Genomic DNA, 57,671 nt, shown 5'->3' on the forward strand with positions numbered 1-57,671 from the left:
CACATAACTACAATTCGCATTCATAGTCGATTACCCGTCATAGTTCCTGCTCGTATCACTACACGATTATGCCAAATATTGGCGTTTTGTCGAATGAACGTAGTATTAGTGACGCATGTCAATCACGCACATGAAATCGACTTTGATTTTTACAAAAGTATGGCTAAATTGCGAAATGCAGGAGTAACTTTACTTAACCAAAGTGTTTTGTTACGCGGAATCAATGATAATGCTAACATTCTAGCAGAGCTTAGCAGGACATTGTTTAATGCAGGTGTTCTTCCTTATTATCTTCATCTTCTAGATAGAGTTCATGGAACATCGCATTTCTTAGTAGAAGATAAGCAGGCAAAGAAAATTATGCGTCAACTACTAGAAAAAACATCAGGTTATTTAGTGCCAAGACTAAGTCGAGAAATAGCTGGAAAACGTAGCAAAGTACTGTTAAGTTTTGGCACTAGATTAAAATAATCATTTCTAATGTTTTTAGTCAAAAGGAAAAACTTATCCTTTTTTAAAAAAACTAAAAACCCCGATGAAATCGGGGTTTTTATTTTAGTTTACTATCTTTACTAAAATTGGCTAAATATGAAAACAAAAAATTTTTACATCATATTTCCCATACCGCCCATACCGCCCATACCGCCCATGTTACCACCGCCTACTTCAGGTTTGTCTTCCTTCGGTAATTCAGTTATCATACATTCAGTGGTAATCATAAGTCCAGCGATAGAAGCTGCGTACTGTAATGCAGAACGGGTTACTTTAGTTGGATCTAAAATTCCCATGTCAATCATATTACCATACTGCTCTGTAGCTGCATTATAGCCAGTATTGCCCTCACCTGCTTTTACTTTGTTTGCAATAACGGACGGCTCTTCTCCAGCATTAGCAACGATCCGACGTAGCGGGGCTTCCATAGCGCGACATGCAACCTTAATGCCAACATTTTGATCTTCGTTGTCACCACGTAACTCAGAGATGCTATTAGCCGCTCGAATAAGCGCCACGCCACCACCTGCAACGACACCTTCTTCCACTGCAGCACGAGTAGAGTGTAGTGCATCTTCTACTCTTGCTTTTTTTTCTTTCATTTCCACTTCGGTAGCAGCGCCTACTTTGATAACTGCAACACCTCCTGCTAATTTCGCTACACGTTCTTGTAACTTTTCACGATCATAGTCAGAGGTAGCTTCGTCACGTTGTTGATTAATTTGCGCAACGCGACTGCTAATAAGCGCTTTATTACCCATACCATCAATAACAGTAGTAGTATCTTTTGTAATAACAACACGTTTAGCTTGTCCCATATCCTCTAAGGTCGCTTTTTCTAATTCAAGACCGATCTCCTCAGAGATAACAGTTCCTGCAGTTAGAACAGCGATATCTTGCAGCATAGCTTTACGACGATCACCAAAACCAGGAGCTTTAACAGCCGCAACTTTAACAATGCCGCGCATGGTGTTTACTACTAACGTCGCCAAAGCTTCTCCTTCAACATCTTCAGCGATGATCAACAAAGGCTTACTTGCTTTAGCAACAGCTTCTAAAATTGGTAACATTTCCCGGATATTAGAAATTTTTTTGTCAACAAGCAAAATAAACGGACTTTCTAATTCAACAACGCCAGTTTCTGGTTTATTAACAAAATATGGAGAAAGGTAACCTCTATCAAACTGCATTCCTTCAACAACATCTAATTCGTCCTGCAGCCCGGAACCCTCTTCCACGGTGATAACACCTTCTTTACCAACTTTTGCCATAGCTTCGGCAATTAATGTACCAACGGTTTCATCAGAGTTAGCAGAAATCGTCCCTACTTGAGCAATTGCTTTAGAATCTGAACAAGGAACAGAAAGTCTTCTCAGTTCTTCTACTGCTGCAATTACAGCCTTATCAATACCACGTTTCAAATCCATTGGATTCATTCCAGCAGCAACAGCCTTCAAACCTTCATTTACAATAGACTGAGCCAGCACAGTCGCAGTAGTAGTTCCATCGCCTGCTGCATCATTAGCTTTCGATGCAACTTCCTTCACCATTTGAGCACCCATGTTCTCGAATTTATCTTCCAATTCAATCTCACGAGCAACGGAAACTCCGTCTTTTGTGATGACTGGAGCGCCGAAAGATTTGTCTAGCACAACATTACGGCCTTTAGGACCTAAGGTCACCTTTACCGCATCAGCTAGAATATTAACGCCGCGAAGTATTTTTACACGAGCTTCGTTACCAAATTTTACATCTTTAGCTGCCATTTTGTTTTCCTAATCAATATCGTTCAGTCCAGATGATTTACACACGGATTACTTTTCAACGATGGCCAAAATGTCACTTTCAGACATAATTAAAACCTCGTCGTTATCGATCTTCTCAGATTTTACGCTATATCCGTCATTAAAAATTACAGTGTCGCCCACTTTTACATCTAATGCTTTTACTTCTCCATTTTCAAGAATGCGGCCGTGACCTACAGCTAGAACTTCACCGCGAGTTGATTTTCCGGCTGCGGAACCAGTCAAGACGATGCCGCCCGCAGACTTGGCTTCAACCTCTTTACGTTTGACGATAACGCGATCATGTAATGGACGAATTTTCATTATTGATAACTCCCCCTTGAGAAAGTCCATGTAAGTTTCTAACGAATTTCTGGCTTTTAATTGCAAATGTTGCCAGATTCCATGGAAAATATGATTGGGACTTCTAAAACAATTTCAAGAGGAGAGAAAGTAAAAAATTTTTAAGTGATAACTTTATTGTAATTCATCCATAGATGAGCTTATTTTAAATGTACTGACGGGTACATAAAGCTTTTAAAAAAGCTATTAAGATTTTATAAGTCAAATTTGCCAAGGAAGTAATTACGTATTGCTATTTCACTAATTTTTTAAAATTAGAGAATTGGTAATCAAAGTACCTCAAATAAAAAATGTATCCGCCAAACAATTGAAACAAATAATAATTAGTTATGAATTATTTTTAATCTGACCAGTTTTAATTTTTTTTACTTTAAGCTAAGAGTATAATTCTATAGCAATGAAAAATCTTATTAGCAGACAGACTTCAACCTGGATTAATCTATTCGTCATTATAATTAACTAAAATCTATAAGGAAAGCATATGCCGACTCTTATCCGTATCGAAGAAGATTTACTTGGTACTCGTGAAGTGCCAGCCGATGTTTATTATGGTATTCATACCTTACGTGCTATAGAAAATTTCTATATTAGCGGAACACGCATTAATGACATTCCTGAACTGATACGTGGTTTGGTAATGGTCAAAAAAGCTGCTGCGCTAGCTAACAAAGATTTAAAGAATCTATCGTATAATATGGCCGATACTATTGTGCGCGCATGTAACGAAATATTGATTTACGGTCGTTGTATGGACCAGTTTCCAGTAGATGTTTTTCAAGGCGGCGCAGGAACCTCAATTAATATGAATACCAATGAGGTATTAGCTAATATTGGATTAGAATTAATGGGATATAAAAAGGGAGAGTATCAATTTCTAAATCCAAATGATCATCTGAATTTATGTCAATCTACTAACGATGCGTACCCGACTGGGTTTCGCATTGCTGTTTATAACGCAATCCAAAACTTAGTCAAAGGAATTGATTATTTAAGAGAGGGATTTGAAAAAAAAGCGAAACAATTTTACGATATTCTAAAAATGGGAAGAACCCAATTACAAGACGCAGTCCCTATGACACTTGGCCAAGAATTCTATGCATTCAATGTTTTACTGAAAGAGGAAAATAAAAATTTATTACGTGCCGCAGAGTTATTACTGGAAGTAAATCTCGGTGCAACTGCTATTGGCACTAAGCTTAACACTCCAGATTGTTATCAGTTATTAGTAGTAGAAAAACTAGCAGAAGTAAGTAACCTTCCGTGCGTTCCTGCAGAAGATTTAATAGAAGCCACGTCTGACTGTGGAGCTTATGTTATGGTCCACAGTACGTTAAAGCGTTTAGCGGTTAAACTATCTAAAATTTGTAACGATTTACGACTATTATCGTCGGGTCCTCGAGCTGGCTTTAATGAAATTAACTTACCACAATTACAAGCAGGATCCTCTATCATGCCAGCTAAAATTAACCCCGTATTGCCAGAAGCGGTTAATCAAGTTTGTTTCAAAGTTATAGGCAATGACATTTGCATTACTATGGCAGCAGAAGCTGGCCAGCTCCAATTAAATGTTATGAAACCAGTCATTATCCAGGCTATGTTTGAGTCGTTACGTATTTTAACTAACTCATGTTATAATTTGCAAGACAAGTGCATTAATGGAATTACCGCTAATCAAGCTGTTTGCGAAAAATACGTCTTCAATTCTATCGGAATTGTAACTTACCTTATTCCATTCATTGGACATCAAAACGGAGATACTGTTGGTAAAATTTGTGTTAAAACTGGCAAAAGTGTAAGGGACGTTGTTCTTGAACTCGGTTTGCTAACTGCTTCACAACTAGATAATATTTTTTCATTAAAAAATTTGATCAGTCCGAAATATAACTCTATCAAAAAAGAATATCTCCAATGATTCCTTTTTATCTTAATTGATTTGCAATTATAAACGAATATAATATTCTTAAATTTACCTAAGGTATATCGGAAAATGATCTTGGCTGTTTAAGAAAATTTTTCTTATTGTACAACACAAGAAAATCTCCCTACTCATGTTACATGTTCGTCCTAAAATAGGACTATAAGATAAAGCCTAAAAAGGAATTATATAGTGCAATTATTTTTATATTTAAAACTTTTTATTAATCAAAAAAAAAGTCTTAGATATTTTTTATGGTTATTTTTTCAGTATTTCGCTGCTTTCATTATCGAGTATCACGAATCGCAACTAACGCTTATGAAAGAAAATTAGTAAACTTTTATTGATTTTTAAACTCTACTACAATGAAATAATGCTATAATAATTAAGAAAAATGATTTTTCTAGAATTAAATTTAAAAAATTTACATACTCTTTAACGATAAAAAAAAGAAAACGTATCGCAAAGGCGCAATTTTCGTTAAAAATATATCTAGCAAATGATTGATAAATCCTTTGAATAAAGGATTTATTGAAATCTTAAAGATTCTCTTTGGTTAACTTCTAAATTTAACTGATCAAGTTTGTTTTTCATTATATTCCAACAATGTGCAGCTAATACACGTCCCTGTTTTTTGTTATAACCGATCGTTTCTACTGGAGGTAAAATTTCGATGATAACTAGTCCATTAGACCATCGGTTAAGTCTAATTTTATTAGAAGTGTTAGAAACACAAATCGGTACTATAGGAACACCGGCAGAAATTGCCATGTAAAATGCCCCAACTTTGAATGGAAGTAAGCCGCGTCCACGACTCCTGGTTCCTTCCGGAAAAACCCAAATAGACATATTATTTTTTTTAACTTCTTTTATAACTTTAGTAAGAATATTATAAGTTTTGGTATAATTATTACGGTCAATCAGTAAGTTCCCAGTCAACCAATATAGAAGTCCAAACAACGGTATCCATAGTAAACTTTTCTTACCTACTAAAATAGTGCGAGGTTGTACCACACATGAAGTGGTAACAATATCATAAGTGTTTTGATGATTAGCAATATAAATACAATTATTTGGTAACATTATATCTTTAGGCCATCGCACTTCTACTTGCAAACCAAAAAGGAAGGACATACGACCAAACCAACGCCCAAGAACGGAAATATGTCGAGGGTCTTTTGGCTTGCATAAGTAACAGATTAAACCAAGAGTACATATTAATATTGATAAAAGTGTCGCTAACACAGTGCGTATAATAGCAAGAAACATCAACTTAAGCCTCCATATTCAGGCTCTATTCGAGCAAGCTGTTTTATATTCAATCTACGTTGAGAAAATTTGAAATCTTCTGGAAAATCACATGTTGCCCTTAGTATTTGCAATATTTATCTCGAATTAAAGGCTAGATTTAGCACTCGGAATAAAAGAACAAATATTTCCTCTTTGTATAAAAGAGAGAGACTGTCGAAAAAGAGAACTATATTTTTTGCTTCTTTATAACCTATGGATAAGTTGAACGGTATGTTTATCGAGCTTCCTCCAATCGAACAGCCTTTATCACACGCTTAATAAAATAGTTGAGAATAAAAAATAACGTATTAATCATATGTTTTATTAGAAATTTTTAGTACACAACATAGTTCTGATCTTTCTTCAAGAATTTTTGGCATGAAAATAAATAAGTGATCGTCTTCTTATGATAAGAGAACTGTTAAAGTAAATTATTTATTTGCTTAATGAACTACATAACAATTTCAAACACTGCACAGAAATTAGTGTTTGTTAAATAATTATTTAACTTTTTGGTATAAAAAGAAAATTTAATACTTTATTGAATAACTTATCTTATGAAAACTTATAAATCATTGAACAGTAAACTTTTTGCATAAGTCATTTTTTAATAAAAATTGCATAATAATTATTATATTAATAAATTAACTAATGTGTTCTAAAGAACGACGGTAAACGATAAGATCTTCAACAGTTAGCACTGGCATATCATATCGTTGACCAAAAGCAACTATTTCTGAAGTATTTGCCATAGAACCGTCTTCATTTGTTACTTCGCATAATACACCCATCGGTTTTAGACCAGCCAGTATAGCTAGATCCACTGCCGCTTCAGTATGACCGCTACGTGTCAGCACCCCTCCAGGTTGCGCTCGAAGTGGGAAAATATGTCCAGGACGATGGAGATCTGTTGGTTTAGCATTATCCTTAATAGCAGCTCGGATTGTGGTTAATCGGTCATTAGCTGAAACCCCTGTCCCAATCCCTGAAGCGGCTTCAATTGTAATTGTAAATGCTGTCTGATAGCGGTTATTATTATTTTTCACCATCATTGGAAGTGCTAGCTGCTGACAACGTTCGGCTGTCAGACATAAACATACAATACCGCTACCATGTCGGATGGTAAGAGCCATTTGTTCAACAGTCATATTTTCTGCAGCGAAAATCATATCTCCTTCATTTTCACGACTTTTATCATCCAATACTAATACTCCTCGACAAGCGCGAAGTGCCTCTAACGCATTTCGTACGCGTTGATATGAAGAATCATACCCGGAAAGAGACATTTGGTTCATGGTAAAAATACCTTGAATTTATTTTGAATTGCCATAATTAAAACCATGTTTTGAAATTAAATAAAAAAAAACAGTTAAGAAATTATAAGTTCTAGGATTTTTTTTATTACATATAATTAGATATTTGTTAAATATAAAATTGGACTATTAGATTCTCATATGTTACAAGCTATGTTTAGATATGCTTTTAAAGCTTGTACAACTATTATTGTCTATTTTATAATTTCTGAAGCTATCTTATTTTACTGTAGTAGTTGTTCTTAACACTAAGAAAGCATACTATCATTCCATTAAAACTTGAGCAACCAATAAGTACATTTTTAAATAAAAATCTCTTTTCTACTTTAGAAAAATTGAGCGATACAATTAATTGCTATTACTATTTAGTCTGGGACATTTATAATGATTGATCCAAAAAAGTTTGAACAATTCGCTCGATATATGCAAGATTCTTTGCCAAAGTTCCTGCGATACTTGGGAAATGATATAGAAAAAAAAATACATCAAATACTAAAGCATCGATTTAATTGCATGGATTTTGTTAGTCGTGAAGAATTCGATGTACAAACACGTATCTTATTACATGTTAGAAAAGAATTAAATCGGCTGGAAAGTCGTTTAAATATTATAGAAAAAACGTTAGAAAAAAAATTGATTACTGATCCTTCCGCGGCTCATTCTGCTAAAGATAACGCTAATTAGCAAATAGAAATTTTATTTGGATATCATCTTTACCATGAAAGTTGATATATGAATATAGACACAGTCGAATCCTTTATTACTAAATAAAGTTATTCTTTACAGATTTCTATTTTTATTTTCTAACTTATCGAAAATGCTATCTAACTAGTTTTTTGATGTTAAAACAAAGCATTTTAGAAACTAAACAAATTTCTCCTCTTAAAAAGAGGATATCTCCTTAAAGGAAACTGTTCTTGTTTTAAGATTTTATGTTACTAAACAATAGTAAAAATCTAATTAATTATGAGTATTATTGTATGTTTAACAGATTTTATATTTGTATAAATTTAAAATGTTACTCTCCATTCCTTTGCTTAAGGATAGTATCTATGATTTTGCTAGTAGAGAAGCCTTCATTGAATTCTAACATTAATACACGTCCACCATTACGCCAAACTTCTTTATAACCGGCAATTTGATTTGGATAATAATCACCTCCTTTAACTAGTATATCTGGCAATATGTCAGTGATTAGCCGATAAGGCGTATCCTCATTAAAAGAAACTACCCAATCCACTGCTTCTAGCGCTGCTAAAACTGTCATACGTTGCATTAAAGGATTTATTGGTCTAGTTTTTCCCTTTAATCTTTTAGTAGATTCATCACTGTTTATAGCTACGATAAGTCGATCACCTAATTGACGTGCATTAGAAAGATAATTAATATGGCCTATGTGCAACAAATCAAAAATACCATTAGTCATGACTATCTTTCCACCTTGTTTACGTACTAAGTTTACTTCTTTTTTTAGTTCATCTTCAGTTACAATGCCAAATTTTATTTCAGCGCATCCGCAAACAAAATTTTTTAGATCAACAGGTTTAGCAATAGAGGTTCCTAGTTTGCCAACTACCATACCTGCTGCAGCATTAGCTAAAAAGCAAGATTCTTCTAAATTACTACCTGTTGCTAATGTTGCAGCCAGCACACCAATTACCGTATCTCCAGCTCCTGTAGTATCATAAATTCTTCTTGCTTGTGTAGGTAGTTGCAATGGTTCTTTATCGGACTGTAGCAAAATCATACCTTTTTCCGATCGAGTAATTAGTAATGCTGATATATGATAATCAGTAATCATCTCCATGCCTCGCTTAATTAATGTTTTTTCATTTTTACAATTACCTACTACTGCTTCAAATTCAGACAAATTAGGAGTAAGAACTGTTGCCCCTTGATAATGGCTAAAATTTGTCCCTTTAGGATCAACAAGTACTGGTACATTAGCTGAACGTGCCAATGCGATTATTTCTTCGTGTACGCAGGTTAAAGACCCTTTAGCATAATCGGATAGCACTAACACATTTACTTGTGGTAACGTAAGTCGAACTCGTTCCACTATAAGTTTTAGATCGATATTTTTAAAATTCTGCTCAAGATCAAGGCGAATTAGTTGTTGGTTACGAGAAAATATCCGCAACTTAATAATAGTAGGATTATTTTCGTTAATGATGAAATTACAAGTCACATTTGCTTTACTAAGTTTTTCTTTAAGAATGCGGGCAGCTTCATCAATACCAACAAGTCCAATTAAATGTGAATGACCGCCAAGAATGGCAACATTCATTGCAACATTTGCAGCACCGCCAGGTCGATCTTCAATAGTTTCTATTTTTACAACAGGCACTGGCGCCTCTGGAGAGATACGATTAGTAGGTCCGTACCAGTATCTATCTAACATTATATCTCCTACGATTAATACATCTGCTTGACGAAAATCGGGTAAAGTTGCCGTCATTTAACTTACTCCTAAAAAGAGATGCTATGTTTTACGGAAAGAGCTACTATCTTATCGGTTAAGATATCTGTTGATAAATCGAGTAAATCTCCTTTCTAAAAAAGGAAAGAAGTAGTTATTCGCCCCTAACCAAATTGTTTCCATTCATTAAAGTATCATAATAAACATAATGCTTAAACTCAGCCATTTATATTCCGCTAAACTAAAGTTATTAGATTAAATTGTTGCTATATGTATACCCAAAAATAGATAAGATTTTTATATAACTAATTTAATTAACGATAAGTTATTAGCAAGTTTAAAATAAGTGATACATGACGGTTTTTTGAGACATATCAGATTTAAAATCTAACTCCACTGGAAAGTGCACTTTCTTGGAGCAAAATATTGTAGTTATAACTATTGATTAATAATTTCTTTAGTTGTATGAAATTTCAGTGTGAAAAAGTCCATTCAAACTGTTTAGTTTTTCAAAATATTAATTATCACAGTGGTTTATTACTTTAATTACAGCTATTAATCTGGCGCTTAGAAAGCTTTCTATCTTTGTACAGTGAACCATTTGAAATAAGTGATATGTAGTGCAAATATTGAATGTAATCCACGCTATAAAACAAATTATTTTAAGTACGAGCCTAGCTAATACTTAGAAAACATATAAATCACGTCTATTTTGGAAGAAATATTACTCGAAATTAAATTTTCGACAGAATTATTATCAATATTCAATCTAAAAAAGACTGTAACTTTATTACTAATTTTTTTAAGATTAGAAAGAAGCAACTTAATTTTATAAGATGTTAATTACATTAATAAAAATTACTAAAGCCTTATAGGTGATAAGTATCGCTAAAAACTGACCAAGTCATCCCTTTCTAAGATTGGAAGCAAGTAATCTGTTAGACGCAATTATGATTTCTTTTAAATTAAAAGATAAACCTTAATTCTGAGAGAGAAATAATTATGAAAAAGTACCTGGTAGGCGGTGCTGTACGCGACAGTTTATTGCATCTTCCTGTCTATGAACGAGACTGGGTTGTAGTTGGTACAACTCCACAAGAAATGGAAACACAAGGCTACCAGCGAGTAGGTAAAATTTTTCCTGTTTTTTTGCATCCTAAAAATCATGAGGAATATGCACTAGCCAGAACAGAGCGAAAGTCTGGTCATGGATATACTGGATTTACTTGTTGTTTTTCACCTTCTGTTACTTTAGAAGAAGATTTGCATCGTCGAGATCTTACTATTAATGCTATGGCTCGTGACGAAGAAGGAAATCTTATTGATCCTTATCAAGGAAAGGAGGACATCAAAAATCGTTGGCTACGCCATGTTTCCACTGCATTCGAAGAAGATCCATTACGTGTACTTCGAGTGGCACGTTTTGCCGCACGTTTTGCTCATCTAAACTTTCGCATAGCACCAGAAACCATGGTTTTGATGAACAAAATGATTCATGAATTATCACTATTATCTCCTGAACGTATTTGGAGAGAAACAGAACGAGGACTAAAAACTAACAATCCTCAAGTTTTTTTTCAAGTTTTACGTACATGTGGCGCGTTAAAAGTGTTATTTCCAGAACTAGATGCACTATTTGGAATCCCAGCGCCAAAAAAATGGCATCCAGAAATCGACACAGGCATTCATACTATGCTGACAGTATCAACAGCAGCTAAACTAACAGAAGATACTGCAGTACGTTTCGCTGCACTTTGTCATGATTTAGGTAAAGCGCTCACTCCTAGAGAATTTTGGCCTTTCCACAGAGGACATGGTTTGGCAGGATTAAAAATAATAAAAACAATTTGTCAACGTTTAAAAATACCAAATTCATTACGTGATCTTGCTTTAATAGTTGCTCGCTATCATGACCGCTTAAATAACGTTAATCAACTTCACCCTAAGAAATTAATAAAACTTTTCGGCTCTATCGATGCTTGGCGACGTCCTCTACGCTTAGAACAAATAATCCTTGCCAGCGAAGCTAATGCTCGTGGTCGTTTTGGTTTTGAGAATCACGCTTATCCACAGGCAAATTTTCTTCGTAATGCATTTTACGTAGCTAATCTAATTAGCGGAAAAGACGTAATTAAGGATGGTTTTTATGGCACCTATATTGGTGAAGAAATTAGTCGACGTCGCCAAAAATCTCTTATTATTTGGCAGAAAGAGCAAAACAAGCCACGAAGAATGTTAAGAAATTCTCGTTAAAAACCAAAATATATTATCTAGTGAGCTCGTGGATATAACCGTAACCTCATAATATTGTATTCTCGCTTTCTATTTTTTGTTCTTATCCTTTCTTTAGAGTAAAAGAACTATAAATAATTTACAATTAGCCGGCCAAGCTCCAGTAAATCATGGCTGCTAAAAAAAAACGATAGATAGCGAAAGGAACAAATGAAACGTGACGGATAATTCGTAGGAAAAGTTTAACAGATAATCGTGCTACCAAGAAAGCAGTAGTGAAACCAATAATGAACATCGAAAAATCTTGCCATACAAGAAACGGTAGGTTTTTGTATAAATCTACCATTGATGCACCGAGCAATGTTGGTATTGCTAAGATAAAAGAAAATTCTGATGCAGCATAACGACTTACATTAACTATTAGTCCCCCACTAATAGTAGCACCAGAACGAGAAAAACCAGGCCAAAATGCTAAGCACTGGAAACAACCAATAAGAAATGCCTGCAGATAAGTCAACTCATTAATATTTTCTGTACGTGATATAACTGTCAATTTAATCCATTCTCCTGCTAACAATAACATTCCGCCAGCTATCAACGCATACATTACATAAATTGGAATATAAATAGACTTAATTTGTTCATAACATATTGATCCAACTATAACTGATGGAGTCACTCCTAACAAAATATGATTGAAATTCAATTGGCTGCTTTTATTACATAAATGATTATATTCTAATCGATAAATTTTTTCTAAATAAGTTTTAGTAAGATTAAACAATCGTTCCCAAAACACTTTTACTATTGCTAAAATTGACCCTAATTGAACGACCGTCTCAAAAGACTTGGCTTTATTTCCCATAAAGCCAAGCAAGTTACCGACTAATATTATATGTCCTGTCGATGAAATTGGTAAGAATTCTGTTATTCCTTCCAGGATGCCAAAAATAAAAGCAATAATCGAGTCGTGCATATTATTTTTTTAATCATGAATAATTAAAATAACTAATAAAAATCTAATCAAATCGTTTAACAAATACCACTTCCACTTTTCATTTTATATTTAAAGTCCCCTCCCCCTTTTTTTAAGGGAGGGTTATTTCTCATTATAACTGAGAAATAAATTAATACATATTTTACGATATAGTCACTACTATAATTTTATTTCTTCCTTTTTCCATCTTTCAATGATCACACCAACATTAGCAGCTTGCGGTATCGCGTTCGGCTTACTGATTTTTAAACGAATCCATAATAATTCGAATTGAGATATGAGATACCCTGCTGTTTCTTCTGCAGCTCGTTCTATTAATGAGAAGTTTTTCTTAACTAAAAATGACAGTACAGAAGTAGCAACATTTTCATAATCTAGACAGTCGACAATATTATCACTACGTGCGGCTTTACGATTATCCCAACCCATTTCTAAATCAAAAATTAGTTTCTGTGATCGTGTTTTTTCCCATTCATAGACCCCTATTGTAGTCAATACAGTTAGTTGTTCAATAAATACAATATCCGTTACCTCATGATGACGTATCCTGTTGTTCACTTTTGTGTTATACCTCTTTATTTTATAATTCTTAAGATTCAGTCCTACCTATAAAAGTGCATGCATTTTCAGAGGGTAGAAAAAATAAAATGATTATTGGAGTAGTGTATGATTAACGTAATCCCAATTGGGATGATTGTTTTTTCCTATTTATACGGTTCAATATCTAGTGCAATTTTAATTTGCAGGTTTATGCAACTACCCGATCCTCGTTCTGTTGGATCTAAAAATGCAGGTGCTACCAATGTAATCCGCACTGGAGGCAAATTAGTAGTAGTTATTGGAGTAGTAATTTTTGATGTCCTAAAAGGTTTTATCCCAACATGGATAAGTTACTATATCCTTGGCTTGCAAACATTTTGGTTAAGTTTGATAGGACTAGCTTCTTGTCTCGGGCATATTTATCCAGTTTTCTTTCATTTTCATGGAGGAAAAGGAGTCGCTACCGCCCTTGGTACTATTATTCCTATTGGTTATGATTTGTTTGGACTAATAATCGGTACTTGGTTTTCAGTTGCTTTTCTTTCTGGATACTCCTCTTTAGGAACCATTATTAGCATTATAATTGCTTTCTTTTATGTTTTTTGGACTAAACCACAGTTTATTTTTCAAGTTGGAGCGATTGCTTTTCTGGTGCTTTTATGTCACCACGAAAACATATATCGCCTCCTGAAAGGCCAAGAAAATCATTTTTGGCCTTTCAAAGGGAAATTAAAAAGTTTTAAGCAAAAAAAGTAATTCAATATAAAAACGTACTTAATCTTCCAAAGAAGAAGTAATTGAAGAAGATAAATCTTCCAGTGGCCATCGTGATCGTACTGAAATTGTAAGATCCGTTTTAGACCAGTTTTGAATTCTTAGCATTCCCGTATAGGCAATCATTGCTCCGTTGTCTGTACAAAATTTTGGACAGGGATAAAATACTTTTCCACCTCGCTTGCGCATCATTTCGTTCATGTTATTACGTAATGACTGATTAGCAGCTACACCACCAGCTAGTACTAGCCGATGAAAACCAGTCAAATCAAGTGCGCGATTACACTTTATTAAAAGTGTTTCTACTATTGCTTCCTCAAACCCTCGTGCAATATCCGCACGATCTTGTTGATTTTTAATATTTGTATTCACCATTTTACTAATGAAAGTTTTCAATCCAGAAAAACTAAATGTTAATCCTGGACGATTTATCATAGGACGAGGAAATTTATAACGGCCTGGAGCGCCATGTTTTGCTAAATCCTCTAACAATGGCCCGCCTGGATAACTTAATCCTAATAATTTAGCAACTTTATCAAACGCTTCACCAACAGCGTCATCAACGGACTCTCCAAGTAATTTATATTTACCAATCCCAGTTACAGCAATCAGTTGAGTATGTGCGCCAGAAATTAAAAGTGTTATGAATGGAAATTCAGGCGGATTTTTTTCTAACATTATTGACAATAAGTGCCCCTCCATATGATGGACGGCAATCGCTGGAATTTCTAAAGCATAAGCAAGTGAGCAACTAACAGTTGCTCCAATCATTAGTGCTCCTACTAGTCCTGGTCCGGCAGTATAAGCTATTCCATCAATATCGGAAGTTTGCAAATTAGCTTCTGAAAGAGCGGCATATATAAGCGGAATAATTGCTCGAACATGATCACGTGATGCTAACTCTGGTACTACTCCACCATAATTAGCATGGATCTTGATCTGACTATACAACTGGTTGGCTAATAATCCTTGTTGACTATCAAAAATTGCTACTCCAGTCTCGTCGCATGATGTTTCAATGCCTAATACACGCATACTTACCAAATGCCTTTTTTTAAAATTTAAAAAACTTATATATTGTGTAATGCAAGTTTAGTAATATTAGTTCTATTCTTTGCATATTATAATATTGCGTTTAGAAAAACTTGTTAATCAAAATCCCTAGTTAATTAGGATATCAAAAATCAAGAGATAATTATGTCATGCATGAAAATCAATATTTTTTAACTGCCATGCACCTTCTCTTTTGGAGAAGGAATTTTGTTAAAATGCTAACGCTAAAATAGCGTTTATTAATATTTTTTCATTTATAAGTAAAGGACTACTCACATTTAAGTAAGTAAACTAATTTTAAAGTTTTTATCAAACTTTCCAAATTCAATTTTAACACTAATACATTATCTAAATTTAGAAAATAAGTTTTCTTTGATAAGAAACTTTGCAGAGTTGCAGTTTTTCTGTAAACTTTTAGAAAGTTAAAAATCAGATTTTTTCTAGAATTATAAACTTAATTCGAGGTAATAAATCATGCCTATAGTTAAAGTACGTGAAAATGAATCATTTGACGTAGCGCTGCGTCGATTCAAGCGATCTTGTGAGAAAGCAGGAATTTTAGCAGAAGTACGTCGTCGTGAGTTTTATGAGAAACCAACAACAGAACGTAAGCGTGCCAAAGCTTCCGCAGTTAAGCGACGAACTAAAAGAATTATTCGCGAAAATGCACGTAAAACTCGTTTTTACTAAGAAAAATTTCTATCATTTGGTAGATTAATAGTAAATTATTAAAGTTATAAAGATTTATTTCTTAAAAAGAAAGGTCATTTTTAACTAGTTGCTTCTTTAACGGGACTTATGACTGGATTAATACCTCGTGATTTTGTCAAAGTATTGTTAGCACGCACTGATATTGTTAGTTTAATTAATACACGTATAAAACTTAAAAAACAAGGAAAAAACTATCAAGCTCACTGTCCATTTCATTATGAAAAAATCCCATCATTTACTGTAAACATCGAAAGACAATTTTACTACTGCTTTGGTTGCGGTGCTCACGGAAATGTTATTGATTTTCTAATGAACTATGATCGATTAGAATTTGTCGAATCTATCGAAGAACTTGCCTCTTATCATTCTATAGAAATTCCTTATGAAACTGCAACAAATAAAAATTATAAAAATTATCATCAGAAAAATAATCTATATCAATTAATGCATCAACTCAGTAGTTTTTATCAAAAAACATTACAGAGTAATCTAGCAGTAGAAGCTCGTCGTTACTTACAACAACGCGGATTTAGTAAAGAGATTATCCATAAATTCGCCATTGGTTTCGCACCATCCGGATGGGATTACATTAGTAAATATTTTGTCTCATCAATAACAGATCGTAGTTCTCTTATCAATATTGGCATGATGGTTGTAAGTAAAAAAGGACGTGTTTATGATCGTTTTAGGGAGCGCATTATGTTTCCAATTCGTGATAAACGTGGAAGAGTTGTTGCTTTTGGCGGACGAGTTTTAAAAAATGGACAACCAAAATACCTAAATTCGCCAGAAACGGATATCTTTTGTAAAAGTCGTTATCTTTACGGTCTGTATGAAGCTCAAAAAAAATCAGAACAATTCCGACTACTCATAGTAGAAGGATACTTAGATGTTGTTACACTGTCACAATTCGGAATCGATTATGCAGTAGCTTCATTAGGTACTTCAATTAATGCAGAACATATTCAGATTTTATATCGTACAACCGATCTAGTTATCTGTTGTTATGATGGAGACCGGGCTGGACAAGAAGCAGCTTGGCGTGTATTAAAAAATGCTTTACCTTATTTAATTGATGGTCGTCAATTACGTTTTATGTTTTTACCAGACGGTGAAGATCCCGATACGTTAATCCGAAAAATTGGTAAAGAAGCATTTGAACAACAAATCAAACACGCACAACCATTTTCGACATTTTTATTTAAAAAACTATTATCTCAGGTAGATTTAAGCACCTTAGATGGTCGAGCTAAATTCAGCTCGATAGCATTACCTTTAATAAATCAAGTTCCAGGCGTCATTTTACGACTCTATTTACGTCAAAAATTAGGAAAAATAATTGGCATTCTTGATGAAAGTCAATTAGAAAAACTATTGCCTAAAATTACCATGAGGAGAAGGTTTATCCTACAACCACGAATAAAACATACCATAATGCGCATGTTGATAGGGCTTTTGGTTCAAAATCCGTGGCTTTCTACTTTAGTCACGACGCTGAAAGGATTAATTCGATCTGGCCAACCAGGAATATCTTTATTTATTAAACTAGTACAAGTGTGTCAAGCTCAACCTGGATTGACAACTGCTCAATTACTTGAGCAATTTCGGGAGAATAAATTTTTTCTTCAACTTGAAATGTTGGCCAGCTGGAACCACATGATTGTGGATGAGATGGTTAAAACAACTTTTGTTGATACTTTGACAAAACTTCACAATTCTGTTCTTGAACGAAGACAGGAATCACTTATTGCATTTGATCGTATTCGCGGTTTGACGCTTGAAGAACGACATGAACTTTGGTTATTAAATCAGACATTGGCAAAAAAATAATTAATCTAACAACTAATTTCTGTAAAAAATGCTAAGCTAATTGCAAGAAAATAGTTTTTGATTATTATCATTAATAAATAACGATCAAATATTACTATATGAGGTACGAATATTGTTTTATGGAGCAAGATTCCCAATCACAGCTCAAACTTCTTGTTACACGTGGTAAAGAGCAGGGCTATTTAACATTTTCCGAAGTTAATGATAGCCTTCCAGAAGAAATTATTGATTCCGATCAGATTGAAGATATCATTCAAATGATGAATGAGATGGGTATCCAAATAATGGAGGAAGCCCCAGACAATGATTATCTACTCTTAGCCGACAATACTTCTAATTCTGCTGATGAAGATGCAGCAGAAGCTGCAGCGCATGTACTATCTAATGTTGAAAATGAAATCGGGAGAACAACCGATCCAGTGCGGATGTATATGCGAGAAATGGGAACTGTAGGGTTACTAACACGTGAAGGCGAAATAGATATTGCTAAGCGAATTGAAGACGGTATCAACCAGGTTCAATGTTCAGTTGCCGAATATCCTGAAGCTATTTCTTATCTTTTAGATCAGTACGACCGTGTCGAGTCTGGTGAGGCTCGTTTATCTGATCTCATTACTGGTTTTGTTGATCCTAGTGCAACAGAAGAGGAAGATATAATTTTCACTTCGGCTCACGTTAGTTCTGATGAACTTACATCTGATAATGAAAACGGTGATGGATATGAAGAAGGAGAAAACGATAACGCAGACGATGACAATCATATTGACTTAGATTTAGCAAAACAAAAATTTTTAGAACTTCGTCATCAATATGAAATTGTTCGTGATCTTATAAAGGTAAATGGACGAAAACATGCTCGTTCAATTGCTGAACTTGTAAATTTATCTGAAATATTTAAACAATTTCGCTTAGTACCAAAACAATTTGACCTTTTAGTTAAAAACATGCGATCGATGGTAGATCGCATTCGATTTCAAGAACGTCTTATTATGAAATTTTGCGTTGAAGTTAGCAAGATGCCCAAAAAATACTTTTTTACGCTGTTTACTGGAAATGTATCCAGTGAAACCTGGTTCAGAGATGCGCTGAACATGAACCAACCTTGGTCAAAAAGGTTACATGAAGTAAATAGTCATGTATGTCATAGCCTAAAAAAATTACGTCAGATCGAAGAAGAAACTGGTGTAAGTATTGAACAAATGAAAGATATCAATCGTCGTATATCAATTGGTGAAGCTAAAGCACAACGAGCTAAAAAAGAAATGGTGGAAGCTAATCTACGTCTTGTGATTTCTATTGCTAAAAAATATACTAATCGCGGATTACAGTTCTTAGATTTAATTCAGGAAGGTAATATTGGTTTAATGAAGGCAGTAGATAAGTTTGAATATCGTCGTGGTTATAAGTTTTCCACATATGCCACTTGGTGGATTCGCCAAGCCATTACTCGCTCTATCGCTGATCAAGCGCGCACAATTCGAATTCCGGTGCACATGATCGAGACTATCAATAAACTCAATCGTATCTCCAGGCAAATGTTACAAGAAATGGGACGTGAACCAACTCCGGAAGAACTCTCAATACGAATGTTGATGCCAGAAGAAAAAATTCGCAAAGTTCTTAAGATTGCTAAAGAGCCTGTTTCTATGGAAACACCTATAGGCGACGACGAAGATTCACATTTAGGGGATTTTATTGAAGATACAGCTATTGAACTACCATTAGATTCCGCTACAGCAGAAAGCTTGCGATCAGCTACTAACGATGTATTATCCGGACTCACTGCTCGCGAAGCTAAAGTTCTACGCATGCGGTTTGGGATTGATATGAATACTGATCACACTTTAGAAGAAGTTGGAAAACAATTTGATGTTACTCGCGAACGAATTCGTCAAATTGAGGCAAAGGCACTACGCAAATTACGTCATCCGAGCCGTTCTGAAGTTCTGAGAAGTTTTCTAGATGATTGAACATAAACTCCACTGATAAAAGCAAAAGCAAAAAAAACTAATAGAAGCTGATTTATGTAACTAAGTATTTCTTTCCAAGAATTTACAATCAGTAGAAGCTTTCTTAACTAAAAAATTAGATAGTTAAAACTTAGTAAGGATTTTTTTTGTGGTAAAGTCGACTTTCTTCGATGAGTACCCTTCAAACTAAGCACTTGTAAGAACAATAACAGTACTCAAAAATATTTGAAGTTTATTTCATAAGTGATTATTAGTATCATCTTTGGCCCCTTAGCTCAGTTGGATAGAGCAGGCGACTCATAATCGCTTGGCCGCTGGTTCAAATCCAGCAGGGGCCACATCATTATGTGTAAAAACAAATTCTCTAACTTTTAACCAAGTTAATTTTAAAATAATGAAAAAAGATAACGATTAAAAAAGCAATTTTTATATAAAAACAGAAAAGTAAGTTTTTAAAAAAACGGGTGATGTTATTCTTGCAGATTGTTTGGTTTTTAAAAAATTTACTTCAGAAAATTATCTCTAATACGATTTAACCAAATATATAAACACGAACCTTGCTTGTTTTTAATAAAAAATAACTTATTAAAAATAAAATAGCCGATTCTGTTAAATCTAGACAGAAAACTAATCTGCATTAACATCTAAATTTTACTTAACAAATTTCTTTTCTAATTTTTTTCATATAAAAATGCAGACGTGGCTGTCTTTATCAAGAGAAAACAAAAATCTATGTAAAACTTTGTTTAAAACGTATTAAAAAATCTTTATAAGATATGTAGTTTTTAACTATTTAATGCTTTTAATCAAAGGCAGGTCACATTAAACTTTTAAAAATTTATAAAAAATTTTATCTTTGTTAAAGTGAATAAACTGATTTCTTCGCAATGTAAAACACCTACTTAATTAGGTTAAGATAGAATTTTATAATTTTTTTTGATTAATTTATATTGCTTTAATGGTCAACTTTAGATTTTTAGTCAAAAAATTTTGCACTATAAGTGCAATATTTAAGTCAAAAATATTAAAAACTCCTCCTTAAGGTACTATCATAATATGATAATTATCAATTCAATTTTATAAATTATTCGTATCATTTAACGTGATAAATCGTAGGACTTGTTTAGTAAAAGTTAATAAGTAGATAAACGAATTAATACTTAACACTCAGCAAATTAACGGTCTATGTATCGACATTACAAAACAGTTATTTTTAATTAAAAATCCATATATGATAAATGTTATCAAAAAATTATTACATGCTCTTTGGCAACAAAATTTTGAAACACTTTCAGAACCGAATTTAGTTTGGACGATATATTTTCTAGCATTTATTGTTATTTTTTTAGAGAACGGACTCTTACCAGCTGCTTTCTTACCAGGGGATAGCTTACTGGTACTACTAGGTGTCTTAGTTGCTAAAGGAGCATTAAGTTTTTTCCCAGCCTTAGTATTATTGTCCTTTGCGGCCGGCTTAGGAAGCTGGATAAGTTATTTACAAGGAAAATGGCTTAAAAATAATCGGATAATAGATGGTTGGATGGAGCATCTTCCATTACATTATCATAATCAGGCGTATTTAATGTTCCATCGTTATGGACTGTCGGCTTTATTGATTGGCCGTTTTATTGCTTTTGTACGCACTCTTTTGCCAATTATTGCTGGATTATCAGGTTTAGGTAATTCATCTTTTCAATTTTTTAATTGGACTAGTGCGTTTTTATGGGTTTTTATCTTAGTTTTAATAGGTTTCTCTCTTGAGAGAACATCAGTTTTTCAAAGCTATGAACAAGAATTAATGTTATGTCTTATACTACTTCCTTTAATATTATTGATGATCGGATGTATCAGTTCTTTAGCCATTATCTGGCGTCGTAAATAACTTGTAAGCTCAAACGAAAAATAAAAAATAACATTCAAGATGGATTTAAATTTATTAAATATTTATCTATCTATCGTTTAGTTGAAATTTTTGTATGTAGTAGTTTATTTTGCTTTTATTTATCTTTTTTATGTAAGAAGTGGATCCATATTTGGGAAGATCCATTTACTTTTAAAATACAAGACTAAATTTAGTTAAAAACTTTATTGTTACTAGAAAGATGGTTTTATATTTATGAAAACTTTGGAGTTTTATTCATTTACCAATAAAAATTTTAGATTTAAAAAATAAAGACTAAAGAGAAGACTTGAATATTTTTAAAATATTAGGATTTTAAAATAAAAACTTCTTACGAAAAGAAATAAAAGTTAAATGAAACTATTAGCAAATTTGCTCCCTCCTAAAAAGAAAACATTAAGGACTTTTAAAGTTTTTTTAAAAGAAACAAAAAAGAATTAATGTTATAAGCATATAAATTTCATATTTTAAAATAAATTGGAGTTGACCGTTAAGCCGGGTTCTGTCGTGGACAATCATTTATCTAGGCTAGGCACTCACGTGCTAGCTCAAGCGGCCTACCCGGAGACTTTAACACGGGCCATGTTTGTCTCCTAAATTTGGCCTTGCTCCAAGTGGAGTTTACCACGCCGCAAGCTGTTACCAACTGCGCGGTGTGCTCTTACCACACCTTTTCACCCTTACCTGATTTGAATAACTTTTGCATTTTATTCATTGGCGGTTTTCTTTCTGTTGCACTTGTCGTAGGTTCTCACCTCCCAGGTGTTATCTGGCACTTCGCCCTGTGGAGCCCGGACTTTCCTCTCCTTTATTTTTTATTCCAATTTTCTAGAAATAGAAATTAAAGCAGCGATTGTCTAGCCAACTCCGAATATAGGATAAAAAATCTTTTGGACGATGTCTACATTAAATATGATCCTAATGCAGACTACTACGTTACATTTCTGTTTTGTTGGAAATCGAGACCAAAACGATATAGAATACTTTTTTTTATTCCATAAATCTGTGAAGCTAACATTACAGCCTTTTTTAAAGATAATTCAGATAAAAGTAATAAAAAAGTCTGTTTTGCCCCATTAGGAAGAGAATTTTTTTGTATTTGATGTCCTTCGACAAGAATCACTATCTCTCCTCGTTGTTGCCACTTATCTTGTTTTACCCAGTTTAAAATTTCATAAATAGGTGCACCATGAATTATCTCCCAAATTTTAGTTAACTCTCTTGCCAACACTACATAGCGTAGAGATCCCCAAACAACTTTCATATCGTTAAGAGTTTTTAGTAACCTATGATTTGACTCGTAAAAAATCATGGTACGTGTTTGTTCTTTTAACGCGGATAACATAGCGAGTCTTGCTTTCTTCCTTACTGGTAGAAAACCCTCATAACAGAAACGATTAGATGGCAATCCAGAAGCGGATAGTGCAGCAATCGCTGCACAGGCACCTGGTAGCGGTACTACACGGATACTTGCCTCACGACATCGACGTACTAAACGATAACCTGGATCATTGATTATTGGTGTACCAGCATCCGAAACTAAAGCTATAGATTCCCCTTTTTTTAGTTTTTCTAATAAAAAACTGCTTCTTTGCTTTTCATTATAATTATGTAATTCGAACATTCTTGTGGTTATAGAAAAACGTTGCAATAACAAAGCAGTATGTCGAGCATGTTCAACAGCAATTAAACTTACACTCTTTAGAATTAGTAAAGCTCTAAAAGTAATATCATTCAGATTCCCAATGGGAGTTGGCACTATATATAGTATCGATGAAGAAGCACTAGCTTGTTGAAACTGATTCATTTTTATTAAGACGCTTAGATAAATTAAAAATATCAATAAAAAACATTTTTTAAACTTTTTAGTTCAAACTTTTTCCTTTTAAAGGAATTCATCTATCCTTTTAAAGGAAAAACCAAGCTCTACTTTTTTTAAAAAATACCCCTACCAAAAGTAGCATACAGCATAATCGGTTAAATTGTATTAAGACAATACTAAAAATGATTTTAATAATCAATTTGTTTGAAAAAATAAGTTTATATTGATACACTAAAAATTAGTTAACAAAGTTAAGTCTTTTAAAGAAGAACAATTGATAGTCAGATTTGTGTTAAAGACGTGTGAAATTTAGAATAAATAAAGATAAATAAAAGATGAACATTTAACTGTAAACTTTGTAAAAAGATTTTTTAATTTTTAAAAATTAAAATTATTCATTTTGATTTAAATGAATTTTGGTTCATTGCTTTTTTTTGTTATAAGTCTCTAAAAACGAAGTTGTTTCCTAAAACATCTGTGGTGTTTCTAATAAGCAACATAAAGAAAAACTTTTCATAAAAGAGTTCTTTTTTTCTTGTCAAAGACAAAATGTCTATTTTTTATTCATTTAATGAATAGTCTGATATTATAGAGTTTGTAATGTTTTTTGCAAGTTACCTGTATAATTTCATTAAAAATCGACTAATTTCATTTCGATTAAGGTCACTAAATATCCAGTCGAAAATACATTCATCGCCGTTTGTATTATTGATATTTGGACTTTTACTAAGTGTTAATTTAATGTTGCAAGGATGTACAAGCGCGATAGTAGCTGGGGCTGCTGCAGTCGCTGCTAAGACTATTACTGATCCACGCACTGCTGGAACACAACTTGATGACACTACTCTTAAAATAAGAATTAAATACGCGTTAGACAAAGATCAACAGTTAAAAGAAAAAGCACATATTATAAATAATGTTTATTATGGAAAGGTTCTATTGCTCGGCCAAGCACCAACCAATAGTCTTATTGAAAAAGCTAACAAAATTGTAAGAAACGTTGTTGGTGTAACTGAAATATATAATGAAATTCGTCAAGAGAGTCCTATAAAACTTAATGATACACTTGTGGATATTTGGATTACTATTCAAATTTATTCAGAAATATTCTTCAATAAAGCTGTTAAACTGTCTGATATAAAAGTAATCACTGAAAACAGAGAGGTCTTCTTACTAGGAATTGTGACTTGCTTTGAAGGAAAAACTGCAGCAAAAGTAGCTAGTAAAGTAAAAGGAGTAAAACATGTCACTACCGCTTTTATTTATTCACCAACATAATATAACTTTTCGTATCTTTCTTCTGACAGAAGAAAGTTTGTCTAATTCTTTATCATAGAACAGCTAATCAAACGAGTTCCTCGTTTTAAGAAATTTAAAGAAGTGTGTCCTAATATTGAGCATAATGCTTAAACAAGAAAAAGACATTTCAACTGAGTTCATTTAAACAAGTTTTACGCGACTACTTCAACTGAAGTAAAAGTTTTCTAATAAAAATGACCTCCCAAATGTTTTGAAATACAATTTATTTAAAACAGAAACTCTGTACTTATTTTTATTATAGAATTTTAGGTTGCTTTATTCGTTACGTGATATAGAAACTAAAAACTAAAATAATTTTTTAGTAATTCATTAAGATTTACAACTCAGCTAGATTTACTCCTATAGCATAAAGAATATTGCGAAAAGTTGTTTTGGATCTCTTTTTCTAAACTTTTGCTAGTGTTTTATTTTAAAATCAATTTTATTAATTTTTAATTAAAAATAATAATCATCTTAGAGTAAGTATTAAACATCCTAATGAGCTTTACTAATTAATAATTATAGTGAAAATATTTAATTGAACTAATTATTTTTGAATTAACTATATTCTTTTCTTAGTAAAAGAACCTCAATTCTATTAAGCTTCACTTGTACCTGTATAGGTTTTCGACATTAACGTTTAGAAAATTGCGGCCGACAACGCGCTTTACGAAAACCTATTTTTTTACGTTCAACTTGACGAGCATCACGAGTGACAAATCCAGCTCTGCGAAGATTGATGCGCAAAGTTTCATCATACTTTATCAATGCACGAGCAATTCCATGCCGAATTGCTTCAGCTTGACCAGATATACCACCACCTTTAACAGTAATATATAAATCTAATTTTCCTGTCATATTAGTTAAATTCAACGGTTGATAAAGTACCATTCGAGCCATTTCTCGATCGAAATATTGGTTTAAGCTTTTCTGATTTATAAAAATCTTACCGGTTCCTATTTTGATAAAAACTCGGGCAGAAGAACTTTTACGACGACCAGTAGCATAGTATTGATTTTCAATCATTTATAATCTCGACTAACTAAATTTAATACTTGTGGCTTTTGTGCTGCATGGTTATGTTTCGTTCCTACATAAACTTTAAGTTTTCGAAATATAGAACGACCCAAAGGTCCTTTTGGTAACATACCTCTCACTGCGATTTCGATCACTCGCTCAGGATGGCGAGAAATCATGTCTGAAAGAGTTGTTCTTTTAATACCGCCAACATATCCAGTATGGCGATAATATATTTTACTATTTATTTTATTCCCAGTAACAGATATTTTTTCTGCGTTTACAACAATAAGATAATCCCCAACATCCAAATGTGGGGCATATTCTGCCTTATGTTTTCCACGAAGGATATGAGCTAATTGGGTAGCAAAACGACCAAGAATTTTGTTTTCAGCATCAACAACATACCAGTTACGCTGTGTTAGCTTTATTTTTGTTGAGAACTTTTTCATTTAAAAAAAATGATTAATATAATAATTTTAGTTTCTAGAATGAAGTTGAATCCAGCAGATAAAATTATTTTAAATAAAATCCAGATTCTTTAATAATTTCAGTATAAAACTAATCTTCAATTTTTTACTTTAAGTTTAAGTTTTTTCAAAAAATTCTCTCAGAGAACTCCCTTAACTATAATAGTTTTTTTGAAAAAAATCAATCTATCTTTACAACTAAAAATTTTGCTTTATCCTAAGTAAGATTTTATTTAAATGCTATAAAGCTATTAAAAATAGATAAATAACTTTTTTCTTATAAAGGAAAAACTACGAGGCATGTTCTAATACTAGAAATTTATGCTTGGATAGTCTAAAGCAATTCAGATATTTTCTAGAAAATTAACTAAAATAGAATAAATAAAATTCATGATTATCTAACTGTAGATTTTACGATATTATCCTTTAATAAAAGACACCTCTTAAATTTTAAGAGAGAAGGCTAGTTTTAGTTTGTCCCACCAGTTTAGAGTTTAAGTAATTTTTTAGATCTAAACTACCCTAATATAGCTAGTTTTAGCTGATTGTTTAAAACAAAGAATTAAGCCAATTTTTTATTGGAAATGATGCTTATAGTAAATGAAATTTATGTAAATTTATTACAGTAGCTTCGTTATTTGAACGTAAAGAGAAATTGATCATACAAAAATTAGGTTTTATTCTTTCTTAAAATATTTAAACACTAGTTCAAATTTATCGTTGATAACGACATTTGCTATACTTAATACATATGAAAATTAGATAAATTTAAAATTTTTTAAAAAATTTTAAATAAGAAAAACGATCCTGTTTTTGGATAAAAAAGTGTTACTATTTTAATGATTGCTGTTGAATTAAAGTATTAACCGATACTAGATAGTATCAAAAAAAAAGAAAACTCATTAAATAGATGACTAATATTTAATTGAAAACTAAAAAAAATAATCTCTATTAAATTTTAATTTATTTGGGATATAGTCTTCTCATTTTAAATTTTATGTTCATAATTTAACACAAAACGTAATCAAATTTTTTAATGCTTATTGATCAGCGAAAGTATCATATTTTTTCATTTTAACTTTCTTCTTTTTATTTTTTAGAGCAGAAAAGAATTTAATGTAAGCGCTTTCTTAAGTTAAGAAAGTTCTCCCTTAAGTCCATGGTGTTTAATAAACTAAATATGGCCATCTTAAGAGGATCAACATAGCTATTTCTTTTAATAAAGAACTCAAGCTTTATTAAATAAATAATGACCTAAAAAATTTTTCTTTTTACTTATCGCTTTGATAAAAAATTAAAAAATTCTTTAATACTTGATTATTAGTTTCTGTGAGAATATACATGCATATATATTGCTTATTTTACATTATCAGTGAATTTTAAGTTTCTTAAAAGATCGTTAAAATACAGACAAATAAAATTGATATAACCAAATAAGAGAACTAAAAAAACACGGTAATCTTTATTTTTTCTTTTGTAGGAAGTTCGTTATTTAATCACAATCAAACATAATGTAGTATACACTAATTTTTGATATCATGATTTATTGACAATTCGATACAAAAGAATTTAGTCAAAACTAATAAATTAGTTTTGTAGCGAATTATACAATATAAGGTTATTGTTTTCTATCTAAATTAGAAACCAACATGGTGATGGAAGATGCTTGAAAAAGTGAACCAATGAATATTCTGATGAAAACAATTGCACTATTTAGTACATTAATATTTAGTATTGGGATCAATCTAATTCCTTTTTCAATATCTCAAGCAAAAGTTGTAGATGAGATAACGGAACAATGTATACCAAGCTTGGCTCCAATGTTATCTAAAGTTCTACCAGCAGTCGTAAGTGTTCATGTTGAAGGTTCTCAACTATTTCGACGTCCTCTAATACCCAAAGAATTTAAATATTTTTTCGGACCAGACATTCCTGGCAACAATGGAGCTCGTCCTTTTGAAGGGTTAGGTTCTGGTGTTATTATTAATGCTGAAAAAGGCTATATTATTACTAACAATCATGTGGTGAATGGTGCAGACAAAATCAAAGTACAACTTAATGATGGCCGTGAATTTGATGCTAAGTTAGTTGGTCGAGATGAACAGACAGATTTAGCGCTTTTGAAACTTCCAGCACCAAAAAATCTTAGCGAAGTAACCATAGCAGATTCAGATACTTTGAAGGTTGGTGATTTTGCCGTTGCAGTAGGTAATCCATTTGGCTTAGGACAAACAGCAACTTCTGGCATCATTTCTGCTTTAGGAAGAAGTGGTCTTAATTTAGAGGGTCTAGAAAATTTTATTCAGACTGATGCATCCATAAATCGTGGAAATTCAGGAGGTGCGCTTGTCAATCTCAATGGTAAGTTAATTGGTATCAATACTGCTATCCTTGCACCAGGAGGTGGAAATATTGGAATCGGATTTGCCATTCCAAGTAACATTGTCAAGAGTTTGAGCCAACAGTTAATTGAATATGGTGAAGTTAAACGTGGTCAATTAGGAATTAAAGGCACTGAGTTAACTGCTGATATTGCTAAAGCTTTTAATATTGACGCGCAACGTGGCGCCTTTGTTAGTGAAGTGCTACCAAATTCCGCTGCTTATAAAGCTGGTATCAAAGCTGGCGATATTATTGTTTCAATAGAAGGAAAAAGCATTCAAAGTTTTGCTGAATTACGAGTTAAAGTTGGAACAACTATACCTGGAAAAACTATCAAACTAGGTCTATTACGCAACGGTAAGGCTAAAACAGTTTCGGTAATTTTAGATGATGGCGCTTTTGCTATTACTAGCGAAGAAATTCTTACTCCAGCTTTGCAAGGAGCTACTCTTAGTAACGGAAGATTAAAAGACGGAACCAAAGGCGTTCAAGTAGAGGAAGTGTTAAAAGATTCTTCTGCTGCTGCAATTGGTTTACAAAAAGGCGACATGATTATCGGCTTAAATCGCGAGCGAGTACAAAACGTTGTACAATTACGAAAAGTACTAGAAACTAAACCGGCAGTTATGGCGCTCAATATAATTCGTGGTAATACAAGTATCTTTTTATTACTACGATAGACTTTTTCCAAACTAAAGAAAAACTCTTAAAAAGAGTTTAATTGTATCAAGAATCGTATCTTTTAATTTAAGAAATTAAAGGTAATACCTGGTTTTTTTCAAAAAAATAGTTTACTTGTCATTAAATACGTTCTATATTGGCACCTATACGCCGTAGTTTATTTTCGATTCGATCGTAACCGCGATCAATATGAAAAATATGATCTATCACTGTCACCCCTTCAGCAATACATCCAGCTAATACTAGACAAGCAGAAGCACGCAAATCGGTCGCCATTACTTGCGCTCCTGATAAAATCTCAACACCATGACAAATAATAGTATTACTTTCGATTTCTGCATGTGCTCCCATTCGAATTAATTCAGGAACGTGCATAAAACGATTTTCAAAAATACTCTCAGTTATAATACCAGTTCCAACAGCCACGAGATTTAGCAAGCTAAACTGTGCTTGCATATCAGTAGGAAAACCAGGATATGGAGCAGTACGTATCATTACTGCTTTTGGACGTCGACTGTGCATATCTAAACTAATCCAATTTTCTCCAACGATAATATCCGCTCCTGCTTCTCTTAATTTGATTAAGACCGCATCTAGTATATCAGAACGAGTAGCGTGACAAACAACATTGCCACGAGAAATAGCTGCTACCACTAAGAAAGTGCCGGTCTCAATACGATCAGGTAGTACCTGATATACTCCACCGCCGAGATGATCGACTCCTTCAATGATGATCCTATTAGTTCCTGCGCCGCTAATTTTTGCACCTAACGTAATAAGAAAATTAGCAGTGTCCACAATCTCTGGCTCACGAGCAGCATTTTCAATGATAGTTTTGCCTATTGCTAATGTTGCAGCGCTCATAACTGTCACAGTAGCACCTACGCTTACTTTTTCCATAACGATTCGTGCACCGTGCAACCGACCATTTGACAATGCTTTTATAGAATTAGATTCTAATTTGATAGTTGCTCCTAGTTGTTCAAGGCCACTAATATGCAAATCTATAGGCCGAGCACCAATGGGACAACCTCCTGGAAAAGATACTTGTCCTTGTCCAAAACGTGCTACAAGTGGTCCAAGTACCCAAATTGATGCACGTATAGCTCGTACTAATTCACAAGGTGCACAATATACATTAACATTTCTAGCATCTACATATACTGATTCATTCTGTTCAGCCTTAGCGCCTAATTGATTAAGTAATTTGACGGTAACATCGATATCTTTTAACTTGGGAACGTTTTGAATCTCTACTGGCTCCTCTGCAAGAAGAGAAGAAAATAAAATTGGTAATGCGGCATTTTTTGCACCCGAAATAGTAACTTCTCCGCTCAATGTGGTAGGACCACAGACACGAAACTTATCTATCATAATTACTACCATTGTATATTTAAACGGAAAAACGATTAGTCTATTACAGTAATAAACATTAAGACCTATTTAGTTTTTGGTCAGATTGCCACTCATCTGGAGTAAAAGCTCTGATTGACAAAGAGTGAATCCTATTATCCGCAATATATTTCATTAATGGTCCGTAGATTGTTTGCTGTTTTTTTAACTGACTCATTCCAGCAAATTGTTGGCTAACCGCGATAATAAGAAAGTGGTTACCATCGTTACTTATATAGACTTCATCTAATATTAGAGATTTTTTCAAAATTGATTTAATTTCATTCGATTCCATTTTAATAAAATTCCTGTAATAAAGATTAATTTATTACATCTGAAATAAATTTTTTCTCTAGAAAAAAATATTCACCGTAATGTTTTTTTTGAAGAGATAAAAAAAGACCATCCATTTGCTAAATATAAGTAAAAATTCAACCAATGAATAAAGTTTCGCTAAACAACGGTATGATATTTAAAAAGTAATCTTATCCAAAATACTAATACCATTTTCGTTATAAGAACAAAAAACGTGACGTCTACCTCAGAGTAGAAACTTTCTTTAAAGAAAGGTTATCTGTACACTTAATTTGTCGAAAAGGTAAAACCATCTGTAGTTTATATAACAATACAAGCGTATACAATTTATCAGTTATTCCTATAAGCGCAAGCGTTCTACCATGTAGCCGTTGATGATGGTAAAAATGCAGCATAAGCGCCATTCCTGCAGAATCAATATGATTTAGATTGGAAACATCTAAAAAATAAATATTCCTTAGTAAGGAAAGACGTTTTCTCCAAAGAGATAATAATGTATCTCGACCTAGTTCTCCTTGTAGGACTAATGTTTTTTCTTTTGTATACCAACTCAATTTTTCGCTCATTATGTCGATAATCCATCAGTCATTGTTGCTATTCTAGCGGTGGAATTTTGTAATTGTTCAATTAATCCATTAATACCTTTGTTATGCAACAGGGAAGTCCATTCGTGCTGTTTTGTTTTAATTATGCTAGCTCCATTAATAGCTATATCAAGAATTTGCCAATTACCGGAAATATTATTTTTATGCCACTGAAAATCAAAATAAATTGGCATATGATATTCTTTTTCAAAAACCGACATACGAATGATTACGGTTTTAGCTCCAGCGTTGAGAGGTTTTTCTGACTCTATTTGATAAATCTGATTATCGTAAAGGGCCAATGCTTGTCCATAAACTTGTTCTAAATAATCCTGGAACAATTTAAAATAAATGTGTTTCTGTTTTGGAGTAGCTTCTTTATAATAATGTCCTAAAACTAATGCACCAGCATATTTTATATGCATATAAGGAAATAGCTCTTCTCGTACAATAACACGTAGGTAATTAGAATTTTTATGAACTTCCTCTTTTTCTGCTTTTAAACGAGTGAAAGTTCTATCAATAACATCATTCATTAAACAGTAAGGATTATTAAGATCAGTAGATTGCGCTATTAATGTAATCGTTAGAAGTACCGGTATCAATATTTTTTTTAACATACTTACCTCCTACAAGGATACCCTAAGTTTGTGCTATTAGCATAGGACCTCATTGATGCGCATCTTGCAGAATAAACAAATAAATTAAAGCATAAAACTAATATGAACATTACCAATATAAATCAGTCACTACTTTTTTTTAAGCCAAGAAGTTTCTCTAGAATTTTATCAAAAAAAAGTAGAATACTAGTTGTATTAATTATTTAGTTTTGAATATTTCAATCTTGAAAAACAACTATTTCATCTTCATAAAGAACATCAAACTGCTTTATTTGAAGCATATACCCAAAAATAAACTAATTAAGAACTATAATTTATTCCTTTATTACAGTAAGAATAACTTAAGGAATCCCTCCTAAGAGGGAGTTTTTATAGACAAATAGTCCAATAAGATCTTCTAACGCCATGGTTGATTTAGTATCATGGATTACGCTACCATCCCCCAAAAAAGATTTACTAATTTTTGGATCATTGAATCCAATATTAAGTGCTAGATATTGTTCTCCCAAAAGCCCAGATGTTCGAATAGCTAGAGAGCTAGAATCAGGTATTTGATTATACGTTTTTTCAATTTCCATTGTAACTATCGGCATATAAGTCTCCGGATCAAGTGTAATGCTTGTAACTCGTCCAATTACAACGCCTCCAATCCTTACAGGAGAACGAACTTTGAGAACACCAACATTATTAAAAGAAGCAATAACCTGGTAGGTTGGTTTTTTACAGAAAGAACGAATATTTATTACTTTTAAACAAAGAAAAATAACAGCGCAGAAGGTAATAATCATGAATATCCCAACCCATATTTCACTTCTTCTTGTTTGCATTGTGCTTAATATCCAAACATCAGTATTGTTAATAAAAAATCCAATCCTAATACAATCAAAGAAGCATAAATCACTGTATGAATAGATGCACGACTAATTCCATCGAAGGTTGGATTTGCGTCATAACCGTTAAAAAGTGCAATCCAAATAATAACATTAGCAAAGACAAAACTTTTAATCTCACAATTAATTAAATCATGTCGCCAATCTATAGCGTTATGCATTACAGACCAAAAAAGACCACTATCAACACCCTTCCATTGAATGCTAACCAAGGCGCTCCCTAAAATTCCGACAGTAACAAAAATTATTGTCAGAAATGGCATACTAATGACACCAGCCCAAAAACGTGGCGCTATCACTCGACGTAATGGATCTACCGCCATTAGTTCTAGGCTAGAAAGTTGTTCAGTTATTTTCATTAATCCTATTTCAGTGCTAAGCATGGAACCAACTAAACCAGTAAATAATAAAGCAACCATAACAGGTCCAAACTCACGTAATAAAGATAATGCAACTAGCATGCCAAGACTAGATTCTGCACTGTAGGTTGTAAGAATAATATTACCTTGTAATCCCAATACCATTCCGATAAATAAGCCAGATATTAAAACAATTACTAATGATAATGAAATAATGCTATAGATCTGTTTTATCAACAGACTCCATTGTTCATATAACGTAGGTTTTCCTACTAATGCATTAAAAAGCATGATTCCAGCTCGACCGAAATTATGGCAAGTCTTATTTCCAAGGAATCCAATAGAAGCTATTGTTTTTATTATCATGATTAAACCAGGTCCTTATTACTTAAGTTAGTTATTCTTACCTAACAAATGAGTTTGGTAATCTTCAACACCAGGTATATTAAAAGAAATAGGTCCATCAGGGAAACCATTTAAAAATTGTTTTACTAATGGATCTTGACTTTTAAAAAGATTATCCGGTGTTCCCTCCGCTACGACATGTCGTTCGGCAACAATATAAGAGTAATCAGCAATTTTCAATACTTCAGGAACATCATGTGACACCACAATACAAGTTATACCGAGCGAACAGTTTAGATTGCTAATCAATGTAGACAAAACTCCTACAGTTATGGGATCATGTCCCACAAACGGCTCATCGAGCATAATTAATTCAGGTTCCAAAATAATTGCACGCGCTAAAGCTACACGACGTATCATTCCGCCGGATAATTCTGATGGCATTACTGATTCAGCTCCACGTAAACCGACCACTTCAAGCGTCATTAAAACAGTACTTCGTAGAATTGATTCCGGTAAACGAGCATGATGATGACGAAGTGGAAATGCTACATTTTCAAAAACGTTATCATCAGTAAACAAAGCACCTGATTGAAATAACATGCTTATTTTCTTACGAACCTCATAAAGTCGACGACGAGATAAAGTGGGTATATTATCTCCATTTATCCAAATTTCCCCACCGCATGGAGGTAGTTGACCTCCAATAAGACGAAGAAGCGTAGTCTTACCAACTCCTGATGGTCCTATAATTGCCGTCACCTTTCCACGCGGAAATGAAATATTCATTCTGTCAAAGACAACACGATTTTTCCAACGAAAACTTAATTCATGGATTTCTACCAAATTGGAACTTGGATTTGTATTTGTACGGTTTGTTGCCATTTTTTTTTGCTTATCTGCGATAACCGTAAATGGTGACGAAATAAATTTATTTTATATTTTACTCATTTCTGATAGAACCTGACGTTAAAAAAATTATTGTCCTGTCTGATTTTCTAAATTTCATAACTAAGATCGGTTTGGTCAATATCCGCTATTAATATAACGATTATTCATTATATTAATTAAGAACTTAATATAGGTGAATACTAATAAAAGTAATTCTCTTCTAAAATCAGAATTTTATCTTGATTTTGCATTCTATATACTTCTGGATGTTATTGATAGTTTTTAAGCGAAAAGAATGTCAGCTTCTTAAGTGTTTTTATAGATTCCAAATCTATTATAAATTATATTAAATCAAAAATTTTAAGACTTTTTAAGTTTCTTTAAATGGTGTTATACACTATTTCTCTTTGAAAACCTACTTATACTATTTTTATTTTAGTAATTTTGATTCTATTTTTTTAAAATTATTAAGTTGAATATTGGTTTTTTCTAATTATTAGCAATAAAATTTTTAAGCAACTTTAGTAAGCAATGTTTCATACTATTCTTTGAGGAAACTGATGTAACAAACATATGCTTAAATATAAGCGTATTTATTTTGATAAAATCGCATTTCGTTTCAGCATTAAAATCCCTAATTGTATTATTTTTAGTAGAGATAATCCATAATGCAATGAGTGTTTTATTACTTAAAGTTATTAAGTGTACGATGTCCCTGTAAATTAACACTATATTAATATAATTTTTTGAATTATATATTCTTACTTAGAAACCTAAAAATTATTTAGACAACTTCTGTTATTCGGATATAAAATTCCTTCATTGATAACATTTTTTAATATTACTGGATACTCTAATTTAGATGTCTTTTAAAAAAGCAAAGTAACTAATATCACAACTTTATTAATGCACAAGGTGCGAATGAATTTTCGAATAATCAAATTAACATTAGTTCTTAAAACGGGAGCTGATTAATTTGCCTTAAATCACTATTAAAAACTAATTTCTGCAAAGATCAGGAATTTAATTTAGTAGAAAATATAAGATAGGAAAAATAAAATTTATGCACAAAAGTTTCTCTATCGAAACATATTATGGACCAATAGCTGATCAAATTTTAGAAAAAGCCAAAGACATTCGTTTGCTAGTTTGTGATGTAGATGGCGTTATGTCTAATGGATTAATTTATGTAAACAATTATGGTGAAGAGTTCAAAACATTTAATATACGTGATAATTATGGAATTCAGCGACTTCTTGATTCAAATATTGAAATGGCCATTATTACGGGACGATATACTAATTTTCTTAAAACTTACTGCTTAACAATTGGAATTAAATATCTTTATCAAGGACAAAAAGAAAAAATTTTAGCACTTAATGAACTACTCAATAAACTAAAATTAACAACAGAACAAGTGGCCTATTTAGGAGATGATTTAATTGATTCTCCAGTTATGGAACAAGTTGGACTGAGCATAGCAGTGGCTGATGCACATCCAACTATAAAGTCCATATCTGATTATATTACTAGAGCTTCCGGTGGATTTGGTGCAGTGAGGGAAGTTTGTGATTTATTATTATGTTCTCGCGTAGATTGAGAAATTGCAAAAAAAATAAAAATCAAATAGATTTAGTGTGAACAGAAGAATGCATTGGATCCCTTTATTATTAGGATTAATAATCCTGACATTCACCATAAAATATTTAATTAATAATGTCAGTTTGGTTCATTCATTACTTTATGTTAATGAACCGATTTGTCAAAGCGATTTTATTAAAACGGTAATTTATAATTCTACAGGTAAGATTAACTGCAAGTTAATAGCAGATCATATAGAATTTTTTAATGAAAAACGAATCAGTTGGTTTATTCAATTGTCTGCTACCACATTTAATGAAAATACAGAGCCCACTTGGTCGGCAAAAGCTGATAGGGGAAAATTAGTTAATAACAAAATGCTTTATTTATATGGTCATGTTCAAATAGTTAGTTTGAAAAATACTTCACAAATTCAAAAAATTGTTACAGAAAGTGCAGTGATTAACTTAGTTACACATGATATTTTTTCAAATAACTCAATTACCTTATGTGGTCAAGACTTTATATCCTCAGGTATGAGGATGTGCGGTAATTTGAATAAAAAAACTATCAAACTGATTGAAAAAGTAAAGACTTCCTATAACAGGAAGAATGTGCAGTGCAAATTTTCATCTACCAAATAATTTGCTTTTATTTAACATTTTTTAACACAAAAGCACTGGCATTGATCGGTGATCATAGAGAACCAATTTATGTGCAAGCTATGCAACAAAAAGTAGATATAGTTAGTGATACCATTACTTTTATTGGTAAAGTAATGATAAGACGCGGTTCAATTAATATTTATGCCGACAAAGTGATTATCTTTCATTTTAAAAATGAAAGGTATCAAATCATCATAGGTTATGGCGATCTAATTTCTTTTAGACAATTACAAGATGATGGTAGATTAATACAAGGTTATTCAAAAAAAATACGTTATGAAGTCGCAAATGGTCTCGTCATCCTAAAAGATAACGCTTACCTAAAACATTTAGGCAATTCCATAAGAAGTGATTATATAGCTTATTTAATTAAAGAACAACGTGCAGAAGCCTTTGGCAATAAGGATAAACAGGTAACTGTTGTGCTAATGCCAAAAAAAACACCAAGTAACTATCATAGAAAAAAAATTAACTAAATTATCCTAGTCCACTATGTCAAAATTGATTGCAGAAAATTTAACTAAAATCTATAAAGGGCGTCAAGTGGTAGAAAAGGTTAGTTTAGCGGTAAAATCTAAAGAAATTGTTGGATTATTAGGTCCCAACGGAGCAGGAAAAACCACTACGTTTTATATGATGGTAGGTCTTGTTCATCAAGACAACGGAAGAATTACCATTGATGATGATGATATCAGTTTTCTGCCTTTATATGCTCGTGCACGTCGAGGAATTGCATATTTGCCGCAGGAACCATCGATTTTTCGACGCTTAAGTGTGTTTGATAATTTAATGGCAGTACTGCAAATTCGTTTGGATCTTAGTCGTAAACAGCGTAATATTCGAGCAAAAGAGCTAATGGAAGAATTCTGTATTAGTCATTTGCGCGATTCTCCTGGAGAACTCCTATCTGGAGGAGAGAGACGACGAGTGGAGATTGCTAGAGCCCTTGCTATTAATCCAAAATTCATCTTATTAGATGAACCGTTTTCTGGCATTGATCCGCTTTCGATTATTGAAATCAAAAAAATAATCGAACATTTATGTATTAGCGGTCTTGGTGTGTTAATTACCGATCATAACGTTCGTGAAACGTTGGATGTGTGTGAGCAAGCCTATATTGTTAATCAAGGAAAACTAATCACATTTGGTTCTCCATCTAAAATTATGCTTGATAAGCAGGTTAAAAAAGTTTACCTGGGTGAAAATTTTCGTTTATAAAACATTAATTAATATTTAATTTTGATATTTATGGGAATTTACTTATTTAAAATAAATTTTAAATTTAGAGATTTTCACTAGAAATTACTCAATATTAGTAGTATTAAATCGCAAGTTTTTTAAAAAAACCAATGTTTCGACTTATACTATAATAATTAACTTTTATTCTTCTTTAAAAAAGAACTTTTACATTAATTGAAATTTTAAAAACTATTGTTATATTGCTCCGCTTGTGTAGTTACTTAAAGTAATAATTATTTATGCAATAAAAATTTGTAATTAAAAAATTAATTACCTTGTTTTAACTATTGCAGTTAGATGAATTTGTTTAAGTCAATAAGCTCTTTTTAAGAGTTCTTAAGAGAGGAGATTATTTTATTTCTTTTCTACTACTATCTAATATCTTAGATCTCTTATTTAAGAAATAATAGTGAAAAGTAAGGAAATAAAAAATTTTCTAATAATTAGAAAGAATTTATCAATTAATAATCTTGTAAGATTTTATTAAATAATTATTAGCATGAATCGGTTAATAACCGCTAATGCTTGATCTTTAATTCTTTATTCTAAAAAATTAATAACTATAAGTATATAATTAATTAATGTTTTTTAAATTAAAAACTTAATAATGATTAATAGTACAGCAATACAGATCAGTTCAGTATTAAACATTGAGTGTACTCGCAGCGATATTCTGTGCCCAAGCAAAAAAAAAGCATTGGAAATTGTTAGTGAACTAGCGGCAAAACAATTGAAAATTGCACCAAAAATAGTGCTTAACGCCGTGTTAACGCGTGAGCGTATGGGCAGTACTGGAATCGGAAAAGGTATTGCTATTCCACATGGTAAATTAGAAGAGGAAGATATACATGTAGTAGCCGGTGTATTTATCCGACTCGGACAGCCGATTGCTTTCGGGTCTATTGATAATCAACCGGTAGATTTATTATTTGCGCTTCTTGTTCCGGAAGAACTATGTCAGATTCATTTACATACTTTATCGTTAGTAGCTAAACATTTAACAGATAAAACTATTTGCCGTCGTTTACGTGATGCGAGAAATGCTAGAGAGCTATATCATATTATTACTGAAAACAAGGGAGAATGACGCTTTCTCTTAAATCTTTTATAAAGCAAAAAAAGGAGGATCTTTTCTTTAATTTTAAGTGGTGATAAGGATATATAATTGAATCTGAAACACTTCTTCAGAGCTAAAGAAGGAGATATGATAATGCCGAAGGCCGGACTTGAACCGGCATACCAAAAAGGTGGTTGATTTTGAGTCAACTGCGTTTGCCAATTTCGCCACTTCGGCTATAAAAAAGGTTTATAAAAAACTAAAAAAAGTTTATTATTAATTAATTTTCAACGCAATACAGATTACTTTTTTTAGTAAAAAAGTTGTTAGGTATCTGTAATTTAACGAATACTGTTAATTAAAAAATTGCCATTACTATTTTAATAGTTTATTGGTTTCTTAGGGAAAAGAAGTAGAACATTTTTTATTAAAAACTAGCGATAATTTTTTCTGACCGAAAAGATCTACAAAACGCTTTACATTTTTTAATTTTTTTAAAAAAGTGAAAATGTGGTTTAGGAGTTAAATGATTTTATTCTAAAATATAGAAAAATTAACTATATTTCCTTTGAATTTTCTACTTTATGTTTCATTTACCATAATATCACATTGTGAAATTTTTTAATTAGTGCAATTTTTGTTTATATATTTTAATGATATACGTATATGTACGACGAATATTATTAAGTACTATTAAAATCTAACTATATGTTTTTGATAGACTTACTTTTCTTTACGGAGAATGAATTATCCTGTTAAAAAAAAAATTTCAACTTTATTTTTTGCATTAATAGAAAAAACCACGGCCATAACGCACCATCTATTACGCTACTCCAAAAAATTTTAGGATGAAACACAGCGTTTATCACTAAAAATTCTTCTAAAAAAATCATCAAATGAGTCGCTACTGATAACCATGCTACAACAAATATCTGCTGCCATAAACGAATATTAAGAAACAATCGAAATTGATTCACTACTAGATAAGCGAGAGTGCTAAACGCCAAAGCGTGTACACCTATAGTTGAGCCTAAAATTACATCCATAATTAACCCAACAGTAAATCCTGTGCCTACATTAATGCGATATGGCATTGTCATTACCCAGTAAATAAGAAGTAATTTAATCCAAGAAGGACGGAAAAAACACATCTGTACTGGCCATGGCATAACTTGTAATATAATTGCAATAAGAAAGGAGAATAAAATGATAATAATCAGTTTATTTTTTTGATAGTTCAAATTTAAAATGTTCACCTTGCATTTACATTAAAATGACTATAATTGACACTTTTTAAGTTCTTTTCTGTCAAATTCAAAATTTATTGACTCTTACTCTTAAATAAGAAATAAATAATAAAAAATAAAAGTTTTAACTCTAGCAAAAGGCAAAATTCATTTTCAATACTTCTGCGAGAGCATTTTTCATTTTATGTTTTTTCAGTTACCGTTTTGCAAATTGTAAAGAACAATTTTTAATAAAAAATTACTTGTTTCTAGGAATTTTTTAAGTTAGAGGTTTGATTTACATTAAATGTTCACTTGCTATGCTTGGTACTTCATTTAATGAAAGCGAACCATTTTCAAACAATCCGACTTTTTTCCATATTAATAGTAAATAACGCGAACGATTTAAGGGAGCAATAGGTTTTGCCTGAATAATAGAAGAACGATTAGTGTCAATCTTTACCGAAGTTACTGTTGCTACTGGATAACCTTCTGGAAAACGACCTCCTAATCCAGAAGTGACCAATATATCGCCAATATGAATATCAGACTCATTTAACTGATTTTCCAATCGTAAATCTTTATCACAACCCCTTCCAAAAAGAATTGCCCGGATATTGTTTCGTAGTACTTCAATTGGTAATGCGTGCGAATAATCGCAAATCAAAAGCGTACGACTAGTAAATTTATTAGCAGAAATGACTTGACCTATCACTCCTTTATCGCTAACAACTGGCTGTCCAACATAAACACCATTATTTAACCCCTTGTCAATTATTAATTGATTACTATAAGGAGTTTCGATAGTCGCGATTACCTGAGCAAGCATTTTTCGCTCATTTAAATGAATGGGCGATTCAAGTAATGCTCGGAGTTGATCGTTTTCTTTTTTATATCGATTCAATAAAAATTGATCACTGTTTTTCAAAAACAGTGCTTGATGCAAGATTTTATTTTCTAAAGCAAGTTTATTATGAGCTGTTAATGTATTTGATACATTATCAAGTAACTGATACGTATAATTTATTAACATATAAAAAGGGCTTATAGCTGCATTTGTATAAGTACGAACTTTTTCAAATGCTTCTGTCTTGCTATCTATAATAGCAAAAATCACTGCCATTAATATCATTAAAAAAAATCGTATTTGTAAAATAAAATGCGTATTCAATATCGACTTCATAACCTTAAAGGTGTTCCTCTAAATGTTAAAAATTAACCTTTTAATAGAGTCCTCTGCCGCTTAGAAATATTATTGTTATAAACAATATTCTAAGTGGCAGAGCTATACATATTATAATTAGCTTTAAGTAAATTATTCCTCGTTAAATAAATCACCTCCATGCATATCGATCATTTCCAAAGCTTTACCTCCTCCCCTGGCAACACATGTAAGTGGATCCTCTGCCACCACAACTGGAATTCCAGTTTCCTCCGTTAGTAAGCAATCAAGATTACGCAATAAAGCACCACCACCAGTTAGTACCATACCATGTTCGGAAATATCAGAAGCAAGTTCAGGCGGACATTGTTCCAATGCTGTCATTATTGCGCTTACGATTCCTGTTAATGGTTCCTGTAATGCTTCTAAAATCTCATTTGAATTAAGAGTAAAACTACGTGGAACACCTTCCGCTAAATTACGACCACGAACTTCAATTTCACGTTTTTCTTTCTCTGAATAAGCAGAACCAATACTATGTTTAATTCGTTCTGCCGTAGCTTCACCAATTAGCGAACCATAATTACGACGTACATAATTAATAATTGCTTCATCAAAACGATCTCCACCAATACGAACAGAAGAAGAGTATACTACGCCATTAAGTGAGATGACTGCTACTTCAGCGGTACCTCCCCCAATATCCACTACCATTGATCCAGTTGCTTCAGAAACAGGAAGACCAGCTCCAATAGCGGCAGCCATTGGCTCTTCGATTAAAAAAACTTTGCGCGCTCCAGCTCCTTGTGCGGACTCTCGAATAGCCCGTCTTTCTACTTGTGTTGCTCCTACTGGTACGCAAACTAGTACGCGTGGACTCGGTCGCATAAAACTATTATTATGAAGTTGCTTGATAAAATGCTGCAACATTTTTTCAGTGACAAAAAAATCAGCAATTACACCGTCCTTCATAGGTCGAATGGCTGCAATATTTCCAGGTGTACGTCCTAACATCTGTTTTGCTTCGTGACCAACAGCTACGACATTTTTTTGCAGACCAGTACGATTTTGACGAATAGCAACAACAGAGGGTTCGTTTAATACTATGCCTTGCCCTTTCACGTAAATAAGAGTATTAGCAGTACCTAAATCAATAGATAGGTCATTAGAAAAAATGCCACGAAATTTATTAAACATATTAAGTCCATAAAAGTAAGAGATATAAGAAAAAGTTCTTGTCTTTGGTAAGCTTTCTAGGAAATCTTCAATCAACGCAATTTTCTTTAAGACAAAAGTATTAAATCAAAATTTTTATAAAATCCATTATAATGCTAGAAAACATGATTTATGATGTTTTGTTTAAACTAAATTACATATTTATTTTTAAATTAAAATTTAAGTAATTACATTGCAATTTAACTACAGTTAAGTATTTTTAATCAATAAAACAGCATTTCTTTCTATTGTAGAATTGGGGGAACATGCCAGGAAATTATAATTTTTTATATCTTTCAAAAATTATCTATATTTTTTTCAAAAAATTTTTATTCATTATTTTTGAAAATAAATTCAATATAGAAATATAACGACAATTTCAAACGTAACTGATTTCTATAATTAGAAAAAATTACATAGAAAAAATACTATTAGGCAGTGTGATATGTAGTCATAAATCTCAATCTAAGAGCTAAACAGTTAATTACACTACTTACTTGTAACTTTTTCATTTAGTTTTTTCTTAAAACGACTCTTAGTTAAGCTGTAGTTTTTACTAAAAACACGGATACCGTACCTATTAGCATAAATATTTTTTCTTCCATAAAGAAATACCTTACAAAAATTTAATAGCGTGGTTATGCATGACTACTAGTATTTACTTATTATTGCGTATTTCGTAAATTGACTGGTTTTGTACAATAAACATTTTCTAATGAAAAAACTTTATCTAAATTTATCTTCTTTTCGATCGTCCTCTTACTTGCATATATCTGTATGTCATCATATTAATTTGTATAATCAATTATTTTACTTTTTTATCGTGATAATGACACCAACTAAGAACAGTTTTACATATAAATTCAATTTTATGTGTTTATTTTATAATATTTAATTTCTTAAAAATTAGTTTTAACAATACTGCGCTGGTTAATTTATAAAATTTTCTTTTAAAAAATCAGGCATCGAAAATTTAATTCACTCTTAATGACTATGAATTACCAACGTCATTCATTATGATTTTTTTCGAAAAATTATTTTTGCAGATGATTTATTTAAATGCTTAAAAATTTTTTAAGGAACTTTTTTGTACTTTCTCTTTTTAAGAAAGAAAAAAATTAATTTTTTGAAAAATTAAAAATAAATGGTGTTTTATTAATGAATTATTACTTAATTTCTCAATGAAATAACGATAGAATTAGTGGAGGTTTCCGCATAATGATTAATAAGTTCCGCGTTTTACTACTCAATGGACCAAATTTAAATTTACTTGGCTTACGTGAAGTAGAGAAATATGGTTGTATTTCACTTTCTAATCTTGTTAAAAATTTAAAATTATTAGCTAATAGCTTAGGAATAGAGCTTCATCATTTTCAGTCCAATGCAGAGCATGTGCTAATTGATCATATTCATCAAAATCGAGATAATACTGATTACATTATTATCAATCCAGCTGGATTTACTCATACTAGCATCGCTTTACGTGATGCATTATTAGCAGTAGATATTCCGTTTATTGAGATTCATCTTTCTAATGTATACGCGCGAGAAAAATTTCGTCATCATTCGTATCTATCTGATATTGCAGATGGTGTAATATTTGGATTCGGTACTGATGGATATGAATTTTCTTTGCAAAAGATAGCCAAATATTTGTCAACATCCAATTAAATTACAAGGTAACGCGAATTATGGATATTTGTAAGATCAAAAAGCTAATTGAGCTAGTAAAAGAATTTGATATTTCTGATCTAGAAATTTCTGAAGGCGAAAAATCAGTTCGTATTAATCGTTGTTATACAACACAATCAACTTATTCGTCGAATCAACGGACTTGTGTTCCATCAGCCAAGCAACCTTTATCAGCCTCTTTAATAAAAACTACTACTGCATTTGCAACTGTAAGTGATCATTTAGTACGATCTCCAATGGTAGGAACATTTTATCGAACTGCCAGTCCAGATGCAAAACCGTTTGTAGAAATTGGTCAAAAAGTTAATATTGGTGATACGCTTTGTGTTGTAGAAGCGATGAAAATGATGAATCAAATTCAGTCAGACAAAGCTGGTATAATAAAAGCCATTATTCCGAACAATGGACAGCCAGTTGAATTTGATGAGCCTCTGATCATTATTGAATGATGAGGCATAAAATGCTAGATAAAATTATCATCGCAAATCGTGGAGAAATTGCATTACGTATTCTCCGAGCATCTAAGGAGCTTGGAATTAAAACTGTAGCCGTACATTCTACTATTGATCGTAAATTAAAACACGTACTGCTAGCTGATGAAGCTATTTGTATTGGTCCAGCTCCTTCAAAAAAAAGTTATCTTAACATTCCTGCTATTATCTCTGCAGCAGAGATTACTGGTTCAGTAGCTATTCATCCTGGTTACGGATTTTTATCGGAAAATGCTGATTTTGCTGAACAGGTAGAACGTTCTGGTTTTGTTTTTGTTGGACCCCGCTCTGAAACCATTCGGTTAATGGGTGATAAAGTTTCCGCTATTAACATTATGAAAAAAGCTGGTGTTCCATGTATTCAGGGTTCTAACGGTCCTCTGAAAGAGGATATAGATAAAAATAGAGCTATTGCTAGCCGTATTAGTTATCCAGTAATTATTAAAGCCTCTGGAGGAGGGGGTGGACTCGGCATGCGTGTAGTGCGTAATGATCAAGAATTAAATTCTTTGATTTGTATAACTCGTGCCGAAGCAAAAGCTAATTTTGATAATGATTTAGTTTACATGGAAAAATATTTAGAAAATCCACGCCATATTGAAATTCAAATATTAGCAGATGGTCAAGGGAATGCCATTTATCTTTCTGAACGAGATTGCTCTATACAGCGCCGTCACCAGAAAGTGGTAGAAGAAGCTCCAGCGCCTGGTATTAAGGAAGAGTTGCGCCATTTAATTGGAAAGCGCTGCGTAAGGGCCTGTATTGAAATTGGTTATCGAGGTGCTGGTACATTTGAATTCCTATATGAAAATGGCGAATTTTTCTTTATTGAAATGAACACCCGTATTCAAGTAGAACATCCTGTTACTGAAATGGTAACAGGGGTAGATCTTGTTAAAGAACAATTGCGTATTGCTGATAGACAGCCTCTTTCATTGCATCAACATGATATAAAAGTATCTGGTTGTGCTATAGAGTGTCGTATTAACGCCGAAGATTCTATAAATTTTTTACCAAGTTCTGGTAAAATTACCAGATTCCATGCACCAGGTGGTTTGGGTGTACGCTGGGAATCACATATTTATACTGGTTATTCAGTGCCCTCTTATTACGATCCAATGATTGGAAAACTCATCTGTTTTGGTGAAACACGGGATATAGCGATCGCCCGTATGAAAAATGCTTTGGCAGAACTTATTATTGACGGTATTAAAACTAATATTAATTTACAATTAAAAATTATGAACAATAAAAATTTTCAACAAGGAGAAGTCGATACACATTTCCTAGAAAGGACACTAAAAATATAGAATTAAATTTTAGAAAAAAAGTGCTAAATATTAGTTATGTAGTTAATTTTATTCCAATGAATAACGTTAAATATATATGAATTATAAAAAATTGATACGAGGTTTACGTTTATCTAGCTTTCTTAAATCTGTTAAGATTTACTTCTTGAGTAAATATGTTTCTTATTTTCATGCTTAATTTATTCTTATTTATTCTGAAAGCAAATTTTATTTCGTTTTATACTATAAAAGTCAACTCAATCTAATTTTTTATTAATTTGACGGGAAGAAATGCATATAAGAACATCGTAAAAATGTTTTTTTAGTAAATTGCTATTTACTTATCCACAAAATTTTTTAAAGATTAAAATCTAAATTTCTTTACAAGAGAAGATTTTTTCAATAAAAAAACGCGATAAGCTATTTTAATTTAACCACTAGTTACATTTAGCTTAGATTGATTTATAAATTTTGATATAACAACTTATATATTCAATACATCGATAAAAATTTATAGCAATTAAAACAATCCACTTTCTTCTTTAAATGTAAATCAAATCTAAACATTTTGAATTAAATTAATTATTTAAATTGTTTATAACAGCTTAATTGTATTAATTGTACCGTAATATTACTAATTAAGCTTAATAAGTTTAAGCCAATCAAAATCTCATTCAATCAAGATAATCACTTGGTAATATTTCTATGAAAATTACTTTAAATAGACTTAATTTTTTATTAAAAAAACCAGTAATAGAACTGACAATTTTAAATCAAAATCTATAATCTTTTTCATTTTAATTGATTTCAGCTTAACGTCGCACATTATGATGCGAAAAATATCAGATGTTCATAGTGGTTGATATTGAAAAATTGATTTTTTAGTTCTAAAAAATCAATTTTAAAATTGAAAATGGTAGCAGTTTTGTAAAAATTTATTCAAAACTAGTATCATTTGATAGCAGGATCTCCTGCTCCACTCTTCTAAAGAGAAGAAACTTTCTTGATTTTTCTATTTATTGATTAATCAAGTTTCTTCTTTCAAAGAAGAATTCAATCCTATCTATTTTTTAGGGGTTATCTTGTTCATATAAATATGATTTATTCATCTTTTTATTAATTATTTATAATTTAGAGTAAAAGATTTTTGGATGTTATCAGAAAACTTTCTTTTCTTCTGAAAAGAAGAATATTAATTAATGATTGCAGTTATTATAATTCAAAAAAAATGCTTCAATGGGAGATTGTTTATCGTAAAGTGATTTAGTGTTATACAGTCCATCTTAATTTAACTATTAGTATTTTTATACATCAAAATAAGTTACCGTTCGTCAAAAAAATTTGAATCGCACTTAAAAAAATCTCATTTATCTAAGAATAACCTTCCTTATTTATAAATTGATTCCCTACGCAATATTTTCAGTACTGGCAACACGGAAGGAAGAATGCCGTGCCATAGTAAAAAAGACATAGCCGCCTGGTGCACTAGCATTCCAAGTCCATCCGAACAATGTAATGCACCATTTTGTCGTCCCCAAGTTATAAACGGCGTATCTCCCTTTTGATAAAACATATCGTAACAACATACTGAAGACGAAATCAGTGATGTTGATAGCAATGGTACTTGACCTTTTATGCCAGAGGAAGTTGCGTTAATAATTAGATCATAGTTTGGAGCTTTCAAATTTTCTATGGATAAAGCGTTAATGTAGCCTGCTTTACAATATGATTTGTAGGAAGATTGAATCAGTTTCAGAGCGCGAGAAAAAGTACGATTTGTCAGAGTTACTTTGCATCCATATCTTAGTAAATATGGAATTACTCCTCTTGCCGCACCTCCTGCTCCTACCAAAAGAACTCGGCTATTGTGATATATAAAATTAAGACGTTTTAGGTCAGTAATCAATCCAATTCCATCTGTATTATCTCCTAAAAGAGAACCATCGTTCTGTTTCTTAATAGTATTCACGGTTCCAGTTAGGGAGCTCACCTCAGTAAGTTGATCGCACAAGGAAAGTGCGTATTCTTTAAATGGTAAGGTAATGTTTGCTCCTAAACCACCTGAATCAAAAAATTGTTTAAGTGTTTTTGAAAAACTTTTTATAGTCGTTTGTATACAAACATACGGATAAGTTATACCAGTCTCATAAGAAAATAACGAATAAATACTCGGAGAGTAACTATGATGAATAGGATTACCAAAAACAGCAAATGCGTTTTTAATACCCTTTTTTATTTCATAATTATCCATTACAATTTATTATCCATATCGAATTAATTTACCACTCAAAGCATCACGTATTTCTGATGGATTTAATCGCCCTTCTACTTCTTCATTCATTACTAAAAAATTAGCGCCTAATTGTTTATATACTCCATTGACGTCGCGTGCTGGCTGGTAGCCAGTTAAATTAGCACTGGTAGATATTATTGGTTTGCCAAATGCAAGGCAAAGCTGTTTTATTGGGCCAAATGCACTAACACGTACCGCCAGAGAGGTATATCTACCAGTAAGCAAAGGAGATAAGGCTTTGCTAGCTGGTAAAACCCAAGTCACAGGCCCTGGCCAGCTAGAAAAAATTTTCTGTCTAGTAACAAAGTCTAACATGTCGTCATCGACATATTTTTTTAATTGAGAATAATGAGCGGCAACCAAAATAAATCCCTTTTCCCACGAGCGTTTTTTTAATTTTAACAACGCTTTAATTGCAGTAACACTATCAGGATCACAACCTAATCCAAAAACAGATTCTGTTGGATAAGCAATAATTTGCTTTTGATGAAGTGCTGTAATTAAATTAATTATTTCTTCGGATAAAATCCTGCTCATTAGAGTTTTTGATGGATTTCTATTTGAGAGAGTTAACTAAATTAAAAATTTAAATAGAATTATTCATTTTAATAAAAGAAACATATTTTAAAGTTACTAAATTTCAATTAATATACGTTGATATATTTAGTAATAAGACTATTTAAACTAAATCCCTCGTTGAGGAAATTATAAAATAAATAAAGATTAGGCTTGCAAATTAAAGCATGAAACAATCTAAAAGATTATAAATAATACGTACTTTCTTTTTTTTGCCAATTGGAATATAAACTATAAGAAAAGTTAAATTTGAAATATAAACTTTCTTATTAAGAATTAACCCCCAACATAATCCATGCTAAAGTATCTTGGTTAACTTGTCAAACTGAGTTTTATTCAAGTTTTGGCTTTTTAAGTAAGAAAAAATTACTTACTATTTTGATTTTCTACTGATAGGTAAGAAAATAAAAGATTTGTCTCATATAGCTTTTTAATAGAAGAACTACCTTATCTCTAACTTCTTAGAGCGGATAGCATTGGTTATATTACTTAAAATGATGAGTAGAAAAATTAAAGCAAAATTGACATGCAATCTTTTTTATTAAATTAAGACGCTTGATAGGCTATTAGCAATAGTATTTATACAAGAGATCTCTTTAGATAATATGGTTAAGGAGAAACCTTAATAAAAGTTAAAATTTAACTTAGTTGTTTTTGGCTGTTTTTAATTCACTATCATCTAGAACAACATATATTTTAGTAATGTAAACGGTCTTTTAATCTGTTAGTACAGAAAGTTATACTTGTAATTTATTTAGTATAAAGTTAGACATTATTAAGCATAATAGTTATTAATACATACTATGTTTAAGTTATTTAATTTCTTTATTGAGAATTGATATCACTAAGTATTACTTTTTAAGTTAATTTAATGTAAAAATATTAAATCTTTTAATCTGGAAAGAAATAGAAAATTTTTCTAATTGAATTTTTTTCAAAACAACTTATGCATAAGCATGCATTTATCAATGCATAACATTTTTATTATAAATAAAAGTTAAATTTTTTCTTAAACTTTCATGGCATTATTAAAGTTGTTATATTACCCTGATGAACGATTACGGGAAATCGCTAAACCTGTTATCAATATTAATGATGATATTCGCCTCATTGTAGATAATATGTTTGAAACTATGTATGCTAAAAATGGCATTGGTTTAGCAGCAATTCAAGTCGGCATTCAAAAACAAATAATTGTAATCGATATATCAGCAAATCAAAATGAACAACTCGTATTGATCAATCTTCGATTGTTAGAAACAAGCGGTCAAATACACATTGATGAAGGCTGTTTATCTATCCCAAATCAGTACGCTCTTGTTCCAAGAGCTAAAAAAATAAAAGTGCAAGCACAAGATCAATATGGTAATAATTTTGATCTGGAAGCAAGTGACTTATTAGCAATTTGTATCCAACACGAAATGGATCATTTAATTGGTAAACTTTTCATTGATTACCTTTCACCTTTAAAAAGAAAAATAATTCAACGAAAAGTGAAAAAATTTATACGCATAAATACAAATACAAAAACAATTAAAAAAATTTAGAGAACGCTTGTCTAATTTTCTACGCATTATTTTTGCTGGAACATCTAATTTTTCTGCCTGTTGCTTAAGCGCTTTAATTAACGCTAAGCATCAAATTGTTGGGGTATTTACCAAGCCAGACAAATCTATAGGATGCAGAAACCGTTTTTTGTCTAATCCAGTAAAACTTTTGGCTAATCAACATAATCTATTTGTATTTCAACCTACCTCTCTGTCCGGCTTAGAGAGTCAGAAGAATGTAGCAAAATTAGATGCCGATATTATGATAGTTGTAGCGTATGGGTTAATTCTTCCTCAATCTATATTGGAACTTCCAAAATTTGGATGTATAAATGTCCATGGATCCTTGTTGCCAAATTGGCGCGGAGCAGCACCAATTCAACGAGCATTATTGGCTGGAGACAATTTCACTGGTATCACTGTTATACAGATGGATACAGGAGTTGATACCGGTGCTATACTAAATAAAACTACTTGTATTATTGAACCTACTGATACCAGTTATTCATTATGTAACAAATTAGCCAAGATCGGGGCAAAGACGCTTTTGGCTACGATTAAAAAAATTACCGATGGTTGTGTTTTGCCAGAAGCGCAAGATAATTCACTAGCTACTTACGCAAAAAAAATTAGTAAAAAGGAAGCAAGACTTGATTGGTCGCTTCCTGCATCTCATCTTGAGCGTTGCATTCGCGCTTTTAATCCATGGCCAATTAGTTATTTTTTTTTCATGAATCAATCCATTAAAGTTTGGAGCTCTTTCGTTAAAGATGAAACAAAGTATTCATATATGCCAGGAACAATATTAGGGACAGACAATATTGGGATACATATTGCCACTGGCAAAGGAGTATTAACTATAACAAGACTGCAACCACCAGGAAAAAGAATAATGAAGGCTTATGATTTTCTTAACTCACGTCGCAAATGGTTTCTTACAGGAACCGTACTTCCTTAGATTAAATTAATATTGGTCTTATTCTTTATAATAGAAGTCCGTGCTAAGTAAGAAACAAAGAGATCTGTAAAAATATTCTACAATCTTATTCATAATTACTAATAAATGTCCAATCAACGCTAGATTGACTTTTCTTATTCTAAGAAGAATCCTATAGGAGGAAATAATATAAAAAGTCTTTTTTAAAGATTGGAATGACCGTATTTTTTAACTTATTAAAAATTTTTTACGATTAGTTTGTGGCAAATCTATCATTATTAATGCAATGAACTAATTCAATAGTTGAATAAAATTAGAAATTCTTTTATAAAGAAAAAAATGAATAGAATTCATATTAGCATGTATAATAAAAACGATCTGTTTCTTTATAGAGTTAATAAAAATTAAAAAATATAAAAATATATCCTAATTTAATTAGACTTTTAATGACAAATTAAATTAAACTAATCGCTATTAGGTAGCAGCAGATTTTCTTAAATTTCTTATAGAAGATTAATATTTTTTACTTTGAAAAGTTACTTATTATGATATCTAAAATAAAACCTATCAAAATTAATAAAGCGGAAAAAGTTTCTAATTTATCTTGATACTCTTTTAAAAAGATCTAAACTTAAAACCGAACCGGAAACTATCTTAAATACAATATTTAAAGATGGGTTAGATTGTCAATCAATACGTTATTACTAAAACAACAACTGCTTGTTTTCTCTTAAATTCTTGTTTTATTTTAAAACTGACCGATGTGTTATTTAACAATCAGGAACCATGTGCCTCCTGCTTAGATAAGCTTTTTCTTACATATGCGTTTATTTTAGCAATAAAAAGCTATCCTAACTGAGAAGAATATTTAATATGATGTTCTTGAGATCTATTTGTAATTCTAGTTTTAATTAAAAATTAAAAAATTAGCTAAAATATACTAGGTGTTTAAAATAATTTTCTTTCTTGACATATCTTTTTTAGTCATTAGCTAATAATATAGATCTAATAAAATATGAATGTTAGTCAATCATATAGTTTATGTATTACTTTAGGCTTTAGCGGAGTATTAATTGGCGTTGGAATAGGCTGGTTTTTTGCCAAAATTAAACTGAATCAAAATATACTAATACAACAGGAAAAACAGGTTAGCCTTGAAAAAGCTTTGCAAACAATGCACCTTGCTCTAAGGCAAGCAGAACTAATGAAACATCAAGGAGAATGTGAGCAACGCGATCTTTCTAGTCGATTAATTGTTGCTGAGGAACGCTTATCTTCTCTTTCCTATCTTCGTCAAGAATGTCGACAACTTAATCGAGAGTTACAGTTACAAAAAGAAATTAATAATAATCAAGAAATAAAACTGCGTGAGGTTATTACTCGTTTTGAAGAATCTAAATTGTCAGCCAAAGAAAAAGAAAATTATTTAATAAATAATGAGAAACATCTTTCAGAACATTTTGAAAATGTAGCTAATCGAATATTTTCTTATCATGGACAAAAAGTCGATGAACAAAATCAAAAAAGCCTTAATCAATTATTAATACCGTTGAGGGAGCAAATTGAAGGTTTCCGTCATCAAGTACAAAACAATCTCAGTCAAGAGGCGCGAGAACGTCATACATTAATCAATGAAATTCAAACGCTAAAACAACTCAATGCTAGCATCACTCAAGAAACCATTAATTTAACTCGTGCCCTTAAAGGGGATAATAAAATTCATGGAGATTGGGGTGAGGTAATTCTAAGTAAATTATTGGCATCCTCTGGATTACGAGAGGGACACGAGTTTGAAACTCAAGTTCAAACACAGCAAGAGGATGGTCATCGAAGACAACCTGATGTGATCATTCGTTTGCCAAAAGGCAAAGATGTTATAATCGACGCTAAAACATCATTAGTAGCATACGAACGCTATTTCAATAGTACTAATGATGCTGATCGCCAACTAGCTCTTATGGATCACATAAACTCAATTCGTATTCATATGAAAACTTTAGGTCGTAAAGATTACCACAAGTTGCCTGGGTTTCGTTCATTAGATTATGTATTAATGTTTGTACCGATTGAAACAGCATTTATGGTAGCAATTAATCAACAACCAGAACTAATAACCGAAGCACTAACACATAACATTATGTTAGTCAGTCCTACTACACTTTTAGTAGCGTTAAGAACGATAAATAATTTATGGCGATATGAATATCAAAGTAATAATGCTAAACATATTGCTGAGCGTGCATCGCGATTGTATGATAAGCTGCGGTTGTTTATTAATGATATTAATGATATTGGCCAATGCCTTGATAAAGCACAAAATAATTACCAACTAGCAAGGAATAAACTATTAGAAGGACGAGGTAATATTCTTCGTCAAGCAGAAGAATTTCACTCCCTTGGAGTGGAAATTAAAAGACCAATCACGTTTCCATCTAACACTTACGCTGTCTTATCATCGGAATCTGATCGTAACTATAGGAAAAAAAAATAAAAATAGGGATAGTAAATTAAGAAAAATATTACTGTTTTAGTAATAGACTAGGAGATATATTAGGGCATACGTCAAAAGGTTCGTTTTTTTTAAATCACGATGAGGCGTTTGTCTTCGAAGAACTTACTTCTTTAAAAAGACCGTTTATAGTAAAAACCATTAAGGTATATAGTGTTTTACTTAGAAAGTATAAACTTAATAGAACATAAACGTTAAATGAAATCTAAACATGATAAGAAACATATAACAACCCATTTTGGATATTCTACTGTTTTAAAGAGCGAAAAAACATTAATGGTTGCAGATATTTTTCATTCTGTTGCAAAAAAATATGATTTAATGAATGATTTAATGTCTTTCGGTTTACACCGAATCTGGAAGCGTACTTCTATCCGGTATAGCGGTGTCCGTTGTGGACAAACAGTATTAGATCTAGCAGGCGGTACTGGAGATTTAACAGCCAAAATTTCTCGTCTTGTTGGAAACGATGGAAGGGTAATATTAACAGATATTAATGATTCTATGCTAAAAGTTGGACGCGATAAACTTCGTAATCTTGGAATTATTAATAATGTTAGTTATATTCAAGCTAATGCCGAACAGTTACCATTTTCAGATAATACCTTTGATTGTATTATTATTTCATTTGGTCTTCGTAATGTAACTGAAATAGAGCAAGCATTAAATGCAATGTATCGCGTACTTAAACCTGGAGGTAGATTACTAATTCTTGAATTTTCTACTCCTTATCTTTTTAATCCATTAAAAAAAGCTTATTACCTTTACTCTTTTTATGTGTTACCATGTATTGGGAAAATGATAGCAAAAGATGCTAGAAGTTATCGTTACTTAGCTGAATCAATTCGTATACATCCCAATCAAGAAGAACTTAAATCAATGATGTCAGATGCTGGATTTAAAATTATTGAGTATTTCAACATGAGCGGAGGAATTGTAGCACTACATCGCGGCTATAAATTTTTGATTTAATTCATAAAGCAATTTTGTTTGTTGTTAGTGATTATTAGTGGGCTTTTAGATCATCAGGTTTATTTTGAACTACATGGCGAAAGCCTATTTTTTTACTGCTTGCTTAAGCAAAAAATTATTTATTACATAAAAAGAAATTTCTTCTTTAAGAATTCTTTAGTTTAAAATAATTAATTGCATTGATATCGGGTTGCAGTATTAAGTCTTATTTATTATATTTAGCTACAGATTTTTAGGTACATTAATCTCATTACATATTGGTTAACCGCTAATAATGATGGAGTAATTATAAAACTCTTAACAAGAGATAAGATATGCACTTAATAAATCATTATCGTTTTAGTTTGATAAGTTGAAATTAATCTATTAAATCTTCACCATTAAATAACTAACGATCACTATGACGGACTTTACGATCAACGAAAAATTTAGTGATCATCCAATTTGAAGGTTATAAAGATAGTGTTCAAAGCTAATCGTCGTCTCTATTTGATTATTCGTATTATGCTCAAATTTGGATTGGACGAACTTATTCCAAAAACGCGACTGACATTGTCGCTGCGATTAGGGCGTAGGTTTTTATTATTTTGGATACAAAATAATCATTCGGAATACATGCTAGGTGAACGTTTGCGATTAGCTTTGCAAGAATTAGGTCCAGTTTGGATCAAGTTTGGCCAAATGCTCTCTACAAGACGAGATCTATTTCCACCATCTATTTCTGATCAACTTGCAATATTGCAAGATCACGTAAAACCATTTGATGGTATGTTAGCACGTAAGTATATAGAACGTTCCATAGGAAAACCATTAGAAAGTTTATTTGATGGTTTTCAGCAAGAGCCGTTGGCGTCTGCTTCAATCGCTCAGGTTCATTCTGCTCAGCTAAAAAACGGAAAAGAAGTAGTAATCAAAGTTATTCGTCCGGATATTTTACCAATAATCAAAGCGGATATACAGTTAATGTATCGTTTGGCTAATTGGATCCCACGTTTATTACCAGATAGTCGACGTCTTCGACCGATCGAAGTAGTTCAGGAATATGAAAAAACATTGCTTGATGAGCTGAACTTATTGCGTGAAGCAGCCAATGCTATTCAATTAAGACACAACTTTGCTAATAGTCCAATGTTATATGTCCCAGAAATTTACTCAGATTACTGTAATGAAACCATGATAGTTATGGAACGTATATATGGTATACCAGTTAATGATATAGCCATGTTAGAGAAACAGGGAACAAATATGAAACTATTAGCAGAGCGAGGAGTACAGATTTTCTTTACTCAAATTTTTCGTGATAGTTTTTTTCATGGGGATATGCATCCTGGCAATATTTTTGTTAGTTTTGAACATCCGGAAAATCCAAAGTATATTGGTATTGATTATGGAATTGTTGGTTCGCTCAGTAAAGAAGATAAACGCTATTTAGCGGCAAATTTTATTGCCTTTTTTAATCGAGATTATCGAAAAGTAGCTGAATTGCACGTTGTATCCGGATGGGTACCTTCGAATACAAATATTGAAGACTTTGAGTCTGCTATTCGAACGGTATGTGGACCTATTTTTGAAAAACCGTTAGCAGAAATTTCCTTTGGTCACGTGTTGTTAGATTTATTCAATACCGCACGGCGGTTTAACATGGAAATACAACCTCAATTAGTTTTATTACAAAAAACGCTACTATATATTGAAGGCATCGGACGTCAAATTTATCCTCAATTAAATTTATGGGAAACAGCTAAACCTTTTCTGGAAGACTGGATTAAAGATCAAGTAAGTCTAAGGACTATTTTACAGACCTTAAAAGAAAAATCGCCTCTCTGGATAGAAAAGTTTCCTGAATTACCAGAACTTATTTATGAAAATTTTAAACAACAACATCTGTTTCAGAAAAGTATCGATCTTTTGACATTAAAAATTCAAACTTACTGCGAACGCCAGAACCAATTTCGTTTTCTATTTGGAATAGGCGCAATCTTACTATTTGGTGGTACAGTTTTGATAGAACAAAACATTTTCAATGGATCATCGTTTCCAGCTTGGATTATAGGAAGCGGAGTTGTAGTTTGGATTATCAGCTGGAAACGTACTACATGATATTTAAAATCTCTTACAATAAAAAAAGATAACCAAGTTAAATTTTTTTAAAAAAATAGAAATTAGAAACAAGAGTTGTATTTATTACTAAATTAAACTTTTTATTTCTGAAAATTGTTAGTAACTTTTATTACTTCTAATAAAACAATTAATTTTCTTTTCTTGAGAAAAGAAAATCTGAACTAAAACTAGCAATTCTCTAAAAAGGAGTGCTTAAAATATAAAATGTTTAACTGTCATAGACAGAATAATTACTAAAAAAGAAAACTATTAAGTTTACTAGTCTACAACAATAACATTTTTACATAGAGAAAAATGTAATCTTTCATTAGATTGTAATCAAAATTATTTATCATTATAAATGAAAAATAACTAATTATGTTTTTTGAAGATAGGATAAAAATCCGTAATTTACGTGAATTTCTTTCTTTACTGGAACAACGTAAAGAGTTGAAGAGAATTTCTCTTCC

Annotated in this window: 48 protein-coding genes, 2 tRNA genes and 1 other RNA gene (2 of these 51 only partly in view); 26 read left to right on the top strand and 25 right to left on the bottom strand. The window is 31.9% G+C overall.

What is annotated here, in order from left to right; all coding sequences use genetic code 11:
* Nucleotides 1–471 carry the 3' portion of an EF-P beta-lysylation protein EpmB gene (gene epmB, locus JK145_RS00710; RefSeq protein WP_220664969.1) on the top strand. It extends 543 nt beyond the left edge of the window, so 471 of the gene's 1,014 nt are visible here — the last part of the coding sequence; the start codon falls outside the window, past its left edge; it ends in the stop codon at nucleotides 469–471.
* Nucleotides 472–605: 134 nt separating this feature from the next.
* On the opposite strand, the gene groL is transcribed toward epmB, so the two are convergent.
* Entirely contained in the window at nucleotides 606–2,258 is a 1,653-nt protein-coding gene (gene groL / locus JK145_RS00715; RefSeq protein ID WP_220664970.1) for a chaperonin GroEL, read from the bottom strand.
* A gap of 48 nt (nucleotides 2,259–2,306) precedes the next feature.
* Nucleotides 2,307–2,600, bottom strand: a complete 294-nt coding sequence (locus tag JK145_RS00720; protein ID WP_220665230.1) for a co-chaperone GroES — start codon at nucleotides 2,598–2,600, stop codon at nucleotides 2,307–2,309.
* 520 nt (nucleotides 2,601–3,120) lie between these two features.
* Here JK145_RS00720 and aspA point away from each other — a divergent pair.
* Nucleotides 3,121–4,551, top strand: a complete 1,431-nt coding sequence (gene aspA, locus JK145_RS00725) for an aspartate ammonia-lyase (RefSeq protein WP_220664971.1) — start codon at nucleotides 3,121–3,123, stop codon at nucleotides 4,549–4,551.
* A 531-nt stretch (nucleotides 4,552–5,082) separates the two neighbouring features.
* On the opposite strand, the gene JK145_RS00730 is transcribed toward aspA, so the two are convergent.
* Both JK145_RS00730 and ribB read right to left on the bottom strand, forming a co-directional pair.
* Entirely contained in the window at nucleotides 5,083–5,823 is a 741-nt protein-coding gene (locus tag JK145_RS00730) for a 1-acylglycerol-3-phosphate O-acyltransferase (RefSeq protein WP_220664972.1), read from the bottom strand.
* Nucleotides 5,824–6,488: 665 nt separating this feature from the next.
* Nucleotides 6,489–7,139 (bottom strand): 3,4-dihydroxy-2-butanone-4-phosphate synthase, encoded by a 651-nt coding sequence (gene ribB, locus JK145_RS00735; RefSeq protein ID WP_220664973.1) that lies wholly within the window; start codon nucleotides 7,137–7,139, stop codon nucleotides 6,489–6,491.
* A 402-nt stretch (nucleotides 7,140–7,541) separates the two neighbouring features.
* Between ribB and JK145_RS00740 the strand changes: the two genes are divergently transcribed.
* On the top strand, nucleotides 7,542–7,841 hold the full coding sequence (locus JK145_RS00740; RefSeq protein ID WP_220664974.1) for an accessory factor UbiK family protein: 300 nt from the start codon (nucleotides 7,542–7,544) through the stop codon (nucleotides 7,839–7,841).
* Nucleotides 7,842–8,175: 334 nt separating this feature from the next.
* Here the strand turns inward: JK145_RS00740 and hldE are convergent, their stop codons facing one another.
* On the bottom strand, nucleotides 8,176–9,615 hold the full coding sequence (hldE, locus tag JK145_RS00745; RefSeq protein WP_220664975.1) for a bifunctional D-glycero-beta-D-manno-heptose-7-phosphate kinase/D-glycero-beta-D-manno-heptose 1-phosphate adenylyltransferase HldE: 1,440 nt from the start codon (nucleotides 9,613–9,615) through the stop codon (nucleotides 8,176–8,178).
* A 963-nt stretch (nucleotides 9,616–10,578) separates the two neighbouring features.
* On the opposite strand from hldE, the gene JK145_RS00750 reads away from it, so the two are divergent.
* Nucleotides 10,579–11,829 carry a multifunctional CCA addition/repair protein gene (locus JK145_RS00750; RefSeq protein ID WP_220664976.1) on the top strand — a complete coding sequence of 417 codons (1,251 nt, stop codon included), beginning with the start codon at nucleotides 10,579–10,581 and terminating at the stop codon, nucleotides 11,827–11,829.
* A gap of 124 nt (nucleotides 11,830–11,953) precedes the next feature.
* Here JK145_RS00750 and JK145_RS00755 read toward each other — a convergent pair whose 3' ends face one another.
* Both JK145_RS00755 and folB read right to left on the bottom strand, forming a co-directional pair.
* Nucleotides 11,954–12,784 carry an undecaprenyl-diphosphate phosphatase gene (locus JK145_RS00755; RefSeq protein WP_220664977.1) on the bottom strand — a complete coding sequence of 277 codons (831 nt, stop codon included), beginning with the start codon at nucleotides 12,782–12,784 and terminating at the stop codon, nucleotides 11,954–11,956.
* A 180-nt stretch (nucleotides 12,785–12,964) separates the two neighbouring features.
* A complete protein-coding gene (gene folB / locus JK145_RS00760; protein ID WP_370627581.1) occupies nucleotides 12,965–13,363 on the bottom strand; it encodes a dihydroneopterin aldolase in 399 nt (132 codons plus the stop codon).
* A 111-nt stretch (nucleotides 13,364–13,474) separates the two neighbouring features.
* Between folB and plsY the strand changes: the two genes are divergently transcribed.
* Nucleotides 13,475–14,101 (top strand): glycerol-3-phosphate 1-O-acyltransferase PlsY, encoded by a 627-nt coding sequence (gene plsY, locus JK145_RS00765; protein WP_220665232.1) that lies wholly within the window; start codon nucleotides 13,475–13,477, stop codon nucleotides 14,099–14,101.
* An 18-nt stretch (nucleotides 14,102–14,119) separates the two neighbouring features.
* On the opposite strand, the gene tsaD is transcribed toward plsY, so the two are convergent.
* Nucleotides 14,120–15,154 carry a tRNA (adenosine(37)-N6)-threonylcarbamoyltransferase complex transferase subunit TsaD gene (tsaD, locus tag JK145_RS00770; protein ID WP_220664978.1) on the bottom strand — a complete coding sequence of 345 codons (1,035 nt, stop codon included), beginning with the start codon at nucleotides 15,152–15,154 and terminating at the stop codon, nucleotides 14,120–14,122.
* A gap of 492 nt (nucleotides 15,155–15,646) precedes the next feature.
* Between tsaD and rpsU the strand changes: the two genes are divergently transcribed.
* The 5 genes from rpsU to JK145_RS00795 all read left to right on the top strand — a co-directional run bounded on the left by rpsU (nucleotide 15,647) and on the right by JK145_RS00795 (nucleotide 21,565).
* Nucleotides 15,647–15,862 carry a 30S ribosomal protein S21 gene (gene rpsU / locus JK145_RS00775; protein ID WP_220664979.1) on the top strand — a complete coding sequence of 72 codons (216 nt, stop codon included), beginning with the start codon at nucleotides 15,647–15,649 and terminating at the stop codon, nucleotides 15,860–15,862.
* 108 nt (nucleotides 15,863–15,970) lie between these two features.
* Complete coding sequence (gene dnaG / locus JK145_RS00780) at nucleotides 15,971–17,713, top strand: DNA primase (RefSeq protein ID WP_220664980.1); 1,743 nt, start codon at nucleotides 15,971–15,973, stop codon at nucleotides 17,711–17,713.
* A 119-nt stretch (nucleotides 17,714–17,832) separates the two neighbouring features.
* Nucleotides 17,833–19,683 carry an RNA polymerase sigma factor RpoD gene (rpoD, locus tag JK145_RS00785; protein WP_220664981.1) on the top strand — a complete coding sequence of 617 codons (1,851 nt, stop codon included), beginning with the start codon at nucleotides 17,833–17,835 and terminating at the stop codon, nucleotides 19,681–19,683.
* A 264-nt stretch (nucleotides 19,684–19,947) separates the two neighbouring features.
* A tRNA-Ile gene (locus tag JK145_RS00790) sits at nucleotides 19,948–20,021 on the top strand.
* Between the two features lie 896 nt (nucleotides 20,022–20,917).
* Nucleotides 20,918–21,565, top strand: a complete 648-nt coding sequence (locus JK145_RS00795; RefSeq protein ID WP_220665233.1) for a DedA family protein — start codon at nucleotides 20,918–20,920, stop codon at nucleotides 21,563–21,565.
* 493 nt (nucleotides 21,566–22,058) lie between these two features.
* Here JK145_RS00795 and rnpB read toward each other — a convergent pair.
* Nucleotides 22,059–22,452: RNase P RNA component class A (rnpB, locus tag JK145_RS00800), an RNA gene on the bottom strand.
* A gap of 62 nt (nucleotides 22,453–22,514) precedes the next feature.
* Nucleotides 22,515–23,390 carry a 16S rRNA (cytidine(1402)-2'-O)-methyltransferase gene (gene rsmI / locus JK145_RS00805; protein ID WP_220664982.1) on the bottom strand — a complete coding sequence of 292 codons (876 nt, stop codon included), beginning with the start codon at nucleotides 23,388–23,390 and terminating at the stop codon, nucleotides 22,515–22,517.
* A gap of 723 nt (nucleotides 23,391–24,113) precedes the next feature.
* Between rsmI and dolP the strand changes: the two genes are divergently transcribed.
* Entirely contained in the window at nucleotides 24,114–24,683 is a 570-nt protein-coding gene (gene dolP, locus JK145_RS00810) for a division/outer membrane stress-associated lipid-binding lipoprotein (RefSeq protein WP_255555775.1), read from the top strand.
* 654 nt (nucleotides 24,684–25,337) lie between these two features.
* Here dolP and rpsI read toward each other — a convergent pair.
* Nucleotides 25,338–25,730 carry a 30S ribosomal protein S9 gene (rpsI, locus tag JK145_RS00815; protein ID WP_220664984.1) on the bottom strand — a complete coding sequence of 131 codons (393 nt, stop codon included), beginning with the start codon at nucleotides 25,728–25,730 and terminating at the stop codon, nucleotides 25,338–25,340.
* Complete coding sequence (rplM, locus tag JK145_RS00820; protein ID WP_220664985.1) at nucleotides 25,727–26,173, bottom strand: 50S ribosomal protein L13; 447 nt, start codon at nucleotides 26,171–26,173, stop codon at nucleotides 25,727–25,729. The genes rpsI and rplM overlap by 4 nt, the downstream gene beginning before the upstream one ends.
* Before the next feature lie 1,712 nt (nucleotides 26,174–27,885).
* Here rplM and degQ point away from each other — a divergent pair.
* On the top strand, nucleotides 27,886–29,253 hold the full coding sequence (gene degQ, locus JK145_RS00825) for a serine endoprotease DegQ (RefSeq protein WP_220665234.1): 1,368 nt from the start codon (nucleotides 27,886–27,888) through the stop codon (nucleotides 29,251–29,253).
* Between the two features lie 121 nt (nucleotides 29,254–29,374).
* Here degQ and murA read toward each other — a convergent pair whose 3' ends face one another.
* The 7 genes from murA to JK145_RS00860 all read right to left on the bottom strand — a co-directional run bounded on the left by murA (nucleotide 29,375) and on the right by JK145_RS00860 (nucleotide 34,644).
* Nucleotides 29,375–30,625, bottom strand: coding sequence for a UDP-N-acetylglucosamine 1-carboxyvinyltransferase (gene murA, locus JK145_RS00830; protein WP_220665235.1), 1,251 nt, complete (start codon nucleotides 30,623–30,625; stop codon nucleotides 29,375–29,377).
* A 61-nt stretch (nucleotides 30,626–30,686) separates the two neighbouring features.
* Nucleotides 30,687–30,941, bottom strand: a complete 255-nt coding sequence (locus JK145_RS00835; RefSeq protein WP_220664986.1) for a BolA family protein — start codon at nucleotides 30,939–30,941, stop codon at nucleotides 30,687–30,689.
* 241 nt (nucleotides 30,942–31,182) lie between these two features.
* Entirely contained in the window at nucleotides 31,183–31,527 is a 345-nt protein-coding gene (mlaB, locus tag JK145_RS00840; protein ID WP_220664987.1) for a lipid asymmetry maintenance protein MlaB, read from the bottom strand.
* Nucleotides 31,527–32,165, bottom strand: coding sequence for a phospholipid-binding protein MlaC (mlaC, locus tag JK145_RS00845; protein WP_220664988.1), 639 nt, complete (start codon nucleotides 32,163–32,165; stop codon nucleotides 31,527–31,529). The genes mlaB and mlaC overlap by 1 nt, the downstream gene beginning before the upstream one ends.
* 341 nt (nucleotides 32,166–32,506) lie before the next feature.
* Entirely contained in the window at nucleotides 32,507–32,992 is a 486-nt protein-coding gene (gene mlaD, locus JK145_RS00850) for an outer membrane lipid asymmetry maintenance protein MlaD (RefSeq protein WP_220664989.1), read from the bottom strand.
* A 5-nt stretch (nucleotides 32,993–32,997) separates the two neighbouring features.
* Nucleotides 32,998–33,780, bottom strand: coding sequence for a lipid asymmetry maintenance ABC transporter permease subunit MlaE (gene mlaE, locus JK145_RS00855; RefSeq protein ID WP_220664990.1), 783 nt, complete (start codon nucleotides 33,778–33,780; stop codon nucleotides 32,998–33,000).
* A gap of 27 nt (nucleotides 33,781–33,807) precedes the next feature.
* Nucleotides 33,808–34,644, bottom strand: a complete 837-nt coding sequence (locus JK145_RS00860) for an ATP-binding cassette domain-containing protein (protein ID WP_220664991.1) — start codon at nucleotides 34,642–34,644, stop codon at nucleotides 33,808–33,810.
* 1,069 nt (nucleotides 34,645–35,713) lie between these two features.
* Between JK145_RS00860 and kdsC the strand changes: the two genes are divergently transcribed.
* From kdsC to ptsN, 5 genes are all read left to right on the top strand, one after another.
* Nucleotides 35,714–36,250, top strand: coding sequence for a 3-deoxy-manno-octulosonate-8-phosphatase KdsC (gene kdsC, locus JK145_RS00865; protein ID WP_220664992.1), 537 nt, complete (start codon nucleotides 35,714–35,716; stop codon nucleotides 36,248–36,250).
* Nucleotides 36,251–36,299: 49 nt separating this feature from the next.
* Nucleotides 36,300–36,875 (top strand): LPS export ABC transporter periplasmic protein LptC, encoded by a 576-nt coding sequence (gene lptC / locus JK145_RS00870; RefSeq protein WP_220664993.1) that lies wholly within the window; start codon nucleotides 36,300–36,302, stop codon nucleotides 36,873–36,875.
* Nucleotides 36,876–36,916: 41 nt separating this feature from the next.
* Complete coding sequence (gene lptA / locus JK145_RS00875; protein ID WP_220664994.1) at nucleotides 36,917–37,372, top strand: lipopolysaccharide transport periplasmic protein LptA; 456 nt, start codon at nucleotides 36,917–36,919, stop codon at nucleotides 37,370–37,372.
* Nucleotides 37,373–37,388: 16 nt separating this feature from the next.
* Complete coding sequence (gene lptB / locus JK145_RS00880; RefSeq protein WP_220664995.1) at nucleotides 37,389–38,114, top strand: LPS export ABC transporter ATP-binding protein; 726 nt, start codon at nucleotides 37,389–37,391, stop codon at nucleotides 38,112–38,114.
* Nucleotides 38,115–38,742: 628 nt separating this feature from the next.
* Nucleotides 38,743–39,222 carry a PTS IIA-like nitrogen regulatory protein PtsN gene (gene ptsN / locus JK145_RS00885; RefSeq protein ID WP_255555777.1) on the top strand — a complete coding sequence of 160 codons (480 nt, stop codon included), beginning with the start codon at nucleotides 38,743–38,745 and terminating at the stop codon, nucleotides 39,220–39,222.
* A gap of 124 nt (nucleotides 39,223–39,346) precedes the next feature.
* Here ptsN and JK145_RS00890 read toward each other — a convergent pair.
* The 4 genes from JK145_RS00890 to JK145_RS00905 form a co-directional block, all read right to left on the bottom strand.
* Nucleotides 39,347–39,429, bottom strand: a tRNA-Leu gene (locus tag JK145_RS00890).
* Between the two features lie 518 nt (nucleotides 39,430–39,947).
* Nucleotides 39,948–40,433, bottom strand: coding sequence for a rod shape-determining protein MreD (mreD, locus tag JK145_RS00895; protein WP_220664996.1), 486 nt, complete (start codon nucleotides 40,431–40,433; stop codon nucleotides 39,948–39,950).
* 283 nt (nucleotides 40,434–40,716) lie between these two features.
* Nucleotides 40,717–41,601 (bottom strand): rod shape-determining protein MreC, encoded by an 885-nt coding sequence (gene mreC, locus JK145_RS00900; RefSeq protein WP_220664997.1) that lies wholly within the window; start codon nucleotides 41,599–41,601, stop codon nucleotides 40,717–40,719.
* A gap of 132 nt (nucleotides 41,602–41,733) precedes the next feature.
* Nucleotides 41,734–42,777 carry a rod shape-determining protein gene (locus JK145_RS00905; RefSeq protein WP_220664998.1) on the bottom strand — a complete coding sequence of 348 codons (1,044 nt, stop codon included), beginning with the start codon at nucleotides 42,775–42,777 and terminating at the stop codon, nucleotides 41,734–41,736.
* A 1,236-nt stretch (nucleotides 42,778–44,013) separates the two neighbouring features.
* Between JK145_RS00905 and aroQ the strand changes: the two genes are divergently transcribed.
* The 3 genes from aroQ to accC are packed head-to-tail and all read left to right on the top strand — an operon-like array spanning nucleotide 44,014 to nucleotide 46,288.
* A complete protein-coding gene (aroQ, locus tag JK145_RS00910; RefSeq protein ID WP_220664999.1) occupies nucleotides 44,014–44,466 on the top strand; it encodes a type II 3-dehydroquinate dehydratase in 453 nt (150 codons plus the stop codon).
* A 20-nt stretch (nucleotides 44,467–44,486) separates the two neighbouring features.
* Nucleotides 44,487–44,936 (top strand): acetyl-CoA carboxylase biotin carboxyl carrier protein, encoded by a 450-nt coding sequence (gene accB / locus JK145_RS00915; protein WP_220665000.1) that lies wholly within the window; start codon nucleotides 44,487–44,489, stop codon nucleotides 44,934–44,936.
* A gap of 11 nt (nucleotides 44,937–44,947) precedes the next feature.
* Entirely contained in the window at nucleotides 44,948–46,288 is a 1,341-nt protein-coding gene (gene accC / locus JK145_RS00920; protein WP_220665001.1) for an acetyl-CoA carboxylase biotin carboxylase subunit, read from the top strand.
* Between the two features lie 1,366 nt (nucleotides 46,289–47,654).
* Here accC and aroE read toward each other — a convergent pair.
* Both aroE and JK145_RS00930 read right to left on the bottom strand, forming a co-directional pair.
* Complete coding sequence (aroE, locus tag JK145_RS00925) at nucleotides 47,655–48,518, bottom strand: shikimate dehydrogenase (protein ID WP_220665002.1); 864 nt, start codon at nucleotides 48,516–48,518, stop codon at nucleotides 47,655–47,657.
* Between the two features lie 9 nt (nucleotides 48,519–48,527).
* On the bottom strand, nucleotides 48,528–49,097 hold the full coding sequence (locus tag JK145_RS00930) for a Sua5/YciO/YrdC/YwlC family protein (protein ID WP_220665003.1): 570 nt from the start codon (nucleotides 49,095–49,097) through the stop codon (nucleotides 48,528–48,530).
* Nucleotides 49,098–50,155: 1,058 nt separating this feature from the next.
* Here JK145_RS00930 and def point away from each other — a divergent pair.
* From def to ubiD, 6 genes are all read left to right on the top strand, one after another.
* The gene (gene def, locus JK145_RS00935) at nucleotides 50,156–50,683 is read left to right on the top strand and encodes a peptide deformylase (RefSeq protein WP_220665004.1); all 528 of its coding nucleotides are present in this window, start codon (nucleotides 50,156–50,158) and stop codon (nucleotides 50,681–50,683) included.
* A gap of 7 nt (nucleotides 50,684–50,690) precedes the next feature.
* Nucleotides 50,691–51,641 (top strand): methionyl-tRNA formyltransferase, encoded by a 951-nt coding sequence (gene fmt, locus JK145_RS00940; protein WP_220665005.1) that lies wholly within the window; start codon nucleotides 50,691–50,693, stop codon nucleotides 51,639–51,641.
* 994 nt (nucleotides 51,642–52,635) lie between these two features.
* Nucleotides 52,636–54,111: a DNA recombination protein RmuC gene (gene rmuC, locus JK145_RS00945; protein WP_220665006.1), complete on the top strand. Its 1,476-nt coding sequence runs from the start codon at nucleotides 52,636–52,638 to the stop codon at nucleotides 54,109–54,111.
* A 216-nt stretch (nucleotides 54,112–54,327) separates the two neighbouring features.
* Nucleotides 54,328–55,101, top strand: a complete 774-nt coding sequence (gene ubiE, locus JK145_RS00950) for a bifunctional demethylmenaquinone methyltransferase/2-methoxy-6-polyprenyl-1,4-benzoquinol methylase UbiE (RefSeq protein WP_220665007.1) — start codon at nucleotides 54,328–54,330, stop codon at nucleotides 55,099–55,101.
* A 504-nt stretch (nucleotides 55,102–55,605) separates the two neighbouring features.
* Nucleotides 55,606–57,201 carry a ubiquinone biosynthesis regulatory protein kinase UbiB gene (ubiB, locus tag JK145_RS00955; RefSeq protein WP_370627585.1) on the top strand — a complete coding sequence of 532 codons (1,596 nt, stop codon included), beginning with the start codon at nucleotides 55,606–55,608 and terminating at the stop codon, nucleotides 57,199–57,201.
* A gap of 378 nt (nucleotides 57,202–57,579) precedes the next feature.
* Nucleotides 57,580–57,671, top strand: partial view of a 4-hydroxy-3-polyprenylbenzoate decarboxylase gene (gene ubiD, locus JK145_RS00960; protein ID WP_220665008.1) — the beginning only. 1,396 nt of this gene lie beyond the right edge of the window; the window shows 92 of its 1,488 coding nt (coding positions 1–92); the start codon lies at nucleotides 57,580–57,582; its stop codon lies beyond the right edge, outside the window.

Source organism: Sodalis sp. CWE, assembly GCF_019646055.1.
In the GTDB taxonomy this organism is placed as follows: Bacteria; Pseudomonadota; Gammaproteobacteria; order Enterobacterales; family Enterobacteriaceae; genus CWE.

Coding starts and splice junctions, on each gene's coding strand:
- accC (WP_220665001.1), top strand. CDS start 44,948: ATGCTAGATAAAATTATCATCGCAAATCGTGGAGAAATTGCATTACGT.
- JK145_RS00860 (WP_220664991.1), bottom strand. CDS start 34,644: ATGGCAACAAACCGTACAAATACAAATCCAAGTTCCAATTTGGTAGAA.
- mreC (WP_220664997.1), bottom strand. CDS start 41,601: ATGAAGTCGATATTGAATACGCATTTTATTTTACAAATACGATTTTTT.
- JK145_RS00750 (WP_220664976.1), top strand. CDS start 10,579: ATGAAAAAGTACCTGGTAGGCGGTGCTGTACGCGACAGTTTATTGCAT.
- degQ (WP_220665234.1), top strand. CDS start 27,886: ATGAAAACAATTGCACTATTTAGTACATTAATATTTAGTATTGGGATC.
- ubiB (WP_370627585.1), top strand. CDS start 55,606: ATGCTCAAATTTGGATTGGACGAACTTATTCCAAAAACGCGACTGACA.
- rpsI (WP_220664984.1), bottom strand. CDS start 25,730: ATGATTGAAAATCAATACTATGCTACTGGTCGTCGTAAAAGTTCTTCT.
- rplM (WP_220664985.1), bottom strand. CDS start 26,173: ATGAAAAAGTTCTCAACAAAAATAAAGCTAACACAGCGTAACTGGTAT.
- tsaD (WP_220664978.1), bottom strand. CDS start 15,154: ATGCGTGTATTAGGCATTGAAACATCATGCGACGAGACTGGAGTAGCA.
- JK145_RS00930 (WP_220665003.1), bottom strand. CDS start 49,097: ATGAGCAGGATTTTATCCGAAGAAATAATTAATTTAATTACAGCACTT.
- aroQ (WP_220664999.1), top strand. CDS start 44,014: ATGATTAATAAGTTCCGCGTTTTACTACTCAATGGACCAAATTTAAAT.
- rpoD (WP_220664981.1), top strand. CDS start 17,833: ATGGAGCAAGATTCCCAATCACAGCTCAAACTTCTTGTTACACGTGGT.
- ubiE (WP_220665007.1), top strand. CDS start 54,328: ATGAAATCTAAACATGATAAGAAACATATAACAACCCATTTTGGATAT.
- lptB (WP_220664995.1), top strand. CDS start 37,389: ATGTCAAAATTGATTGCAGAAAATTTAACTAAAATCTATAAAGGGCGT.
- mlaE (WP_220664990.1), bottom strand. CDS start 33,780: ATGATAATAAAAACAATAGCTTCTATTGGATTCCTTGGAAATAAGACT.
- JK145_RS00730 (WP_220664972.1), bottom strand. CDS start 5,823: ATGTTTCTTGCTATTATACGCACTGTGTTAGCGACACTTTTATCAATA.
- mlaB (WP_220664987.1), bottom strand. CDS start 31,527: ATGAGCGAAAAATTGAGTTGGTATACAAAAGAAAAAACATTAGTCCTA.
- accB (WP_220665000.1), top strand. CDS start 44,487: ATGGATATTTGTAAGATCAAAAAGCTAATTGAGCTAGTAAAAGAATTT.
- hldE (WP_220664975.1), bottom strand. CDS start 9,615: ATGACGGCAACTTTACCCGATTTTCGTCAAGCAGATGTATTAATCGTA.
- JK145_RS00720 (WP_220665230.1), bottom strand. CDS start 2,600: ATGAAAATTCGTCCATTACATGATCGCGTTATCGTCAAACGTAAAGAG.
- def (WP_220665004.1), top strand. CDS start 50,156: ATGGCATTATTAAAGTTGTTATATTACCCTGATGAACGATTACGGGAA.
- aspA (WP_220664971.1), top strand. CDS start 3,121: ATGCCGACTCTTATCCGTATCGAAGAAGATTTACTTGGTACTCGTGAA.
- JK145_RS00755 (WP_220664977.1), bottom strand. CDS start 12,784: ATGCACGACTCGATTATTGCTTTTATTTTTGGCATCCTGGAAGGAATA.
- rpsU (WP_220664979.1), top strand. CDS start 15,647: ATGCCTATAGTTAAAGTACGTGAAAATGAATCATTTGACGTAGCGCTG.
- dnaG (WP_220664980.1), top strand. CDS start 15,971: ATGACTGGATTAATACCTCGTGATTTTGTCAAAGTATTGTTAGCACGC.
- aroE (WP_220665002.1), bottom strand. CDS start 48,518: ATGGATAATTATGAAATAAAAAAGGGTATTAAAAACGCATTTGCTGTT.
- mlaC (WP_220664988.1), bottom strand. CDS start 32,165: ATGTTAAAAAAAATATTGATACCGGTACTTCTAACGATTACATTAATA.
- ptsN (WP_255555777.1), top strand. CDS start 38,743: ATGATTAATAGTACAGCAATACAGATCAGTTCAGTATTAAACATTGAG.
- rmuC (WP_220665006.1), top strand. CDS start 52,636: ATGAATGTTAGTCAATCATATAGTTTATGTATTACTTTAGGCTTTAGC.
- JK145_RS00835 (WP_220664986.1), bottom strand. CDS start 30,941: ATGGAATCGAATGAAATTAAATCAATTTTGAAAAAATCTCTAATATTA.
- kdsC (WP_220664992.1), top strand. CDS start 35,714: ATGCACAAAAGTTTCTCTATCGAAACATATTATGGACCAATAGCTGAT.
- lptC (WP_220664993.1), top strand. CDS start 36,300: ATGCATTGGATCCCTTTATTATTAGGATTAATAATCCTGACATTCACC.
- ribB (WP_220664973.1), bottom strand. CDS start 7,139: ATGAACCAAATGTCTCTTTCCGGGTATGATTCTTCATATCAACGCGTA.
- rsmI (WP_220664982.1), bottom strand. CDS start 23,390: ATGAATCAGTTTCAACAAGCTAGTGCTTCTTCATCGATACTATATATA.
- mlaD (WP_220664989.1), bottom strand. CDS start 32,992: ATGCAAACAAGAAGAAGTGAAATATGGGTTGGGATATTCATGATTATT.
- JK145_RS00905 (WP_220664998.1), bottom strand. CDS start 42,777: ATGTTTAATAAATTTCGTGGCATTTTTTCTAATGACCTATCTATTGAT.
- JK145_RS00740 (WP_220664974.1), top strand. CDS start 7,542: ATGATTGATCCAAAAAAGTTTGAACAATTCGCTCGATATATGCAAGAT.
- groL (WP_220664970.1), bottom strand. CDS start 2,258: ATGGCAGCTAAAGATGTAAAATTTGGTAACGAAGCTCGTGTAAAAATA.